Genomic DNA, 55,102 nt, shown 5'->3' with positions numbered 1-55,102 from the left:
TTGTTTTAAATACTTCGTTCCGCCTTCAATGTTTTGGGCTGCATCAAAGGCATTGTTCACGCCAAGTGATTTAGCAGTAGACGGCATAAGCTGCATCAGTCCAAGTGCACCAGCATGGCTGACAGCATTCGTGCGATAACCGGATTCTTGCTTGATCACTGCGTGGATCAGCTTTTCTGGAACTCCGTGCTTTTGAGCCATTTGTGAGACGATCTGATTAATCTCTTTTGATGAAGAGCCTGAAACAGCTTTTTGAAGCGGCGGTGTGTAGCTGTTATTTAAGACGTTTCCAATACCATTTGCGGTATTCAATTGGCTGTCATTTGCATAAAGAGACTGAGATTGAAGCTGTTCACTGCCTGCTATCGCAGATAAATATGGGTTCATTCGTGCATATTGCGTGTTCGGAGACGTTGATGGGTCCGATCCCATGAAAGCAGAAATGGAAAGCGGGAGACGAGATAATTCTGATCCGCCTAAAAAATCTTGCAACAGCGACTGGAATGAAGTCTCAGCGCTTGATTCTTGTCCAGCTGTGAGTTGTGTTTGTCCATTATCAGATTGTAACGTTTTGAGTGCTTGAAGCTGCATAAAGGATTGAAGTTGATTGACGTTCATCATGTTCCTCCTTCAAGGAATTCATCTATTCTTTTGTTTTCATTTTTTCTTCATAAAAGCGTACGACTTTGTTTTTCGTGTGTCTTGGTGGGATCTGAAATTGCTGAAGCAATGCTGTAAAAGCGGCTTGTCCAATGTCTAAATCGCTCACTTCAAATTCAAGTTCATAGTCCTCTACTGTTAAATATCGGCTGTGATCCAAAACAATTAAGCCTTCTTTGATCATTTTTTCTGCTCTTGACGTTTCCAGTGAACCAAAATACACGATTTGATCCTTTTGGATGTGAAGGTGTACTAATCTGTCTGCCACTTCACCTTCTGGCAGGTGGAAATGTTCAAGACTTGCGGGAGGATCGATCGTTTGGTGAGTTTCCAAAAGGCCGATCTCATGCGGTTCCTTTAATGTGAGGACCCACTGCCCGCCTTTTTCTCTCATTCGTAATGCAGCGAATTTGGATTTTATATCAAATTGAGGTGTATCAAAATAATAGTTGGTTTGAGTGTGGAAGTCCTCGTCCTTTAATTGAAAATATTCTTTTAGCTGTTCAAATTCTTCTTTCATTAATAATTGTTTTAGTTCTATCTCAATTTCCTGTGCCATTTTGACATCAACCTTTCATTTAGAGGAAATATGATTATTGTACATGAAAAGTTTCATTTTTTCTTATTTATTCCTTAAAAAGAGACGTATATAGATGCTAAATGAGGCAAAATGAACAACGAAATGGAGAAATCAAATTTTCTCAAAAAGTTCGGTTTATCAATATTGAACTTGATATGATAAAATAAAGCTGTACTTTGTTGTAAAGGAGATCATGATGCAAAACAGAATTGAAATCACAGAAGCAACTTTAAAAGAAGACAGGCTGATCTTGACGGTCCAGTCAGATGAGCAAATTCAAAAAGCAAAAGCATCAGGACAAATGCTTGTTGATTCTGATCACTTTGCGTTCGTTTACATACTTGAGACTGAGGAGTCTTTTACGTATCTTATTTTAGGAGAACATACATGGGCTCCATTAAAAGAAGCAATGAATCGTGAAATCCCTGTCTATTTGGCGGCGGAAGAGCAAACGCTAGAACTCATTCAACTTCATCAGGAATTAAATTATTTAATCGACAATATTAAAGACAATGCCAATTACGGAGATATGGAAGAGAAAGTGAAGAGCACATTCCTCTGAAATAATTAGGTATTTGGAATTGGGGGAAGTTTCATGGACAAAAAACAATGGGATCAATTCCTCGCACCATATAAGCAAGCAGTCGAAGAATTAAAAGTGAAACTAAAAGGCATTCGAAAACTGTATGAATTTGAGGATGACCATTCACCAGTAGAATTTGTCACTGGCCGAGTGAAACCCGTTGCCAGCATATTGGAAAAGGCAAAGCGTAAAAACATCCCGATGCATGAGATTGAAACGATGCAGGATATTGCAGGGCTTCGCATTATGTGCCAATTTGTAGAAGATATACAAGTCGTCAAGAAAATGCTCCAGTCACGAAAAGATTTCGTGGTTGTAGATAAACGCGACTATATTGCAGAACATAAAGAAAGCGGATACCGCTCGTACCACCTTGTTGTGTTATATCCGCTGCAAACGATCAATGGAGAGAAGCAGCTCCTCGTCGAAATCCAAATCCGTACATTAGCCATGAACTTTTGGGCGACCATCGAGCATTCTCTGAATTATAAATATAGCGGGAATATCCCGGAGAAGGTCAAGCAGCGCCTTCAAAGAGCTTCTGAGGCAGCATCTCTTCTTGATGATGAGATGTCTGAAATCAGAGGGGAAATTCAAGAAGCGCAAGTGGCATTTTCCCGGAAAAAGAAAAACGATAGCTGAGCCTAAGCTTGATCAAATATGATGCTGCTTTCTCGTCGCAGCAAGGTGGAAAAGGAGAAGAATTCATGAAATTTGCAGTTTCTTCGAAAGGGAATTCTGTATCTGACACACTTAAAAATAAAATACAGACCTACTTATTGGATTTTGGAATGGAATTAAATGAAGAGGAACCCGATCTCGTCATTACAGTTGGCGGAGACGGAACCCTTTTATACGCTTTTCACCGGTATAGTAACCGTCTAAACGAAACCGCTTTTGTCGGCGTACATACAGGCCATCTTGGTTTTTATGCGGACTGGGTCCCGAGTGAAATTGAAAAGCTTGTGTTAGCCATTGCCAAAACGCCTTATCATATTGTGGAATATCCGATTCTTGAAGTCATCGTCAGGTACAACGATGGCGGCCGGGAAGAAAAATATTTAGCAATGAATGAATGTACAATTAAAAGTATGGAAGGTACACTTGTGGCAGATGTTGAGATTAGGGGTCAGCTTTTTGAAACATTCAGAGGAGATGGTCTTTGTTTGTCTACACCATCTGGTAGTACAGCCTATAATAAGGCACTTGGCGGGGCTATTATTCACCCATCCATTAGGGCGATCCAGCTGGCAGAAATGGCTTCAATCAACAACAGAGTGTTTAGAACGGTCGGTTCGCCGCTCATTTTGCCGGACCACCATACGTGTGTGATCAAACCGATTAATGACGTGGATTTTCAGGTGACGATAGATCATTTGTCGCTGCTGCATAAAGATGTGAAATCCATTCAATGCCGAGTGGCAGACGAGAATGTCCGGTTTGCCCGATTTAGACCATTTCCGTTTTGGAAAAGGGTGCAAGATTCCTTTATCGGCAAAGGAGAATAAGAAAGAGGTTGTTCTCGCTGGAATACTTTAAGATAAACAAAACCATATCAGCCAAAGAAGAAGGCAGGCTGCTGAAGGAATACTTAATCGATCTTGGCATTTCAAAACGAATGCTGACAGATATTAAATTTGACGGCGGTGACCTTCTGATTAATGGAGAGCATGTGACCGTGAGATATGAGCTGCGCGAGGGAGACAGGCTCACCATTTTATTTCCCGAGGAAAAAGTGAGTGAAGGGCTAAAACCTGCGGCCATTCCGCTTGATATTTTATTTGAGGACGAGCACGTGCTTGTGCTGAATAAAAAGCCATATATCCCATCGATTCCTTCTCGAGAGCACCCTGAGCATAGTATTGCAAATGGGTTGCTTCACCATTATGCTAAGCAGTCCGTTCGACTGACTGTCCACTTGGTGAACCGTCTTGATCGTGATACTTCTGGTGTCATGTTAGTCGCTAAACATCGCTTTGCACACAGCCTTTTATCAAAGGCGCAGAAAAAAGGGGAAGTCAAGCGAACGTATAGAGCCATGACACATGGCATGATCACGCAAAAGGAAGGAACAATTAGAGCAAAAATTGCTCGAAAAGGGGACAGCATTATTGAACGAATGGTGGATGAATCTGGTCAGGAAGCCGTAACACATTATACGGTGCTGGCGGTACATACTCATTTAGATATGTCTGATGTGTCCCTCACCCTTGAAACGGGAAGAACACATCAAATTCGTGTTCACATGCAATTCCTTGGTCATCCGCTTGTTGGAGATACGCTATATGGTGGAACAAGCGAGAGAATAGGCAGGCAGGCACTTCATAGTGAAACCCTTGTTTTTCCGCATCCGATAACTGGGGAGTCCATGACCTTTTCGGCTCCTTTGCCGGATGATATGACATTATTGCTTCAGTAAACAAGTAAACCCGGTCACCTGTCAAGGTGGACCGGGTTTTTTATTGCGTGAAATGCTGAAATCTTGAATCATCATATGGCATAGATGAAGGAACAGATACTGTCTCAAGCTCTGGATATCTAAGGGCAGAGAGCTTGTGGCCAAAGACGCAGCCTGTATCAATGTTAACCGTTCTACCGATAAATCTTGGTTCTTTTACGGGTGTATGCCCGTACACAATCCATGGTTTTCCGTGATATTCCTTTGCCCAGTCCTTCCTGACAGGTCGACCGTCTGGCCATGTTTCTCCGGTGACTGCTCCAAATAATAGATAAGACCTCATCTGTTTGTTCGGTTTTTTGCCAATATCCTTTTCCTTCATTGCTGCGTGTGCAATGATCAGTTCATTCGGAATCAGTACATCATAAAGCGGTGCCTTTTCAAATAAATGTTTAAATTCACGTGATAAAATGGTTTGTTCATCATGCGGCAGGTTTTTGATTTCGTTCACCGTTGTTTCAATACCGTGCAGTAATTTTACGGGATTTCCTTTCAAATAGCGATACAGCTTAAAACAATGGTTGCCAGGCACATAGCGGATGGCACCCTTAGAATAGGCGTGTATGACAAATTGCATCACGGCAACTGATCGAGGGCCGCGGTCTGTTAAATCACCAACAAGGGCCAGTGTTCTCTTATCAGGGTGGACAGGTAGTCCGTGTTTGAGTTCGTATCCTAGTTTGTGTATGAGGGTAAGCAGCTCTTCGTAGCAGCCGTGGATATCGCCGATGATATCGAATTTCATAAAGGTTCCTCCTGATTTTTTCATCCATTTATCGGATATAAAGAAGTTTGAATTTTAGAAAATATAACGAATGGCTTTCATTTCATTTGGGCAATTGTTAGAATCAATGCTTTAACGTAAAACTTAAAAATTAAACATGAATGTTAGGAGGCTTTAGCCAATGGAGCATACATCTGTTTCATCACTCGTTGTCGTTATTATTGTAGCCTTTTTCACCCCCATTTTATTGCACCGATTTAAGCTGACCATCCCGGTCGTTGTCGCTGAAATCATCATGGGGCTCATCATTGGAAAAAGCGGTCTTCAACTAGTTGTTGAACACGACGCATGGCTAGATACGTTATCCATGCTAGGTTTTATTTTTCTTATGTTTTTAAGTGGACTTGAAATAGATTTTTCTTCTTTTGAATCAAAGAAGAAAGCGCGAGAACTGCCAAATGGTTTAAAAGAACCGAATACATTTAAAACAGCGACCATTATTTTTGTTGGCGTATTTTGTATGTCCTTTATCCTGTCTTATGCGTTTGTTCTTGCAGGGTTTATTCAAAATGCCTTTTTAATGACGCTTATTATTTCCACCATCTCATTGGGTGTGGTAGTTCCTACCTTAAAAGAGGAAAAGTTGATGCAAACGAATATTGGTCAAATCATTTTGCTTGTAGCCGTTATTGCTGATTTGGTGACAATGATTTTACTTGCTGTGTTTTCCTCCATTTATGGCGATGGAACAGGGAACATGTGGTTGCTCTTATTATTATTTGCGGCAGGTATTCTTCTTTATTTATTTGGCCGGGTATTTAAGACAAAGTCCATTTTTCAGTCCATGTCAAAAGGAACGGTGCAAATTGGGACAAGAGCCATCTTTACTCTCATTATAGTCTTAGTTGCCTTATCTGAATCACTCGGTGCTGAAAATATTCTGGGGGCTTTTTTAGCAGGTGTGCTTGTGTCTCTTCTTTCGCCTAATAAAGAACTCGTACAACAGCTGGACTCATTTGGCTATGGATTTTTAATTCCGATCTTTTTTGTGATGGTCGGTGTGGACCTGAATATATGGTCACTCTTTAAAGATCCAACCATCATGATCATGATTCCGCTGCTGTTTATTGCATTATTGCTTAGTAAACTCGTTCCGATTCTTTATTTAAAAAAATGGTATGACATGAAAAAAGTCATCGGTTCGGGTTTTTTATTAACCTCGACGTTATCCCTTGTCATTGCTGCTGCAACGATTGGTGAGCGGCTTGGCGTCATTGATCATAAAATGTCAGGAGCCCTTATTCTAGTCGCTGTGCTCACGAGTATTTTAACGCCTGTTTGGTTTAAGGCGTTATTTAAACAAGAACGTGAAACCAATCATAAAAAGCGTGTGACGTTTATTGGAGCGAATCAGCTGACGTTACCTGTGACGCTTGATTTGCATCAGGATGAATATGACATCCGTATTTTACACGTCTTTCAGGAAAATAAAGAAGCCTTGCTTGCTGACTCCATCTTTGAAGTTGAAGCGATTGAACAATATGACGATGATACGCTAAGGCAGGCTGGCATTGGGCAAGAGGATGTGCTCGTTGTGGCTACAGGCAGTGAAACGAAAAATAAGGAAATTGCTTTATTTGCAAAAGAAGAAGGGTCTAAACAAGTCATTGCAAGTGTTAACAAAGCGGAAGCCGAGCTGACATTAAAGGAAGCAGGGATCGATACCTTTTCTAACTTCTTATCATCTAAAACGGTGCTGAGGGCATTGATTGAAGCACCTGATGCGATTCGCTTGTTAACAAATGAGGATTCTTCTTTGTATCAAATTCAAATGAACAATCATCGGTATCATAATGTCATGCTGAGGGAATTTCCCTTTACCGGCGATTTGGTGTTTGTCCGTATTTTTAGAGGAATTGACAGCTTAGTACCGCACGGGGATACGACGCTTAGAAGCGGTGACCGCGTGCTTGTGTCTGGCTCCCGGGAGTATGTGGCAGGACTTAGAGCCCAATTAGAGTTGCAATGAACCCTTGACCGATGAACAAATCCTGATTAAGATAGAGGTACAACAATATATGTTTGATCCACTAGGGGAGTCCTTTAAAAGGGCTGAGATAAAAGTGTAGACTTTTAGACCCTCATTACCTGAACAGGTTCATACCTGCGTAGGGAAGTGGTGCGGTGTTTGACTATGCTTTTTACAAATTCCAAACCACTTTCCACGCGGAAAGTGGTTTTTTTATATGGAAAAACAGGAGGAGAGGAACATGACATTTTCGAACGAATGTAAAGAAGCAGCAGCTAGATGGTGGAATGGGAGCTTTACACACCCTTTTGTGAAAGGGATTGGTGATGGCACACTTTCACTCGATCGTTTCACTTATTATGTGATGCAGGATTCGTACTATTTAACTCATTTTGCAAAAGTACAATCGTATGGAGCCGCTATTAGTGAGGACTTACATACGACAGGCAGAATGGCATATCATGCGCAGGGTACGTATGAAGCGGAGCTATCACTGCATAGAAAGTTCACAGAACTGCTCCAGATCTCTGATGAAGCGCTGGCAAACTTTAAACCTTCTCCAACTGCGTATGCATATACCTCGCATATGTACCGATCTGTGAAAAGCGGTCGTTTTGAAGAAATTTTAGCCGCATTATTGCCGTGCTACTGGCTTTATTATGAGGTAGGAGAAAAACTGAAACAAACAACACCTGACCATCCGATTTATCAAGAATGGATTTTGACATATGGCGGGGATTGGTTTAAAGAGCTTGTTTTTGAACAGGTGAACCGTTTTGATGAACTTGCAGAAAAAGCGCCAGAACATGTGCGGGCTAATATGAAAGAAAATTTCGTGATTTCGAGCTATTACGAATACCATTTCTGGGAGATGGCGTATGAAAAAGAAATGTGGCAGACAGCATGCTTAGATGGGGTTGGTGCAAATGGAACTCCATGCAGTGACAAATGATACGCTTCCTGTCAGGGAGCTCATCAAGCAAGTAAAAGACATTGCGTCTGAAGTAGACTTTATTCATATTCGTGAACGATCGAAGGCAGCAGGTGAGCTGGTTCACCTCGTGAAACAACTCCTAGCAGAAGGTGTTCCGAAAGAAAAGCTGATTATCAATGACAGAGTTGACGTTGCACTACTGACCAATATTCACCGGGTTCATCTTCCAGGACACAGCTTTTCGCCAAAGGAATTAAGACAAAAATTTCCTCACCTCCATGCGGGGGTATCGGTTCATTCGATAGAAGAAGCCAGAGCAGCAGAGAAGAACGGGGCAGAGTATGTCATGTTTGGACATGTGTATGATACCGCATGCAAACCTGGACTTCAGGCGAGAGGCATAAAGATTGTGGAAGACATGACTTCTGCGCTGTCCATTCCAGTCGTTGTCATTGGTGGAATCACACCAGAACGACTGCCAGAATTGATGCATGTTGATTTAAAGGGAATAGCCGTCATGTCGGGAATTTTTGCTCATCCTCAGCCGCGCAAAATGGCGCAAACATTTTCTAAAAAGCGAAAGGAGAATCCTTATGAACAAGCATTATGATGTGGCAATCATTGGTGGTGGAATCATAGGGATGTCGATCGCTTATCACCTTGCAAAAGTAGGAAAGCAGATTGTCTTATTTGAGGCAAATGAGATCGGGAAGCAAACGACAAGTGCGGCTGCTGGCATGCTGGGTGCACATGCTGAAGGAGAAGGTGATGAGGATATTTTCTTTCAAGTAGGCAGACAAAGTCAGGCTTTATATGAAAAATTAACGGTCGACCTTCAGCATGAATCGGGCATTGATATTCGGACATCAGTGGGCGGAATTATGAAGGTGGCTTTTACAGAACAAGAAAAGCGTGCGCTTTGCCGGATGCAGCATTTGCCCACATTTGAATGGCTTGAAGCAAGCAGCGTAAAAGAACGTTTGCCTCAAATTGCAGATGACATCGTAGGAGCAGGCTTGATAGCAGATGATGTACATGTCGAGCCATATGCGGTATGCAGGGCTTTTTGGCAGGCGGCTGTTCGGCACGGAGCGGATGTGAAGGAGTTTACCCCTGTTATCGATGTGAAGAGGGGAAAAGAAACATTGACAGTCAGTACAGCTAAAGGCATCTTCACATGTGATCATCTGACTGTAGCAAGTGGTGTATGGTCAGGCCGTTTTTTAGAAGAACTGGGTTTATCACATTCTCTCTATCCCGTAAAAGGAGAATGCGTGTCTGTTTGGAATAACGGTCCAGCGCTTGCACACACCATCTATCATGATCATTGTTATATCGTTCAAAGGGATAGCGGTAAGCTAGTGATTGGTGCAACGATGAAGCCGAATGACTGGCAGGCCATTCCGACACTTGGCGGTATTGAAGCAGTTATTCACAAAGCATCTCAGCTCATGCCTTCTATTCGAGAGATGCCGATTGATCAATGCTGGGCAGGTCTTCGGCCAGCGACAAGCGACCGGCACCCCTATATCGGAAAACATCCAGAAGACGAGCGTATTCTTTTTGCAACGGGACATTACCGAAATGGCATTTTACTTGCGCCAATTACGGGGGAAATCATTCGCGGCTTAATAGCGGGCGAGTCTGTTCACAAGGAATGGCTTCATGCGTTTCGTATTGGGCGAAAGGAGGCATTGTTCGTATGAAAATTCAATTGAATGGAAGAATGGTTGATTTCGATAAGGAAAATGGCACGGTTTTTGATCTGCTATCAGCCTATCAACTTGAAAACCGAGTGGTGATCGTTGAAAAGAACCAAGAAATTATAGATAAAGAAGCCTTTCAACAGGTAAAAATTCAACCAAATGACACGATTGAAATCGTTCACTTTGTAGGAGGAGGATGACACCATGCTGCGCATTGGCGGAAAAACATTTACATCAAGACTATTACTAGGGACAGGAAAGTATCCATCATTTGAAGTTCAAAAAGAGGCGGTCAACGTATCAGAAGCTGAAATTTTGACCTTTGCTGTGCGAAGAATGAACATATTTGAACCATCACAGCCCAATTTTTTAGAGCAGCTCGATTTATCAGCCTATACATTGCTGCCAAATACTGCAGGGGCAAGTACAGCGGAAGAAGCGGTGCGGATTGCCCGTTTAGCGAAAGCTTCTGGACTGTGTGACATGATCAAAGTAGAAGTCATTGGCTGCTCAAGGTCTCTTCTGCCAGATCCAGTCGAAACGTTAAAAGCATCTGAAATGCTATTAGAAGAAGGTTTTATCGTGCTGCCATATACGTCAGATGATGTGGTGCTGGCAAGGAAATTAGAAGAACTTGGTGTCCATGCCATTATGCCAGGTGCTTCTCCAATCGGTTCAGGTCAAGGGCTTTTAAACCCTCTGAATCTATCGTTTATTATCGAACAGGCAAAGGTGCCAGTTATTATTGATGCGGGTGTAGGTTCGCCGAAGGATGCTGCTTATGCGATGGAATTGGGCGCTGATGCTGTATTACTGAATACGGCCGTGTCTGGCGCAAAGGACCCTGTGAAAATGGCTAAAGCGATGAAGCTGGCGATTGAATCTGGAAGACTCGGTTTCGAGGCAGGCCGTATTCCACTCAAAAACTATGGAACAGCCAGCAGTCCGCAGGAAGGAATGCCAGCATTTTGAGCACACGTTATTCACGTCAAGAGCTGTTTAGGCCGATTGGAACAGAAGGACAAAAACGGCTACACGCCTCAAAGGCCGTCATTATTGGGGCTGGGGCACTTGGAACAGCGAGTGCTGAAATGCTCGTCCGTGCCGGCGTAGGATCTGTCACCATTTTGGATAGAGATTATATTGAATGGAGCAACCTGCAGCGTCAGCAGCTATACACAGAGCAAGATGTTCTTGATCGGCTGCCAAAGGCTGTGGCTGCTGAGAAAAGACTCAAGCAGGTGAACAGTGACGTTCATGTGAGAGGCATCGTCATTGACGTGACCGCTCAAAATATTGATGAGTACGTCAGCGGGGCATCCATCATCGTGGATGCAGCGGATAATTTTGAGGTGAGAATGATTGCGAACGATGCAGCCGTCAAACATCAAATTCCGTTCCTTTACGGGGCCTGTGTAGCAAGCTATGGTATTCAATTCACAGTGATTCCTGGTGAAACACCATGTTTACATTGCCTGCTTGAGCATTTACCTGCACAAGGCATGACATGTGATACAGCAGGAATTATTAGTCCAGTTGTGCAACAGGTTGCGGCCTATCAAGTGGCGGATGCACTGAAGCTTTTAACAGGACACCACATCACGCCGGTATTAAGATCGTTTGATTTATGGACAAACGAGCGATCTGATATTCGATCCGTTACGTCTTTAAAAAAGAAAAAATGTCCAAGCTGCGGTCTTAAGACATATCCATTTCTCTCATATGATCAAAGAGCAAAAGCAGATGTATTATGTGGACGAAATACTGTACAAATTCGCAGTGCACTAGGGGCACCCCCAGCGCTGCATGAAGTAGCCCGTCAGCTAAAGAAAGCAGGAATGGATGTGCTGGAAAATCCTTATTTGCTTTCGTGTCAGAAGGATGAGTACAAGCTTGTTTTATTCAAAGATGGCAGAGCGCTTGTCCATGGGACAAATGATATTGCGAAAGCGAGAACGATTTATCATCAATGGATTGGCTAATGAGAGGGTGAGATGACATGACGATTAAAAAAGCATTAACCATTGCAGGTACTGATTCTGGCGGTGGAGCAGGTATTCAAGCAGACTTGAAAACCTTTCAGGAGCTTGGTGTGTACGGAATGTCCGCCATTACGGCCATTACAGCGCAAAACACACTTGGCGTTCACGGTATTTATCCTCTGTCTATCGAGGCACTCGAAAGTCAAATTGATGCAGTAGCAGAAGACTTGTTGCCAGATGCCGCTAAAACAGGGATGCTGTGGAGTGCTGAAATGATCAGTGTCGTTGCTGAAAAAACGAAGCAATATGACTTGAAACTAATTGTCGATCCAGTCATGATTGCCAAAGGGGGCGCCTCTTTATTAAATGAAGATGCGGTCTCTGCTATGAAAACACAGTTACTGCCTGTCAGTTATGCAGTCACACCGAATCTCCCTGAGGCAGAAGTGCTGACAGGCATGCGCATTCAGACAAAAGAAGATCGCCATAGAGCAGCAGAACGACTTTATGAGCTTGGCACGTGCTATGTTGTGATCAAAGGAGGTCATAGTCCTTCAGGCGGCCTCATTACAGACCTTTTGTACGATGGAAAAAGCTTTTTTGAACTCAGTAATGAACATATTGATACACCACATACACACGGAACAGGCTGTACATTTGCAGCGGCATTAACGGCAGAAATAGCAAAAGGTCGTTCCATGAAGGAAGCCTTTGAAACGGCAGAAACCTTTGTCCATGAGGCGATCAAATTTCCTCTGAATATTGGCGCTGGGCACGGACCGACTAACCACTTTGCTTATCAGCAAAACAGAGTCAAAGCATAAAAAGAAGACTGTCTTCACTTGTGAGGGCGGTCTTTTTTCTGAAATGAAAACTTTCTTTCAACGGAAATTGTCAATATCTCATGATTTGTGATAAGATTATGATCAGGTACTAATACTATGTCTTGAAAAAATAGGAGGCTTTAATACATATGAACTTTTCTTTAGAAGGCCGTAATATTGTGGTGATGGGTGTTGCCAATAAACGAAGCATCGCTTGGGGAATTGCTCGTTCACTTCACGAAGCAGGAGCTCGTTTGATTTTTACTTATGTTGGAGATCGTCTGGCAGAATCAGTGAAAGAGCTAGCAAGCACGCTAGAGCGTGATGATTCCATTATTCTTCCTTGTGATGTGACAAGTGATGAAGAAATCGAAAAATGTTTTGCAACGATTAAAGAAAAAGTACAAGTCATCCATGGTGTTGCACATGCGATTGCATTTGCGAACAAAGAAGAGCTTGTCGGTGAATATTTGAACACGAACCGTGAAGGTTTCCTTTTAGCGCACAACATTAGTGCCTATTCACTAACAGCTGTAGCAAAAGCAGCACGTCCGCTCATGACAGAAGGCGGAAGCATTGTCACACTTACTTACCTAGGCGGAGAGCGAGTTGTCTCTAACTACAATGTCATGGGTGTAGCAAAAGCAGCCCTTGAAGCAAGTGTGAAATACTTAGCAGCTGATCTTGGAGCGGAAGGCATCCGTGTGAACAGCATTTCTGCTGGACCAATTCGTACGTTATCTGCAAAAGGAATCAGCGGCTTTAATACGATCCTGAAGGATATTGAAGAGCGTGCACCGCTTCGCCGTACAACGACTCCTGAAGAAGTCGGCGATACAGCACTATTCTTATTCAGTGATTTATCCCGCGGCATGACAGGTGAGAATCTTCATGTTGATTCTGGCTTCCATATCATTGCCCGCTAAACGAATAAATGATTTGCAGCATACCAATCACTGGTATGCTGTTTTTTATTTTTCTTCTGATTTGGGGTGTCCTCTCATATATATAAGGAATGAATCATTCGGGAGGGATCAGTATGTCAAATAAAGGTGATGAGAATCAAAAGCCGCTTATGTATATTGTTCAGCCGAGCTATGATGAATCAGCGCCGGCCATGCAAAATATTGTGAGAAAGCGAAAGAAGTCAGAAAAACCTTCAGAAACCAAAAAAAGCGCCAAAGAGGATGCAATCGAAGAGAGCGTGCAAGAACCTGTATCACAGGAAGTAAAGCAGAAAAAAGAAGAGCCGCCTGCGCTACAGCAAGAGCGGGAGATCAATCAAGAAAAAGAGCGTTCACAAAATCGAGAGCCAGTACAAGAACAAGAAAAACAGCCAGAAGGCGTATTTCATGAAACAAAAGAAGAACCAAGAAGAAAACGAGTGAAGAAGCCGTTAAGCCAAATGAATATCGAGGAGAAAGTCGATTTTCTTACAAGTCTGCCGCATAATATGCCGAGAGCGCTTTGCCTCATTGAAGCCGATGGAAAAACATATAGAGGGATCATCATGGAGAGAAAAGACAATATGGTGGTCATCCGCACGGCAGGCGGCGGTAATCCAGTGGAATTAGCGATTGATGATATTTCTTCTATTCATCCACTTGGTTTTTAATGAACATAAAAAAAGTCCCATAACGGGACTTTTTTTGTTAGCAGCTACGGTTGATGAGTCTTGGATTTAAGCACTCGATTGCGCAGAAGCAGTCAAGGTCTACTTCAATGCAATATTTTGATTTTTCTAAACGGAACACATCACATACGGAATCTTTATCTGTAAAATCTAAAATATGACGATCTTTGTCAAATGCAATAAGCAAGCTGAGTGTTGCGCAGTGATCAGAGATGTGTTCGACTCTGAAAAATGCAGTGCTGAAGCAAGGGCCAGCATCTACTTCTCCGACGTTTCCGAATGCGACGAATGGTTTTGATTTTGAGGTAAATAGAACAAATGGGACAGTGTCACCTAATGAATGTGATGGAGAAAGGAGATTGCTGTAACAGCTGGTCGGGCAATCCTCTTCGACGGCATTTTGTAAGTCGTTTATGTTTTCAACAGCCTCTGCTACACAGTTCCATGAATGTTTGCGGCTCATATTCAACCCTCCTATACAAGGAAATTTGTTTGAGTGTTTGAGCACTGTCATCATCATCTATAAGCTTTATTACGTGTCTCGCCGGTTGATGCATCTAATGTCAATCAATGCGGAAGCGGCCGCCTTTTGCTGACTGCTCCGCATGATTGGTTGTCATTCGTGAGGAAGGGGATGCTTTGACTTATGACAAGATAGATGAGCGGGCGATTGGTTTAGCCGTGGTGATGATGCTTTTTATCTTTTGTTGGCATGACTCTGTCGACAAGTTCTGGATTTAAACATTGGATCGCGCAGAAACAGTTCAAATCAACTTCGATACAAAAGTCCGCTTTTTCTAAACCAAAGAAGTCAGGATCGCAAGGGTGACAAACGCTTAGCGTATGTCCGTGTACATCAACAGGTCTTAATACAGATAATGTGGCACAGCAGTCATGCAATTTTTCAACCCGGAAGAAAATGGATTCGAAGCATTGGCAATCGTCAACAAATCCTCCAATGTTTCCGAAAGTAGAGAACAATCCGCCCTTTTTATCAAAAAGTAAAAACGGAATCGTATCTTTTCCAGAAACTGTCGGGCTTAATAAATTACTGTAGCAGCTCGTAGGACATTTATCTTCTACAGCTTCCTGCTCTGCTAAAATCTTATCAACCGCATCGCATACACAGTTTTCATCATGTCGGCCATGGTGTTTTCCGCAGCTCATGGATTTCAGCTCCTTTAACAAGGTATTTGACTTTAGTCCTTAACAACATATGTATGCGCCCTCTAGTTGGTGTGGGTAAATGACTATTTATCTTTGTTGTATTTTTAGAAAAAGGAAAAGCAGAGCTTTTCGCTCTGCTTTTGTACATTAGAGGATACCAATTGCAACGATCGTCGCAACAAGTGTCTGTGTAAGCGTTTGGATGGCAATAGAGATGTCCGCATCGATTGTAGAGACTGTAACGTTTCTAGAATTTTCAATAACAAGTTTCTGGCGATTTGTTTGTTTGTGGCTAGCTGCTTGTAAGAGATCTTGCGTGACGCGGTCAGCTAGGTCACCATCAGCGATTGAGATGTTTGTAATGGTGATGATCGCTGTTTGAACAGCTGCTTGGATAGATGCTGCAACCTGTGCATCTACAGAAGAGACGTTAATGTCACAAGAATCTCTAACGATAATGACTTCCTCAGATGTCTGCTTTGTGACACTCACTTGATCAAAGTCTTGTAAAACATCTTCATCATCATAATAGTGGCCGTCACAAACTGCTTTTCTTTCGTAGTTATGATGGTAATCGCCGTGGTGTGTACAGTTGCGATCTAGAGCGACCCAAGAGTATGGTTTAGAATCCATTTCTTTTCCTCCTTCCGTTTACTTTATTAAATGCTGGAATGATTGGTTTTGTCTCGGGCATTTATCCTAGCAGGCAACCCATTTTTATTTAATCGTTATTTTGCTGCGCTTGACGGCGCTGCTGGATACGATCTCGAAGTGAATTTCGTTTAGGGCGCACTTGTGGTTCAGGCTCGACCTCTTCTGCATGTTTTGCTGCCTCTGCCTGACGCTTTTTCTCCTGCTGCTGCTGTACGAAATCATCTGCTTTCTTTTGTAAATCCTGAACCAGCTTCAAAATCATCCTTCTTTGATCTTCTGAAAGGTTTGCTTTCTGATCATCTGTGACATTATTTTTGTTTAAAATATCACTCACAAGAAGGCTTGTTAATGGATCAACATCAGTGTTGATTTGAAACTCCTTTTTTTCGTTCTCTTCAGCCACGATTATTTCACCTCTTTCATACATGATGTTAGAAAAAGAAAGGGTCAAAGAATGCCGGCTTCAACTAAAAGTACATTCAGTGTTTGAGTGAGAATTTGGACGGAGTTCATAATGGATGCATCAGATAATGTAATCGTGACGTTATAACAATTGATGATTTGAATCACTGTTTTCTTTTGAACTGTCACTTGTTGTGCAGCTAAAAGCTGTTCTGTGATGTCTGCAGCCAATTCATCATCTGGTACAAGAATTTGAATTAAAAGAGTAATGATTGTCGTTACGGTCGCTTGAAGGGAGAGTGCGGCTGTTACATCTGTTTTATGAATCGTGACATTTTCGGAATCCTTGATCTCGATGAAATCATCATAATTGCTGATTAATTCGTTTAACAGTTGTGTGTATAATAAATCAGCACTTTCTTCAATAGACAATACTTTCACTCCTTTCTTATCTATACATTATTTAATGCAGCAGAGGCTCAAGGTGGAATCGGAAAGCATGAAAAAGTACAACCCAATTTTATTTACACCCGATTCATCATGGCGGTCTTTCTTTTTGCATATATAAAGAAAGGACGGAAAAAGAAGAATGAAGGAGGTGGAGGTTCCATGAGCGGCGCTTTGTCATTTGCTATATTTGCCCTCGCATCCTTTAGGCTGACGAGATTGATCGTGTTTGATACGATTACAGCCCCCTTTCGCCGTCTATTTCATGAAGAGCAAGAAGAGGTAAACGAACAAGGTGAAGTCGAGACCTATATCGTCATTAAGGGGAAGGGACTGCGATCTTGGATAGGAGAGCTGTTAAGCTGTTATTGGTGTACGGGTATGTGGTGCACTGCTGCTTTACTTGCGATATACATATTTTTTCCTGTCATCAGCATGTGGCTTAATTTACTATTAGCGATTGCCGCCGCAGCAGGCTTGATTGAAGCAGTCGTGTCAAAGCTTGTGAAATAAACAGGCATTCTGATCAGACACGCTTAAAGAAAATGCATATACTAACATGGAATAGGAAAGGAAGGGTTGCGATGAAACCAACTGAAACACCGTCACATATGCTTCAAGGGTATCCAGCGCAGTCAAATCAACAATCTGTATATACGAAGAAAATCAAGAAGACGGGCTGCGGCTGCGGGAAGAAAAAGAAACCTCAATAGAGAAAAACAAAAGCCGGATTTATCCGGTTTTTTTGTTGCCCTTTTTTTGGGTGATGCATATGTAAGAGAGAAGGGGTGACCAGAATGGATGCATTCGAACAATTAATCGGTTCCTTGTTCACTAAACCCCATGATGGGAAAGAGCAAGCGCACGAAAAAGCTGAAATGGATCTAGCGAACAAAGCGAAGGATCTTGAAGAGCACTTAAAAGCATTTGGCGAGAAAATGGATACTTTTGCGAAAGAAACAGAAGCATTCATGATCCGCCATGGAGAGGCAGATTACGTCTTTAAACAGCAGAAATAAAAATTCCGCACTTTTTTATGTGATCGTCCAAACCATTTCATGTATTTTTCATATTTTGTAAGGGAGAAGAGGAGGTGCTTAAATATGAGTTGTTACGGTTACGGTGGCGGTTATTGCGGAGGTTATGGCGGCGGCTACGGCGGCGGTTATGGTTCAACTTTTGTTCTTGTCGTCGTGCTTTTCATTCTTCTAATCATCGTTGGTGCTTCTTTCTTTAACTAAACAGTAAGAAGGTGAGGGAAGCAATAGGGAAGCCTTTTGCTTTCCTTTCTCTTTGCTAACAAGGCAGCAGGATAGGCACATATCTCGCCTATTTTCATATAGTAAGGTGATTACTCCACAAAGAGGAGGCAAAGGAATGGATAATAAGTTCTTTAAAAGTGTGGAAAATAAAACAGGTGTAAATATGAATGATGTCTTTAAGCTTGCAGGTTCTTTGCAAAACGCGAACTTTAAAGATGAGAATACCGTTCGAGGTGTCATTAAAAAAGTGGCGCAGCTTGCAAACAAACGTGTACCTAAAGAAATGGAAGACAAAATCGTTCAATCGATTACAAGTGGAAAAGAAAAGCTTGATTTTAATACAATCGCTAAAATGATGAACAACAAAAAATAAACAACAGGCTCTCCATTTAAAGGGGGGCCTGTTGTTTTTGTGTGAATAATTCACGATTTTTCTTTAAAAGGGGGTACAAAAAGCGGGAGCGGTGAGCCATTTTTCCTCTTCTATATGATGGAACGGATAGATAAAGGGATTGTTCTGCTCTCGTCATGGCAACATATAATAAGCGCCGCTCCTCTTCAATGGCTTCTTCATCACCGTTTCTCAGCTCATCAAGTGCAAAGTCATGAGGGAGCGCCCCATCAACCACGCTCGTGATGTACACTGTTTGGAATTCTAGTCCCTTCGCACGGTGGATCGTCATGAGCTGAACGCCTGGTTTATCTGATTTTTCCTTTTCAGCAGATTTCATATGTTCGGCATGAGCGAGGAAGGCTTCAATTGTTTCAAAACGTTTCGCCGCTGTTTTCACATCTCGTACATCATCTGTTCCTTTTTCAAGCACATTCGTATCATTCACACGTTTTTTTAAATAATCACCAAGTCCCATCCTTTGTTCAATAAACGCTACAGCTTCAGATGGCTTTAACGATTTTAACGTTCGAAACAGGGGAACGATCGATTGCAGTTTTTTGCGCTGAAACGGCTGAATGTCTGTTAGCTTTCCAAGTGCCTCTACCATAGAACAATCTTCCGTAATGGTCAGCGCCTTCATGGTATTCAGTGTTTGCTGCTTTAAAAAGAAAACGGGCAGCAGCAGTTTCATTGCGGCGACATCATCTGCATCCTGACTGAGCGAAAGAAAAGCGAGCAGAACCCGAACAATTCTTCTGCTATAAAAGGCTTTTACGCCAGCATCGGTTTGATACGGAATCGCCGATTGATGAAGACGTTCATAAATCGCGCGGCCTCCCGTATTCGTTCTAAACAGCACGCAAAAGTCATTCGGTTTCGCACCGTTTTTAATTTTCTCCTGAATATCTGCTACGATCATGGTCGCTTCCTCTTCCTCGTCATATGGATAAAAAAGAGTCGGCGGAATTTTCTCCACGCGAACGGCTTTTAACGTTTTCTCGTAACGATGCTGGTTCTTCTTAATAATGGCGTCTGCACTTGCGACAATCGTATGATGAGAGCGGTAATTTGCATGTAAATGGACGATCTCGGCCGAAGGATAATCCTGTTTGAAGTCAAGAATAAAAGCAGGATTGCTTCCTCTAAATGCATAGATGGCTTGATCATCATCGCCTACACAAAATAGCTGCTCGGATTCTCCAGCTAAAAGCTGGATTAATTGATATTGTACGGGATTAATATCTTGAAATTCATCTACTAAAATATACTTGAATCGTTCTTGATATTGTTTGAGCAATTCAGGCTGCTTAGTCAGCATGTGTAAGCAGGCAATGGCCATGTCATCAAAGTCAAATTGTTGATTTTCACGCTTTTGCTGTTCGTATGACTGATAGATTGTCCACATTTGCTTTTCTTTTTCATCTTTCAGCTCAGGAAGTTCGTCTGGTAAAAAAGCATTTTTCCAATAGCCGATTGATTGCAGCACTTGATCGGTTGGATAGTCTTTTTCATCAAGTCCTTCATGCATGATCGCTTTTCGAATATACTGCTCTTTTTGCCAGTCGAATTTAATCAAATGCTGTCCGTTCCATTTGCCCCGATCATCGTGAAGCAACATTTTATAAAATAGACTGTGGAATGTGCCTGTCACAACTTGGCTCGCCTGTGAAGGATGAAGCTGATACTGCATACGTAGTCTTTCTTTCATTTCACTGCTTGCTTTTGTGGTGAAGGTCACGAGCAGGATATGGTGAGCAGGGATTTGATGGTATGACATCAGATAAGCTGCTCTAGCCGTCAGTACCCTTGTTTTCCCGCTGCCGGCGCCAGCTAGTACAAGCATCGGACCGTCTTTGTGTGTGACTGCTTGAAGCTGCGGTGCGCTAAAGGTGATGTGTGGAAAGAGGTCAATGGTATGCACTTCTTCATTCTTTTCTAAATGAAAGGTTTCGCCAAATTGAATGGACCGTGGTTCCTGCCAGTCATCCGATTCTTCTGTTTGTGAGATGATCTGTTTGCCGGTTGGAAAGCGAAAGCCGCCAAGTTCTTTGTAGGATGCCTCTTCCTCTCGTTCAGCCGGTTTCTTTTCCTCTTGTTGTTCTCTTTTTTCGCAAATCTCTTGCTGAGATATTTGCTTATGGATAAAGGCAGGTTCTTCATGTATATTTAATCTGAAAAAGACGGGTTGTCCGCAATATGGGCAAGATAAATGCCCTTTTTTGCCCTCATCATGGAGGAATTGATAGTGTTCTCTCGAATATGTATGTAATGAGATCGTTCGATCATGTCGTCGTGCGCATTTCAAAGCTAGTCCTCCAATAGTCAATCAATGTTAAAAAGAAACACATCTAATCATATCAAATGAGGCGTGTTTCAAACAGTCATAATTAGGGAATAGTAGAGTAGAAGAGAAGCAAAGGAGGCGTTCTTGATGGGATATATAGCCCCGATTCAGCCGGATCTGTATTTTCAATATATCAATCGTCCTGCTCCTCAGGATAAAGAAGACTATGCGAAAGTGACGAAGGTCACCCGCACCTTTCATGACAAGGTATACAGAGAGCTGGAGAAAAAAGAGGACTTAGTGACAGAAGCGGAAACGAAAGTACAGCAAAAAAAGCGGGAACGCTTTGTACGAGATATGTTTATGGAAGAAGGTAAGGGCGTTCATATCAATACTTACGTCTAAATGACTGCGCTTTCTTCCTGAGCGAACGAGATGGAATCAATAAAAAGCCAGAGCATCCATGATGCCCTGGCTTTTTATTGTCGTTAAACGGATAGTGTTTTTGTCATTTTGACATGTGTAATTCCTGCTTCTTCAAACGGTTCTGAAACGGCTTTGTAGCCTTTCTTTTCGTAAAAAGGAAGAGCTTGGACTTGTGCATGCATGACAGCTTCTTTCGCCCCGTTTGCCATCGCTTCAGACTCAAGTGCTTCTAAAAGCTGGTGGCCAAGACCGAAAGAGCGCGCCTCTTTTAATACACAAATTCGTTCAAGCTTTGCCTTATGACCTTCAATTATGCGCAGTCTAGCAGCAGCTTGTGGTTTGTTGTCATCATTATAAATGATAAAGTGAATGGCTTCGTCCTCAAGTTCATCAATTTCGATCTCTAACGGGACTTCTTGTTCTTTTACGAAAACTTCTTTTCGAACATAATAAGCATCTTCTCGTTGTGTTTGTTCTTTTACGATGACTGTATTCAAATGTCTTTAACCCTCTTCTCCTAAGATAAATGTTTCATAAACGGTCCAAGAACCGTTCTCTAATTGATATAAAAGGTGGAAGCGGTCAACCGTTTCCTCGTGGTCAATTTTTCTCAGCTTCAATGTGCCTAGAACGTCTGAATGCTCATCGTCTGATAACTTTTGAGCCACTGTCACATGCGGGACAAATGCATATTCAGGTGTACCAGCAAGCGGATCAGTGTACAACTTCTCATTGAGAGCCATTAATTCTTCGTTCGGTTCTACTTTCATATAAATCACGTTGTTTACAGGAGCGAATGAACTGAATTTTTTAATACGTAACGTAATAGGAGAAGCATTTTTTGCGTACTCTCGCAAGGTGGAGACGACCTCAGCTGCTTCTAGATCCGTTAATTCAAAAGGTGTTCTTAATGTTAAATGAGGTGGTATGAGTGCATAGTTCGGATCATAACGTTTCCGATAAGAGTTCGCAATGTCTTGCAATTTTTTTGATGGAAATAAAACAACTCCGTATTTCATCATGTTCCCTCCTGATTAAGAAAGTATTTATTATTTTTTATTATAACAAAATTCAGTTGATTAACGAATATGGGAGCATTCTTTTTAACGAAGGTGAAATGAGCGGCTGCCAAAACGTCCATTTATGATCGCCTTCGAATGTCTCAAATAAATAATCCGCACCGGACTTCTCCAAAAGGACCTTTAATTCTTCGTTCGGCTGAATAAAGTCTAGTACTTGCCCATCTGTCGTTTTCACAGCGGTTTCTTCTAACCCGATTTGATGGATAATGGCATAATGAGCAAGGGATGATGACTGTTTGACTGCTTGCAGAACCGACTCATCCACGTAAGGAGACTGCAAAATCAGTCCGCCAAATAACGAAGGATAATCAATGGCTGTCATAAGTGAGATCGTAGCACCTAATGAATCACCAATAAATGTACGACCTGATCCAACTTGATACGTTGGATAGTGTTCATCAATATACGGAACTAGTTCATTTGCCAAAAAGCGTTTATACGCCTCGAACTTTGGTCCGTCTGGATGATACGTATTTCGCCTTTCAGTCACATTTTCATATGGGACACCAATGATAATCGAACGTTCCATTTCTTTGTTTTGCATTAATTCTTCCGCCTGTCTGCCTATTTTACCTAGACGGAAATAATCATGACCATCTTGTGCAATGATGACATGATATGTATAAAGGGGGGAGTAATTGACTGGCAAATAAATCAAAATGGTCATATCTGCCCCAAGTTCTTTTGACTGTAAGGTTTCTTCTTGAATGATGCCTGTTTTCTTCACCATAATCCATTCCTCCAGCTAACCAAATTCATCATAAGTGAAACGTTTCCATTCATTGTAACACGAAAAACAGCGTTGTTCCTATATGCTAACATGCAATCAAATTGGCTGGCATCCAATCTGCTGCAAAATACAGAAAATTTTAATTAATCGTTACATTTCCCCTTGAAAAATGAGGTTTAATGCGTTACAGTATTAAGAATTAGAACAGACAGACAACACATTCTTATCGTGAGAGGTGGAGGGACTGGCCCTTTGAAACCTCAGCAACCGGTATGCATCACTTCATGTGATGTACCAAGGTGCTAAATCCAGCAAGCAGCTTTTTTGCTTGGAAGATAAGAGGAAGCGATTAAACCCCTTCTTCTTATGAAGAAGGGGTTTTTCTGTTTTGAAATTAGATTTTTACTTAGGATGGTGTCAAATGACAGAACATGTGGAAACGAAGTTAGCGCAAATTGGAAACCGCAGCGAAGAGGCGACTGGAACTGTCAGTCCTCCCGTTTATCTTTCAACAGCTTACAGACATAGAGGCATTGGGGAATCAACAGGATTTGATTATATTCGGACGAAAAACCCAACAAGGCAGCTTGTAGAAGATGCGATTGCTTCACTCGAAGAAGGAACGGCCGGTTTTGCCTTCAGTTCGGGAATGGCTGCCATCCAAACGATCATGGCGCTGTTTGAGAGCGGGGATGAACTCATTGTTTCATCAGATTTATATGGCGGTACTTACCGTCTATTTGAAAACGAATGGAAAAAGTACGGACTGCGCTTTGTTTATGATGATTTTTCAGATGAAGACTGTTTACGCTCTAAAATGACGCCAAATACAAAAGCCGTCTTTATTGAAACGCCAACAAATCCACTCATGCAGGAAGCGGATATTCAAAAGGTTGCGAAAATCGCTAAAGAACACGGTGCATTGGTCATTGTGGATAACACCTTTTATACGCCCGTCTTGCAAAAACCGATTACACTCGGAGCGGACATTGTCATTCATAGTGCCACCAAATATTTAGGCGGACATAACGATGTTCTTGCCGGACTTGTCGTCACAAAAGGGGAGCATCTATCTGAAGGCATGTTCCAGCATCAAAACGCCATCGGAGCGGTTTTATCTCCATTTGACTCATGGCTTTTAATGAGAGGAATGAAAACATTGGCGCTGAGAATGCGCCAGCACGAAGCAAATGCGAAAGAATTAGCTGACTTTCTAAATCAGCAGCCGGAAATTCAAGATGTCCTTTACCCAGGAAAGGGAGGCATGCTGTCATTCCGAGTAGCCAAAGAGGACTGGGTCAATCCATTTTTAAAGAAGCTGAAAACGATTTGTTTTGCTGAAAGCCTTGGCGGAGTCGAAAGCTTCATTACGTATCCTGCAACGCAAACGCACATGGATATTCCAGAAGAGATTCGCATCGCAAACGGTGTGTGTAACAAATTGCTCCGTTTCTCAGTCGGGATTGAGCATGTGGAGGACCTAAAAGCAGACCTAAAACAGGCACTATCAAATGTGAAAGAGGAGGTACACACGAAATGACCACACACGATTGGACACTAGAAACACAACTCGTTCATAATGCGTTTAAAACAGACCGTTCAACAGGTGCAGTCAGTGTACCGATTCAACATGCATCGACGTTTCACCAAAGCAGCTTCGATGATTTTGGTCAATATGACTACTCCCGATCAGGCACCCCTACACGTCAGGCATTAGAGGATACCATTGCAGCGCTAGAAGGAGGAACAAGGGGTCTTGCCTTTGCGTCAGGCATGGCAGCCATTTCAACCGCTTTTCTTCTATTATCAAAAGGAGATCACGTTCTTGTTACAAGAGATGTGTACGGCGGGACTTTCCGAATGATCACCCAAGTTCTTTCAAGATTTGGGATTGAGCATACCTTTGTGGACATGACCAATTTGAATGAAGTGAAACAAGGTATTCAATCAAATACAAAAGTCATTTACATGGAAACACCGTCAAATCCTACACTCGGTATTACAGATATTGAAGGTGTCGTACAGATTGCGAAAGAACATGACTGTCTGACTTTCTTAGATAATACGTTTTTAACGCCTGCGCTTCAGCGTCCGCTGGACCTTGGTGTTGACGTTGTTCTGCACAGCGCAACGAAATTTTTAAGCGGCCACAGTGATGTACTGTCAGGCTTAGCCGTGGTGAAAGATGAGAAGCTAGGAGACGAACTTTATTCGCTGCAAAACTCCTTCGGCGCGGTGCTTGGCGTACAGGATTGCTGGCTTGTGCTTAGAGGATTAAAGACCCTTCAAGTCAGATTAGAAAAAGCCAGTCAAACCGCATTAGAACTGGCTACATTCCTAAAAGAACATCCTGCGGTCAAAAAAGTATATTACCCGGGATTAGATGATCACCCAGGGGCAGACATTCAGCGGAAACAGGCGAGCGGTGCAGGTGCTGTTCTTTCATTTGAACTAGAAAACCAAGCGGCTGTCAAAGAATTGGTCGATGGCGTCACATTACCTGTATTCGCTGTCAGCCTTGGCGCCGTCGAATCCATTCTGTCATACCCAGCCAAAATGTCACATGCCGCTATGCCAAAAGAAGAAAGAGAAAAAAGAGGCATCACGGATGGTTTACTTCGATTAAGTGTGGGCGTAGAAAACGGAGAAGACCTCAAAAGGGACTTCAAACAAGCACTAGATCAACTAAAGCCAGCTCTTGTGAACCAATCATAAAAGTCAGTGAAAAGCCGGTGCAGATACCGGCTTTGTGCCTTTTTTGAACAAAACCATTGACGTCTGACGATGATGGTTATATAATAGAGACTGTCAGTAACAGAAAGCCCAGAACTGATACATAACCCGATTCCGTAGCTCAGCTGGGAGAGCGCTACCTTGACAGGGTAGAGGTCGCTGGTTCGAGCCCAGTCGGAATCATCGTTTAAACCCTTGCCTAGCAAGGGTTTTTTGTTTTTTGACAACGAATTTTTGTTCTGTTTCTTTTGGTTGGGGACGAATTGGGGACGAACTTTATCCACCAGATTGGATTTTTAGAATCAAAAAATCCCTTTTCCATACCGATCACACACTATTTTCATTTATAATTCTCTATTTGTCTATACTTTTCATATCGCTGTTGTATAAGCACTTCCGAGGATAATGGTATCAATTTTTTTAGAGATGATTCAATCACAGATTCAATCAATTTTGCCTGTGATTTTATATCATTTTGTGCTCCACCCTTAATTTCAGGAATGATTTCATCAATAATTCCTAAATGCTTTAAATCTTTTGCTGAAATTTTCATGTGTTTAGCAGCTTCTGGAGCATACTTAGCATCCTTCCATAGGATAGAGGCTGCTCCTTCTGGCGAAATGACTGAGTACCATGAATACTCTAACATATGGATATGGTTACCGACACTAATACCAAGAGCTCCACCACTTGATGCCTCTCCAATTACAATACAAACAATTGGCACTTTAAGTGTAGCCATTTCCAATAGATTTCGAGCTATCGCTTCAGAAATTCCACGTTCTTCAGACCCTTTGCCTGGATAGGCGCCAATTGTATCAATAAATGTAATAATAGGGCGATTAAATTTATCAGCTTGTTTCATCAGTCTTAGCGCTTTTCTATAACCTTCTGGATGTGCCATTCCAAAATTTCTTTCTATATTTTCCTTTGTACTTCTCCCTCTTTGATGACCAATAACCGTAACGGGCATCCCTTTAAATTTTGCAATACCACCTATCATTGCTTGATCATCACCATATAATCGATCACCATGAAGTTCGAAAAAGTTTGTAAACAATAAAGGTATATAATCCAATGTCGTGGGCCGGTTACGTAGCCTTGCAATTTGAACTCGTTGAAAAGGTGTAAGATTAGAATAAATTTCATCTTGCATTTTATTTAAACGTTTTTCTAATTCTTGAATTTCTGATGATAAATCTACATTATGTTCTTTCATCATTTTCTTTAATTCATCAAATTTCTCTTTTAGTTCAATAATAGGACGTTCAAAATCCAAACTCATTTTATCCTCCAAAGGGTATGATTTACCTCACTCTAATCAAAAGACTTAGAAATAGAATCAATAAATAATTCAAAACCATCCACAACTATTTTTTGTTCTGATTCTGATAAATTATTGAGGATACGTTGATAAAATGTAAGGGATTGTTCTCTTAAGCGATTAACAGTAATGTGACCTTTTTCTGTGAGGTGCAGAAAAAGTTCTCTTCTGTTTTTTTCATTTACTTCACGATAAACAAGTCCCTTTTTTACTAACTTATCTACCAATCTACTTACAGTTGAAGTCTCTAATCTAAGTTTATTGGATAGTTGCCAAACAGTTAATTTTTCCATCTCTATTTCCTCTAACGCCATCATTTGAGAAGTTGGTAGAGGTTTTTCAAATGGTCCATTGGGCAAATTTTGAGATTCAAAAACCCCAGTTATTATAATCATTTTCTTAATATCTGATCTTAGTTTTAAGGCATCTTCTCTTTTCAAAAAGGTCACCCTCCTAAAATTCATGTATGATACATCAATTGTATTATACATGAATATGTTTTTTTCACAAGTTTAACGTAATCCAATATTAAAATAAGGAAGAGATATTTTTACTTGTTAAAATGGTATAAACCGATTTATTTTATTAATATAAATGAGAAGCAGTTGCCCGAGGTCTTTCAGTATGTAGAGCGGAAACAGTGTTTCGCTTATGCAGAAGCATGCTATATAGTATATGCAGATGAGCATGGGAAACAAGGTCGATTTGAAGAAGCTACGGCTGCTGATCAAAAGGTATTAGAAACACATCTCAAAACGTATAGGCAAAATGAAAACAGACCATGCAGGGTCTGTTTTTTTATGGGGACGGATTGGGTGCGAACCCTTTCAGTTTTCTTCAGGAGTGCACTTTTTTTATTAGAAAGGCTTAGCATAGAATCTTATTAAATCAGTCTTTTTAAGAGAACATCTGGAAGTTTCGGATAAGGTCATTCACCTTGACGGGGAGAGATCGCTGGTTCGAACCCAGTCGGATTCATATGAAAAGATGTTGATACAGAGCCATTCTTGAGATAGTCGAGAGTGGCTTTTGTATTTCTAAAACAAAAAAACATTAGTGAAATGAAAAACCACACTGTATTTTTCAGTGTGGTCAATTTAAGATACGACAGGTGAGCCATTTAACAATACAATAGTTTCATAGTGTGATTAAGATCATAAAACCGTATTTTGGTAACCTTATCTCTACTATTGAAGGGCTCATTATCCTGTTTTTCATAGCTACACCTTCGAAGAGTCATCAATCTTTCTTTTTTTGTAGTCTTTTATTAAGCTTGAAACAGTTAAACCAATTACAACAAAAGCTACTACATAAAATAAAATGTTTGTTACAGGTGTATCAATTTTTCCTAAAATCAATACAATAGCGATAATAGCGGCGGGTAAAGTAATTAACAAACTTTTTGATGCCTTATTTTCCTGTGTCACTAATCAAGTACCTCCTTATTGTTTCAGCATTGTGTTTTAGTTCATTTTAAAAAAAGAACAACATGATGGTTCTAGCAACCCACCATGCTACATTTTCACTTCCATTCACTTTAAGAGCGCCTGTATAGTGTTCAAGAGTGATTAGAATGGTTTCGAATTTTGCTTCTGCAGAAGGTGTGAATAAAAAAAGTTCCTGAAACCGTGGATATTATTAAACCTTTTGAAAGTTTTTTTCATAATGAATATGTATGCATATTGGTTCTCCATCTCTAATGAATGTTATCATTTGTAAATAAATGAAGTAATTGGGTTATTTGTTATAGGGGTTGAACGGTCCTTGACAGGGGAGAGGTTGCAGGATCGAGTTTAGCCGGAATCATCATTAAAACCCTTGCTAAGCAAGGGTTTTTTGACAACAGATATTTGTTTTATTTTTTTGAAAAGGGACGAATTGGGGAAGAAGTTACTAACTCAAAACCTTTACGATGCATGTGTCATAAAAATTCTTAATGAATGTTGCTATTTATTTAGCAGAAGTAACATATACGTTCTTACCAGAATTTACACCAGTAATTAAAATTATGACTGAAATGAAGATTAGCATGAACAGAGGAACAGTCCAATGATAAGTAATGTCATGTAACCAGCCGAATAAAATAGGTCCTATCGCTGCTAATAGATAGCCTAAAGACTGTGCCATACCAGATAATTCTGCTGCTTCTTGTGTATTTTTTGTGCGTAAACTAAAAAACATCATGGCTAAGCTAAAGGCCATTCCAATGCCAATCCCAATCATTATCATCCACAGAGGTATAAGGAATGACACGCCATATAAAATGCCCATTAAGCCAACAACAAGCAAGAGAAATGAAATCCATACTAATATCTGTTGTTTGCTAAAACGTCCAGCTAAAATAGGTACAATAAATGTAGCAGGAAGCATTGAAAGTTGCATCAATGATAGCATCCATCCACCTTCATTAGCATTTAGCCCTTTAGTTTCAAGAATTTCAGGAATCCATGATATGACTGTGAAAAATACAAAGGACTGAGACCCCATAAACAATGTAACATTCCACGCTAGCTTAGAACGCCAAAGGCTGATAGGTCTTTTCTTATTCTCTTTTCGAAAAAAATCCAAAGATTCTTGGTTGTTCCTTAGTTTTGGTACCCAAAATATCATGGTAAGAAGAGTTAAGATTCCCCAGCAACCCAGAGAACCTGACCATCCGAAACCTAATGATGAAGAAATGGGGGCGCTAATCCCTGAACCAATAGCGCCAAATAAATTCATAGAAACAGCATATAGGCCTGTCATCAAACCTAATTTGTTTGCAAAATGATGTTTAATGAAGCTAGGTAATAAAACATTACAAATCGCAATTGAAGAACCGATTATGACGGTTCCTAAAAATAACGTGTCCACTCTACCAAAAGAACGTATTCCAATTCCAACTAATAATAATGCTATCGACATAAACAGTGTTAATTCCATACTCAAACGGCGAGTGATCTTGGGGGCAAAAGGAGAAAACAATGCGAATGTGAATAAAATGGCTGTAGGAATTGTACCAGCTAATGTGTTAGAGATACCAAGATGATCACGAATGGAAGACAATACTGGACCGACTGATGTAATTGGGGCCCTAAGATTTGCTGCAATTAGAATAACACCAACAACAGTTAATATCTTTTTATTTGTCTGCATACTCGATCTTTTCTTTTGCTCCGTTTGTGGAATACTCATGGCAGCTATAGACCCCTCCAAATCTTTTATAACGAATTGGGGCAAGCTGGATGAAACGATTCGAACCTGCTTGCAATGAATTAATAATTATCGAATGGGAGAACGACACCTACCTACCTTTATGCCTAAAGCATTGTAATGGTTTTTAATATTGACAATCGCATGTCCACGTGTCACCTCATCGATTAGTTGATTTATTTTTTGAAGATTCACAGGCTTATTTGCAACTAAGTCACTAAAAAATGTTTGAATCTCTTTTGGATAAACATTTCCTACCATACTAGAAAGCCCGTTACATCCGTTTAATATTTTTTCAGTGAGGTTTACGTCCCCTCCAGCGAACATGATAAAGTCATCTGGTAAAGTTGTATTTTTCAGGCGTCTAACATCACTCTCTTCTTTCATCCCAACCAAATGAGAGTGTTTTTGATTCATAAGAGTGTGAAATGAGTCAGCACTTAATTCAAACCCCGTGCGCAAAGGATTATTATAAAGAACAACATGTTTTGTGGTTTGCTCTAACAATTCATTCATGTAAGACATCGCTTGTTCCTGAGTTGGTAGGATATAAGGAGGAAATTGAATGAGAATCGAGTCGAAAACTGAATCCTCAAGATGTTCAATCAATTTTATTGCATTTTTTGTCGTTGTAGCTGATACACCAAACATTAGTTCAACATGTTTAAAGTCCTGCTGATTAAAAAAATCAATAATTTGTATCCTTTCTTCAATACTCATTGAATTTTGTTCACCTGTAGTTGCAGATACGAGTAGTGAATCAATACCATTTTCAGCTAAATACTCAACGATTGGTTTAAATCCATCCAAGTACAGACTTTCATCTTCATGAAAGGGGGTTGGAATCGCGACATTTAAATTCTTCACTTGTTTTAACCTCCTACATTAAAATTTTTATACTTTCTAAAAAATGTTACTTGTTCTCGTTATATCGACTGACCTCCTTTACATGGTTTGAAGAAATTATTTGTGCATGTAAGTCTAGCCTTCATGTAATAGTCTAAGACACTTATTTTTATAGAACAATTCAATTATTTATATAATAACTATAGTTTGTACCTATGGTTTTATTTGTATAATAATGTATATTAGATGTTAATATTTAAAAATCATAAAGTTTGTACTTGTGAAAATTTCTATTTAGGAGTCGGAAGAATGGAATTAAAGCAATTAGAGTATTTTTATACAATGTGTCAAGAACTGCATTTTACAAAAGCTGCTGAAAAGGTTGGAATATCTCAACCATCTTTAAGCCAGCAAATCAAACTTTTAGAACATGAAATTGGAACACCTTTGTTTGATCGTATTGGTAAGAAAACGACTCTTACTGAATCAGGAAAACTCCTATTAAAATATACTCGCAATATTTTTCACGAAATTGAACAAGCAAAAATATCGATCAATGAATTGAATGGGCTTCAAAGAGGATCAATCTCAATTGGGACATTACTAACAGTCGAGAACTATCTTATTCCACCGGCATTATCTAAATTTCATCAGCAATATCCAGCTGTTAAAATTTCTGTACTAGGTCTCCGTACTGGGGATATTCAAAAACACTTAATAGAAAATAGAGTGGACTTAGGGATTGTGTTTTTACCAATGAAAGGGGATGAATTTGAAACAATCTCTTTATACACGGAAGATATGGCTTTTGCAGTACCTGTTAAACACCCCCTGGCACAAAGTGAAAAGTTGGGGTTAGAAGTATTAGAAGAAACTGCTTCAATTTTGTTTCCTGAGCAATTTTACATCAGACAGTTTATCAACAAAAGTTGTAAAGATATTGGCTTTCTACCCAATCCTATTTTTGAAGTAACAACTATGCAGTCATTAATTAATATGGTGGTAGATGGCATAGGGATAACGGTCTTACCGACTCCTTATCTTGAATACTTAAACGAACCTCAATTAAAGATTATTCCTATAAAGAACGCTAATTTGATTAGAAGTGTAGGAATCGTTTATAGGAAGGATAAACATCTAGGAGCAGCCATTCACATTTTCATTGATATATTAAAAGAGATTGCTTTTGATTTGAACTATGTTTATGAGTCGAGAAAGAAGTAATCGTTTTTAAGGGAATTTCAAGAGATTGTTGAAATTCTAGAAATCACAGAGCAAGGGTAAACTGATTACGTTCAAGCAAATACATTTTTGATAAAATATTTAGAGGGGGGAAAGATATGAAGTCATTTTTACTAATTGGACAATCAAATATGGCGGGGCGAGGCTTCAAGCATGAAGTGCCACCAATTTATAATGAAAGAATCATGATGTTGCGAAATGGTAGACTTTGAATAAACAGAAACATGATATATCTTGTGAAAGGATGATTGTGGTGGTAAAAACAGATAAAGCTTCCTCCTGAATACATGAAATAACATTCAGGAGGAGATAAAAAATGTTTGAACAAATAGATGAAAATTATCCGAGAAAAGAGCACTTTCATCATTATATGACGGTAACCCGATGCACATATAGTCTGGTGATCGATCTAGACATCACAAAATTGTATGCAATATTAAAAGAAAAAAGGCTAAAAGTATATCCTGTGCAAATTTATTTGTTAGCAAGAGCTGTGCAAAAAATACCGGAATTTCGGATGGATCAAGTGAACGATGCACTTGGTTACTGGGAGATTCTCCATCCTAGTTATACGATTTTAAATAAAGAAACAAAGACGTTTTCAAGTATTTGGACGCCTTATGACGAAAACTTTGCTCGGTTTTATAAAAGCTGTGTAGCGGACATGGACACTTATAGCAAAAGCAGCAGCCTATTTCCGAAACCTCATATGCCAGAAAACATGTTCAATATTTCAAGTCTGCCGTGGATTGATTTTACTTCTTTTAACCTTAATGTATCTACAGATATAACTTATTTACTACCAATATTTACGTTAGGTCAATTTAAGATGAAAGAAGAAAAAATCATCTTGCCAGTCGCGATTCAAGTCCATCATGCTGTTTGTGATGGCTATCATGTCGGTCAATATGTTGAATATATGAGGTGGCTTATTGAACATTGTGAAGAGTGGTTAAATGATTCAATGCAAATTACCTGAAGACAAAAGGTGTTCTCATGGAAATCTAGAAGATGAAGGCAGACTGAAATGAGTCTGCCTTTTTGTTTTGTGATGAGAATGAAAATGTTCCAAAGGTTTACTAAGGCTATATTTGTTCTTTTTGCGGTTTCTTTTCGGTGCTTTGTAAATTCTTGTATGTGATAATAAATGTCATATAAGGGAGTTCAGTGGAAGGGGGATAAGGGATGGAGAAAGTTCTTTCTTCACATGTAGGTGTGAAAATCAATGAATGGTATAAAATGATTCGGCAATTCAGTGTACCTGATGCAGAGATTTTGAAAGCTGAGGTCGAACGAGAAATTGAACGAATGGAAGAGGATCAAGATCTGCTCATTTATTATCAATTGATGTGTTTTCGCCATCAGCTTATGCTCGATTATATTAAACCTTCAGAAAAACGATCGCCTTCTGTTTCTGAATTGGTTGATAAAATTGAGAATTCTAATCATCAACTTTCGGGTATGTTGCAATATTACAATGCTTTTTTTAGAGGAATGTATGAATTTAGTAAGAAAGAATATGTACAGGCTATTCAATATTACAAGATCGCTGAAAGGCAGCTTGCACTGGTTGTCGATGATATTGAGCAAGCGGAGTTTCACTTCAAGGTGGCTGAAGCCTACTATATTATGAAACAAACTCATGTGTCTATGCATCACATCATAAAGGCGCTAGATATTTATAAAGAACATGAGCAGTATAAAGTTCGCCAAATTCAAAGTCTAATTGTCATTGCAGGAAATTATGATGATTTCATGAGATATGAAAAGTCGTTGCAACATTTAAAGACTGCTTATTCAATTGCTGTGGGCGCAAACGATCAACGTTTAGTAGCAAAAACATTATTAAATATTGGTAATACATATGATAGGCAATCAAAGTATACAGAGGCAATAAAGCATTATAAAGAAGTGTTAGATGTTATTTCTTCGGAAAAAAGTGACATAAAGCCAATTACTTTATTTAGTTTGTGTTGGTCGTTGTACAAGTCTAATCAAACTGATGAAGCGGATCTGCTCGTTGAAGATGGACTTATATATTCCTTAAAGGTAAATGATTCGCTAAGTGTCTTGTTATTTAAAGCATTAAAAGCTATTTATATGGATACTAATGAACAAGCTTTGAAAGAAGTGTTTGATATTTTTGAAGAAAAGAAACTACATGTCTATGTGGAAGCATTTGCTCAAAGTGTCGGATTATTTTATGAAAAAAAAGGGGACTTTGAAAAAGCTGCCGAATATTACAGAAAGGCTCTTAAGGCTCAAAATGATATTCAAAAAGGAGAGTGTCTATATGATTATTAAAAGGGTGCTATTCATAGTAAGCATTGTATTATTGAGTGTATCAACTGTAGAAACGATGAAGATCATTGAAACAAAGTCGATTCGAAATACAACAATGGAAGAACAACAAAAAACTGATCGAAACACGACTTTGATTGACCGAAATGCAACATCTGAAAATGTATAGATAAAAACAGACCTTAAGGGGGTCTGTTTTTATATACAACTAAACTTCTCCATTTTTTTGCAGAAATCCCTTTTAAATCAGAAAAACCTGTTAAAAAATTTTAATATATCAGTTTATAACAGTGTTAAGTATAAATGCAGTTCATTTAATTTTTTTCCAACATGAAAAAGTTCGCTTTTCCATTTAAATTATTCAAAATAAATTGCAATCGGTGTAACTAATAAATCACCTGATTTAATAATATTAAAGCTTCCTAAAACGATATCCAGCATAAAATTAGGAACTTCATGCAATTGATCTGGGGAGATTGTTTCTAAACCAGTTCCATCATAAACTTCATCTTTTTTTCTTATAATTCTAGCTAAGAATTTTATATTTTTACCATTATTTCCTCTAAAGGATAAAGATTCAGGAGACTCACGAAGATATTCTTTTTTTACAAGTCCTATATTTGTTTCTGATTTTATTATTGAATGACCGCCTAAAATTTTGGAAGAATATGAACTGAGAATATCTAGGGTACTATATAAATTTAATATAGGACTTAGTTCTTTTCTTTTTTCGACCATGTTTTTCGCTTCCTTTATCAAAGTTGGATCTTGTTTTGTACCTTTCGCTTTTTTTATAATATTTTCTGCTTCTTCAACATTTTTTATTGATTGATCATCTTCATATAACATAAAAGTTTCTAATGCATCTGGATTTAATGCGTTACTTAACAACTCAAAATCAAAAAATGTAAAAGGGCCCTCACCGAAATAGAGATCACCTTCATGTAGTTCATCTTGATTACTCATTAATAAATTTCCAGATTTTAATTTTTCCAATAGTAATACAAGAGAATAATCATGAAAGGATTTATTGAGAATGTCTTTATGTCCTTCTAATAAAGTTTCAGAATCTAATGACATTGCATCAGATTTCCCTCCAATATTACCTGAGAGACCAATATTTACACCAGGAAGCCATCCAGAACCTCCACTAGCATTAAATGCTAACGTCGCACTTTTCCCAGATGAATCTCTTGTTCCAGATGAGAGAGATTTTTGAGTGTCATCATGTTGAGCATAATCAGTGATTATTCCTTGATCAATTTGGGCTAGAATTGAGTTTACTAGTTCTGTATCTAAATATACTATTTCCTTCATTAGGATCCCCCCTTGTTTACATGAGGATAATTATACCATATGTGATTAAGAGAAATTTAAGGAATAATTGGTTTGATGAAATTAACATAAAAATACAGATGATATACCAACGTTCTTTTGAATAGAGAAATCCTAACTTCGATTGTGTGAGATCTCTTTTATATTAGTACTTATTAAATATAAAAGAGGGATTTTTGGCAGGTACAGAATACATATCGCAAGCTACTTAGCAGGGTATAATTTAGATTAAGTAATTAGGGAGATTTTGAAACTTTTTATAAAGTTATTGCGTATTAACTCATAACCTATTCTGATTGAGTAGGCATAATTGAATATTGAAATAGTGTTTCTTGTAGTTGATCTAATAAAATTGCGTGATGTTATTTAAATAGGAGGAAATTTATGGCTAGATCTGCATTACATCCTAAAACAAATGAAAAAATATCGATTGAAGATTGGGAGTTATATTATAAAGAGATAAAACCAAGATGCATGATTTGTGGTAATGATCTTTACATTAGATCAGGTAATACACCCAGTTCAGCTAAACATTTTATTCATTTTCCTCATTCTAATTGTCCATCTATTCCGAATAATAGAGAAAGATATAACAAACTCAAGCCTATCGAAAAAGATTATAAAAATGCCAAGTCAGTAAAAAAGCAATTTTTGAGTAACATGTGGACAGTATATGAAAAATGCAGGAGTTTGCTGGATGGAGAGCTTAAACTAAAAGATTTTAAAGATATGGTTTCTAGAGCTACTGAGAAAAATATTTGGCTCTATAAAAGTTTGACATTAGATTATTTACCTTATGTTCTATTAGTCAATTATGGTGTTTTCCAAAAAGGAAGAAAACGTAACAAAGTTTATCTTGTTTTGGATTCTCAACTATCAAACTATGAAGATCTTTGGATTGAGTCCAAAATAAAGCAAAAAATATGGAAGGTATACCCAGATGAATTTCTAATTGAAGAGTTTGACATTGATTTCAATTTCACAACTTCTTCTTTGTCACCTGATTATTTTCTTTTTTATGTCACAGGTTTACAAGGGGAAAATGAAGGTGATTTTTTAAAATGGTAAACAAAGAATGTGGCACTTCAATATGCATTAAGTTGTTCAATCTAATTCACAGCTGGTGTATGTGAAATGATTTTTTTTCATCAGGTCAATCGTTGCTAAAGGACCCATCCCGTCCATAATACCAATCGTTATAGACATAGATATCACCACATTTCATTTTTTTCTATTATAAAAAAGAAAGCATGGTGATCGTTATAGAAAAGTTCTATTTGTATATATAAGTTTGATCAAAAGCGCCTTTGTTTGTCTTGAGGTATTAAGTTACAATCTATCCAAAATCCATTAGAATAAAAGAAAATGGATAAAGGAGCAACCATATGAATTTCAATTTAAATGAAGCTTTGGATATGTTGAGTCGAACTCCTCGTACATTAGAAAGTCTTTTGTCAGGTTTATCGAAGGATTGGCTCCACAGTCGTGAAGGGGAGGGAACGTGGAATCCCGTTGAAGTCATTGAACATTTGATTGAAGCAGAGAAATTCAACTGGATTCCCCGATTAAATGTCATTCTTGCTGATGGAGAGAATACCCCATTTCCTGCATTTGACCGCTACGCCCATTTGAATCAAACTGAAAGACAGATAGAACAAGCACTAGCGGAGTTTCATCATGTGCGGATGGAGAATGTGGCATACATTCAGCGTATGACACATTCAAGTCTTGACCTAGAAAAAAGGGGCGTCCATCCAGAATTCGGCATCGTGCAAGTGAGCGAATTACTTTCTGCGTGGGTTGTCCATGATTTCACCCATATCTCCCAAATTGTTCGGATCATGGCGGAACGATATCGAACCGATGTAGGACCGTGGAGCGCTTATTTAGGGATTTTAAATAGGAAATAAATGTTTAATGACGCTTCGCGGCCCACTCAGATTGAAGAATGGCATATTGATACTCATCGACCCAATGTCCTTTTGACATATAATTTTGCAGCAAATGTCCTTCGCGTCTCATGTCTAAACGTTCCAGCACTCGAATAGATTTTTCGTTGCGTACATCTGTAAAGGCAATGATTTTATGCTTGTTCAGTGTAGTGAAAATATATTCGATCATTGAATTCAAGGCTTCGTGAATATAGCCCTTTCCTTGAAATTCAGGCGCTAGTGTAAATCCTATTTCAACGATTCTAGGCTCGCTGCCGAGTGTATGAATGGCGCAATCTCCTATCAGCTGATTGGATTCAGATAAAGCAATCGCGTATTGAAACCACGTCCCTGGTTGATTAGGTTGTTGCGTCATTTGGTGTTGAACAAATGATTCAGCGTCTTCGTGCGTGTAGTTTCCCCAGGATTGAAATGTGGCAATAGAGGGATTTGATCGGTATTGATAAAATGCTTCAATATCCTGCTGATCAAACTGACGAATCACGACCCGGTTTGTTCTTGTAAATATGCTGTTTGCATTCTTCATGTGTTACCCTCACTTTTTAGTTTGTTCTTGATTTGAAAAAGTCTATTAGCCATTCAGATAGCTGTTTTTGCGCTTTGGTCACAAATCGATCGGCATAATACGTTAATTCAAGATGCCGAACAGGAGCAGGGGCAGAAATAGGAATAGAGACAATATTAGGCCATGCTGAATGTTGCTTTAACAGCCCTCTTGGCTGGATGGTGGCGCCGATCCCGGCTTCAACCAGCTGCAATAATGAAGTGGCAGACCCAACATCCATGACCGTGTCCAATTCAAAACCGTGTTCTTTACATACGTCATCGACCAAATCTCTTCCTAGATAGCCTTTTGGATACATGACCAGTGCATGCTTTGTCAGCTCTTTTAGCGTCACTTCACGCCTTTTTGCCAGTTCACTGTCTGAATGAACAAACAATTCGTAGGGCTCATCGCCAAGTGGTATTTGAATCAGTCGTTTATCCGCAGGCCCGCGCAGCCCAATTCCGATATCGACTTTATGTGAGAGCACCTCGTCACGAACAAAGATGGTCGAAAAAGCCTTTAGGTTGATCTCTGGATACAGCGTTTTAAATTCTACAAAAAGCGGAACAAGCTGAAAGTCAAGATCAGAGGGAAGGACGGCAAGCCGAACGGTACCCCGCTGTTCAGATAACAGTTCTTTCATGGCATTTTTTGCATCTCGTTCAGCCTGAAGCATTTTCATGCCATATTGATAAAGAAGCGTACCAGCTTCAGTTGCAACTACTTTTTTACCGATTCGGTCAAAAAGCGGCATCCCAACTTCAGCTTCAAGCAGTTGAATCTGTTGGCTTAATGTAGGCTGTGATATACCTAGCTGCTCTGCAGCCTTTGTGAAATGCAAATGATCGAATACAGCCATAAAATAGGTAATGTGACGAGTATCCATATGCCATCCTTTCATTAATGATAGTATTTTCCTATCATCATAATACGAATTATTGTATTGATCAATGAATGAAGCGGATTTATACTCATAGTAACCTCAACAAGATGAGAGAGGAAGAAGAGTATTGATAAAAAAATTATTTTATTTAGCTGCTTTATTTTTAGCTGCCTTAAACTTGCGCCCAATCATTACATCCGTAGCTTCTATGATGAGCATGATTCAATCAGACCTTGGCGTTAGTGCACTCACGGCAAGTCTTTTAACCACTTTGCCGGTCTTGTGCATGGGAGTGTTTGCCCCTGTAGCAACGAAACTAAGCCGCCGGTTTGGATTAGAGAGAACTCTTTTTTTCTCGATTTTTCTTATCACAATTGCGACTGGACTGCGTGGTACAAGTCAAACGGTTACCATCCTTCTTACGACTGCTTTTGCAGGAGGAGTTGGAATAAGTTTTGCCGGACCATTGTTGTCTAGTTTTATTAAAAAGTATTTCCCGAAAAGTCCTGGGATTGTCAGTGTGTACTCTATATCGATGACAGTTGGAGCTGCACTTGCTTCGGGCTTGACCATTCCGATTTACCTTCGCAGTGAGCATAACCTTCCACTTGCGTTATCCTGCTGGGCGGTTTTAGGCGTTATTGCACTGATTTTGTGGCTCGGTCTAGCTCGTCAAAACCAACAAGCGGATCATGCAGATGTGCCGCTGAGATTACCGCTGCGAAACAAAAAAGCCATTCAATTCACCTTGTTCTTTGGCTTTATGTCTAGCATGTTCTATTCGTTAACAGCGTGGATTTCACCCATTGCGCTTGATTTTGGGAATAGTCCGCAGTATGCCGCCATGCTACTTACGATATTTACACTCATTCAGATTCCGGTGGCATTACTCGTTCCAAACATCGTCAATCGTCTAGGAAAGCCGAAATTATTTCTGATCTTATGCAGTTTGTCAGAGCTGATTGGCCTCATATTCCTTCTACTGCCAATGCCGATCCTGCCAGCTGTTATTTTTCTAGGGATTGGAGCAGGTGGATTATTTCCTTTGGCGCTTATGCTGCCTATTATTGAAACGCGTACACCAGAAGAAGCCGGTACATGGTCCGCGATGTCACAGATGGGCGGGTACATCATGGGAGGATTTGGTCCATTTTTAATCGGTTTGATTTTCGATATCAGCGGACATTTTCAAGCTGCTATTGTCGCAATGCTCGCCATCGTGATGCTGATGATTGGCGTTCAGTTATCGATGAAATTAGGAAAAAAACGTGAAGAGGTATCCAATTAAAGATCAATATACCGCTGCTTTTATATCATGACTCAATTGAAATCGCCATAGCCTATTCCTAAGTAGGCTATGGCGATTATTTTGCTCAATCTTTAAAAGATGCACCTGAATGAATTATCGTGAAAGGTATTTTTCAACTTTACGAGTGGCCATTTCTGCAGCTTCCATGATCATTTCACCTAATGTTGGGTGAGGATGAATCGTCATGGCTAAATCTTCTACTGTAGCACCAATTTCAATAGAGAGAGAAAGTTCTGATATAAGAGTAGATGCCTCTGCACCTACGATTTGTGCTCCTAAAATAAGGCCAGATTCAGCATGGGCCACAATCTTCACAAATCCTTCTGGTTCTTTTAATGCCAGTGCTCGACCATTAATAGAGAACATTGTTTTTCCAATAACAGTCGGAATGGATCTTTGTTTGCAATCCGTTTCGCTGAGTCCAACACTCGTCAATTCTGGGCTAGAAAACACAACAAGTGGGATCGCTTTATAATCGATCATCGAAGGTTTCCCGGCGATTGCCTCTGCTGCCACCTTCGCTTCATAGGAAGCTTTATGAGCCAGAGCAGGACCCTCGGTGATATCACCAATTGCATAAATGTGCGGAATGGAAGTTCTGCATTGTTCATCAATTTTAACTAGTCCGTTAGGGGTAATGGACAAACCGATAGAATGGAGACCTAATGTTCCATCTGTATTCGGTTTTCTTCCGACAGTAATCAGTGCATAATCTGCTTTCAACGTGTAACTTTCTTTCTGTTTCTCATAATGAAGATCAATTCCGCTCATACGCTGCTCGGCACCTATGACGTTTGCTCCTGTAATCACGGTGATGTCATCTTCTTTCAATTGTCGAACAACAGGAGAGACAAGTTCACTTTCAAAGCCAGGCAATACTTGATTGCCGCCTTCTAGAATGGTGACTTTTGATCCAAACCTTGCAAACATCTGTCCGAGTTCAACACCAATATATCCACCCCCAACTACGACAAGGCTTTTAGGGATTTCGGGAAGGGATAGTGCTTCAGTGGAAGACAATATACGACCTCCGAAAGGGAGTGATTTAATTTCAATTGGACGAGAGCCGGTTGCTAATATAAGGTGTTTGAAGTTGATTCGTTTTTCACCTTTTTCGGCATGTTGAATCACCGCTGTATGCTGATCGAACAAGCTTGCCTCGCCTTCCAAAATAGTAACTCCCGCTGACTTTAACAAAAATTGGACGCCTCCAGCTTGTTTTTCCACAACCGCTTTTTTGAACGCTTGAGCTTCATTGAAAGAACCGCCTTCTTGAAAACCACCCCATTGTGTGCGGAGTTTGAACCGCTCTGCTTCTGCTATTAGCGCTTTAGAAGGGATACAGCCTACATGGGTGCATACGCCACCTAACTGATCACGTTCTACAATCGCAGTCTTCATGCCGAGATGAGCTGAACGTAACGCCGCCACGTAGCCTCCCGGACCTGATCCAATCACTAATGTATCTACTGTTTCTAAATGAATCATTTCTTGCACCTCCAATTTCAAAATATGATGATCATAATATATTATAGTCATCATATTTTGGTGAAGTCAATCCCATTTGAGTGAGGAAAGATGGATTTCAGTCAATTGACACATGATAATATGATGAATATAATATTTTAATAAATACACTTAGATGAGTTAAAAGGAAGGAGGAGAAAAGAGGATGCCTTATCCGAAAGGTCATAAGTCAAAAGTGAGAGAGCAGATCATCGCTAGTGCTGCACGAGCATTTCGAACAAATGGCGTCCGTAGTATCAGTTTGCCATACATTATGAAAGGGGCAGGTCTAACTCATGGAGGGTTTTACGCTCACTTTAAGAACAAGGATCAGTTGGTGATAGAGACTTTTCATTTTGCTATTACTGATACGATCAAGCTGCTGCAAAGTGTTGCAGACAAGAAAACAGACCAGCCTCGAATTCAGACGATCATTGACTTTTATTTAAGTTCCGTTCACCGTGATCAGACGGAGATCGGCTGTATATTGCCTGCACTGGCAGGGGAGATTGCTCAATTATCGCAAGAGGTACGGAAAGCTTATACCGATGAATTGAAACGGTTTATGGCGTTTATAGCTGATACGGGAAACATAGATCTCTCTACCAGTTACGCACTAGTAAGCAGCATGATTGGTACAATTGCTCTTGCACGAGCTGTCAATGATTCGCAGTTCAGTGATCAATTGTTAATGGCAGGCAGAACACAGGCAAAACACATTTTAGAAGCGAATTAACATTCAAATGAAAAACAAAGGAGGTGTTGCGATGTTCATTAGAGAAGCAAGCATAGAAGATTATCCACAATTAAGACAAATCTATTTAGAATCCCGACGTCAGAGCTTTCACTGGCTCAATACAGAAGAAATCAAACTGCAAGATTTTGATCAAGATACGCAGGAAGAGCAAATTTTCTTAGCTGAGGAGAGCAATAAAATCCTTGGATTCATCTCATTATATGTACCAGATCGTTTTATTCATCTCTTGTTTGTACATCCAGAAGCTGTTGGTCAAGGGGCTGGCGATCTGTTGCTGAAACATGCGATCAAAGTGCTCGGAACACCAGTCACCCTCAAATGTGTATCCGAAAATCACATAGCTTTGTCTTTTTATCAAAAAAGAGGATGGAAGGCTGTTGTAGAGGAGGGGGAGCCTGGGGCGAAGTACTGGGTGCTTGCTTATGAATAAGGATAAAATTGTAAAATAATCTAATGTGACTCACACGTTAGGTATTGGTGATCCTGCTTAAAAAAAAGCCTCCATAATAGAGGCTTTTTAATTTACTTTCTAACCGTTATATAAAGAGCGCCTAATAGAGCGCCATTTGATTTATACATCCATACTTCTACTTGGTTACTACCTGAATCTTTTAACCCTTTAATATCTCTACCGGATACAGAGACATACTGTGATCCTTTCACAACAACAGCATATGAGGCAATGTCATCAATAGGATAACTAGATCCTACGTTAATTGTGATATTTCTTGCATTTGTTTTAATTGGAGCATCCGCGGATAAAGATTTTAGCGTAATAGGCATAGATGAAAGATGATTAGTTTGAACGGATTCTTGAGCAGAAGCAACCCCTCCAATAGTAAAAGTCAATGCAGAAACAGCAATAAGAGAATACATAGATTTCTTCATTTTCATTCTAAAGCACTCCTTTTAAATTAGTTTACAAGTCATTAATTCGATATTAAATCGAGATATTCCTGTTAAAAAGTGTTAATTAATTGTGAACATTTTCCTTTCGGGATGAATTGAAATTTTCTGTGAAGAAAACGACTTAATATCTATCTATTAAAAATTTAAAACATTATTTTTTAGTAAGAATATTGCTCATTACTCGTATTGCTAAAGCTCCTTCTCGATTTGAATATCTACCTATTTTAAGAAATTTCCTCAGAGAATTGTGAAGAGGAAAAGTCTAATCTTTTCCCATGGATGATATTGAAAAAAATCTAGCCATTTCCTAATTCTATCTTCATTCATTCGCCGCTTAAAAGATCATTTACAACTAAAGAAGTGACACGGCATTGACCGTTTGCGGGACTCTATTTTGAACTAGATTGTGAAAGCCAAGCTTTATCAAGAGCATCATAATTATTTCAGTTTTGTAAGGTCCTATCATTAATGTCATTTCAGTGTGAATGTAAGTATTCAAGTCTATATAGGCTTTTTCAAGAATTAACAGGTCTTGGTTCTTATTGAATGTTTTTTGTATAAATGAATAAAGATAGACTATATGTTAAAACGAACACAAATTACAGAAGAAACTTATGTTAAAAGGAGGAACGATTATGAAAAAACTTTGCCGGGAAGTCTGGATCGAAGTTAATCTTGATGCGATTAAAAGAAATATCGAAGCCATTCAAGCGCATATTCCAAAGAAGAGTAAGATCATGGCTGTCGTGAAGGCGAATGCTTATGGACACGGTTCAGTGGAGGTAGCGCGGCAGGCACTAGAAAGCGGTGCGACGGAGCTCGCAGTTGCTAGCTTAGAGGAAGGCATTGTGCTGCGAAGAGCAAAAATTGAAGCGCCGATTTTGGTTCTTGGATTTACACCGCTCGACTGTGTGAAAAGGGCCGCAGCCTGGAGAATCGACCTCTCCGGCCTTCGAGAAGACTGGATTGCTCAAGCAAACGAGATCTTAGCGAAAGAAGAAAGCAAGCGACGGCTTGGGATTCATGTCAATGTTGACACGGGGATGGGGCGATTAGGTGTACGGACAAAGGAAGAGCTGTTAGCGGTGGTGAAGGCGCTTGAAAAGAGTGAAAACCTGAGGTGGGATGGAATATTTACGCATTTCTCCACTGCGGATGAGCCTGACCCTGATTTCACGTTGCTGCAGCACAGCATCTTCATTGATTTTCTTCGGTTTTTGAAAGAAGAAGGGATCAAACTGCCGACCGTACATATGAACAATACAGCTGCTTCGATTGCGTTTCCTGAATTTAGTGCCGATATGATCCGGCTTGGTATCGGACTTTATGGATTGTATCCCTCGCAATACATTGAAAGCTTAGACGCTGTTCAGCTAGAGCCCGCTCTCAGTTTAAAAGCAAGAATTGCGTTCGTGAAGAAAATGGTGACAAAGCCAAGAACCGTCAGCTATGGGGCAACCTATGTGGCAAAGCCTGACGAAGTCATTGCAACCATACCGATTGGTTATGCAGATGGGTACTCACGTGCTTTATCCAATCGAGGGTTTATGCTTTTCCGCGGAGAAAGAATGCCGATTGCTGGCCGAGTCACAATGGATATGACGATGATCAGCTTAGGAGAGATGAAAGCAAAGCAAGGCGAGGAAGTCGTCATTTATGGCCGTCAAAAGGGCGGAGAAATTTCTGTTGATGAAATTGCTGAAATGCTCAATACGATTAACTATGAAGTCATTGCAACATTAAGCCGCCGTGTTCCAAGGTTTTATCGTCGAGGCGGGAAGATTATTAAAATATCGACGCCGGTGATGTATGTGTGAAAGTAAGGACAGCATGAAATTGCAAAAATCCCCTTTATATGGCAAGGGGGCTTTTGAGTTTCATGTCTTATTTCGGCTTAAGCTCGATACTCTTTATCTAAAATAAGAATTGGTTTAATCGTAGATCCATTTTTAGAATCTTCAAAGGCTTGTTCAATCTCTTCTAATTCGTAGAATTTTGCTAGTTTCTCAACTGGGAATTGTCCATTTTTAAAGAACTTGACTAGTTTAGGAATGAATAGTTGAGGAACGGCATCTCCTTCTATCACACCTTTTAACGTGAGCGCATTGAGCATGAGATCATTTGTCACATTAAACGTTAAATCGCGCTTTCCTACTGCTACTGTTGCACAAGTTCCTTTGACACGCAGGCAGTGAAGAGCAGCTAACGTGACTTCTGGTACTCCAGTTGTTTCAAATGAGTAATGTGCTCCTTTTCCTTCTGTGATTTCCTTAACTTTTTCAGCTGGATTCTCATGTTTACTGTTGATGACATGTGTTGCACCTAATTCTTTTGCTAATTCAAGGCGGCTATCATGGATATCAACGGCAATAATCGGATCACAGCCTGCAATTTTTGCTGCCATTAACCCACTTAAACCAACAGCACCTGTACCGAACACAACAAAACTTGTACCTGGAGCTGGAGCAAGTGAATTTAAGACAGTACCGCTCCCAGTCATTAAGCCGCAACCGAATGGTCCTAAATAACGTAAATCAGTTTCTTTGTCTACTTTCACCACATTTTTCTCATCAACCGTTGCATATGTACCAAATGACGATTGACCAAAAAATTGTGATACATCTTGATGATCATGTGTATGGATAGGCGTTTCATTATGTTTATTACGACCAGAAAAATTCAGTGGAATCATGTTTTCACATCCACCAGCGTTCCCGTCAAGACAATTATGGCAATGACCGCAATAAGCGAAACCTAGTACAACGTGGTCTCCTTCTTGAACGGTTGTGACATTAGAACCTGCTTTCACGACAATGCCAGAGCCTTCATGTCCTAATAAAGCAGGACGTGGAACAGGGAGCGTGCCATCTAATACAGTGGCATCCGTATGACAAACGCCAGATGCAACGATTTTGACAAGCACTTCATCTGCTTTTGGATCATCTAGTAATAGTGTTTGTTTCTCGAAATCTTTTTCATTTGTTGTGACCATCGCTTGAATTTCCATATCATGTGCCCTCACTTTTTGTATAGTATGATATTCTGAAGAAAGGTTAGATCAAATGTCACAAAAAATTCATTTCTTTATGACTAAGTTGATTGTAGGACGAAAGATTTTCCGTTTCAATCAGCAAAAAATCTTTTTTGTATAGGTTTTCAACACAAATGAATTTATGTATCTCTAATCAACATTTTTTAAAAAGTGTCTAAAGGAGGGGCCCCATGATCAAAAAAGAGGATCGCCGTGTTGAGCGAACAAAAGAAACACTTCGTCAAACATTCAAAATACTAGTAAAAGAAAAAGGATATTCGCACGTAAAAGTGAAGGATATTGTGGAAAAGGCAAACTATAATCGGACCACGTTTTATGTGCATTATGAAAGTAAAGATGAATTAGCAGCAGATGTTATTCACCGGGAAATGGTCAATTTCGAATATGAATTTTGTAAGCCGACTCGTGAAAATCCACTGTTGGATTTAACTCGCATGAAACCAGAGGGCACCGATGTATTTCAATATATCGTTGAAAATCGCGACTATTATGATTTATTAGTGATGGAAGACCGAATTCCCCACATACAAGAACAATTGCTTAAAAAAATACAATATATTTTCCAAAATAGAATGTCGTTTGTGAGTGATCAGTATGCAGAAATCAACGACAGTTATTTTGTCCAGTATCGTTCATACGGCATCTTTGGTTTTATCATTGAATGGATCAGAAATGACTACAATGCATCTCCCTCAGAAATGGCACGACGTATTATCAATTTATTATATATTCAATCCTCACTCATGATTCAGTTGAAAAATGAAGAAGCGATTATGAAAAGGTAATGTCATATAAAAGTGATATATGTAGAAAGATATTAATAGAAATAAGAGCGTCCTAAATTTATGACAGGCACAACGGTAAAAATTAAATTTTATTACAAATATGTCGATAAAAGGAGGGAAATTTAAGAGATGGAGGAAAGAAACGATGAAAAAAGGATTATTTTTAGTGCTTTTGACCATTTTTATGATGGTCACAATTCATCCGTTAAAAGCTCATGCAGCTGAGACAAATGGTTGGACGAAGCGAGCGGACTTACCGGAAGAGCGTATTAATGCTGGTGTAGGAGTAGTAGATGGAAAGATTTATTTATTTGGTGGAGCAAGTGAAAAAAACAAGTTAAATAATCAAACATTTATGTATGACCCTAAGAAAGATGTGTGGGAAGAAAAAACGAGCATGCCGAGAAATAGAACAGGCGGTACATATGCTACAGTAGGTAAGAAAATATATCTAATAGGTGGAATAAACGAAGAGACAAAAACAGCTTATAACACAATTGATATATATGATACAGAACTTGATCAGTGGGCTGAAGAGCCAATTCAAATTCCAAGAGAGCCTGTATTTCCATCTTATAGCAAGGGAACTTTGTACGCAGTTGCAGTAAAAGAGAATATATATATTGTATCTTCAAAAAACGCTTATAAGAATAATGTCTATCAATACAATACATCCACGGGTGAATGGACGAGTTTGAATTCATCTAGTTTACCACCTAGAAATGGAAGAGCCATTTCAGCAATTGACGGAAAAATATATGTTGCAGGTGGCGAAAATTCGATCGGTCATAGTAGAGAAAAGAATTTGTTTCAATATGATATTGCAACAGATACTTGGAAGAGGCTAATCGATGCTCAATTGACATCTTATACATATGAACCCTCCTATGAAACTTACAACGGTAAGTTCTTTATTATTGGTGGGCAATTATATGGTGATAATTCGAAAAATATGGTAAACAAAGTTCAGATTTTCAATCCACAGGATGGTCAATTTAAAAATTCAGCATATGAATTGCCAGAAGGAAGAGTATCAGCTGTTGCAGCAATTGTTGATGATCAATTATATGTCATTGGCGGACGTGACTACTCTTATAGTATGAGAAATCTTTCTGTAAAAAGTGATTACAGATCAGTGATTTCTATTTCATTAAAAGACTTACAAGTGACTGAGGATGAAACAAAGCCGGATGATGGGATAGCAGAAGACCCAAAGGATCAAGATGGGACAAAGCCTGGTGATGGAACAACAGAAGAACCGAAAGATCAGGACGGAACAAAGCCAGGTGATGATACAACAGAAGACCCAAAGGATCAGGACGGAACAAAGCCAGGTGATGGGTCAACGGAAGAACCGAAAGATCAGGACGGAACAAAACCTGGTGACGGCACAACAGAAGAACCGAAAGATCAAGATGGAACAAAACCCGGAGAAGAAACTGCGAAAGGTATACTTTCCATTACCATGATCAATGGGTTACAAAAGGATTATCTGCTCTCAATGAAAGAAATTAACGATTTTCTTAACTGGTATAAAGAAAGAAGCTTTGGAATCGGAATGAACTTTTATGAGATCAATGATGAACATAATAAAGGACCTTTCACAAGTAAGAAAGATTATGTGGTGTACCAAAATATATTAATGTTTGATATCAAACAATATTAATAAAATGAAAGCTGCTGATAATAGATTAGCAGCTTTTTATTTTACATTATTGTTAAAATTAGGATGAACATCATAAAAAAACAAGATATTTTTTTAAAAATCTGCTAAACATCCTATAACTACGTCCGATAATAGAATTGTCAGGGTTGATAAGCCCTAGAATAAAGGACTTTTTTCAGACAAGGACGTCTGTCAGGTCCCACATACATGGAGGTAATAGGAAATGAGAATTAACCACAATATCGCAGCACTTAACACATTAAACCGTTTGTCTGCAAACAACGGTGCGAGCCAAAAGAACATGGAGAAACTTTCTTCTGGTCTTAAAATCAACCGTGCAGGAGATGACGCAGCAGGTCTTGCAATCTCTGAAAAAATGCGTGGACAAATCCGCGGATTAGAAATGGCTTCTAAAAACGCACAGGACGGTATTTCTCTTATCCAAACAGCTGAAGGTGCATTGACTGAAACTCACTCAATCCTTCAACGTGTTCGTGAACTAGTGGTTCAAGCTGGAAACACCGGTACACAGCAAGATGAAGACTTAACTGCAATTAAAGATGAAATGGATGCTTTAATTCAAGAGATTGATGGTATTTCTGATCGTACAGAGTTCAATGGTAAAAAACTTTTGAATGGTGCGTATAAAGCTTCTACTCCACCAGTAGCAGCTGATCCATCTTTAGTTTTCCAAATTGGCGCTAACGGAACACAACAAATCAAAGTTAATATCCAGGATATGGGTGCAGACGCATTAGGCGTTGATAATGGTACTGGTGGCATCACTGCAAACCAATCCATTAAAGATTTAGATGTAACAGCTTTTGCAACTAATGCAGCAGATGCAGCAGATGTTGGTTTTGATACTCAACTTAAGATTGTTGATTCAGCTATCAACCAAGTATCTTCTCAACGTGCTAAACTTGGTGCAGTCCAAAACCGTCTAGAGCACACAATCAACAACCTTGGTGCTTCTGGTGAAAACTTAACAGCTGCTGAGTCTCGTATCCGTGACGTTGATATGGCGAAAGAAATGAGTGAGTTCACTAAGAACAACATTCTTTCTCAAGCGTCTCAAGCAATGCTTGCACAAGCGAACCAACAGCCACAAAACGTACTTCAATTACTACGTTAATGAAAGGCCCCTTGATGGGGCTTTTTTTAATGCCGTTTTTTCTTCGTTTTTTCTCCTTAATTATGATTCTTAAATCCCTCTGATAAATCATGAAAAATGACCTTTAAATTTGGCATACTCTAGCGAAACAATCATAATGAATAAGACTTTTTCCTTATTTATTCCTTTTTTGTTAAACATATTCCATTAAAGTTCGATAAATGGATTGTAAGGCTTACAAAAAAATTCTAATTTAGAACTTTTGGACATGGATGTCTAATTGGTTCAAACACATGGAGGTCATTTAATATGAGAATTAACCACAATATCGCAGCACTTAACACACTGAACCGTTTGTCTGCAAATAATGGAGCAGGGCAAAAGAACATGGAGAAGCTTTCTTCTGGTCTTCGTATCAACCGTGCAGGAGATGACGCAGCAGGTCTTGCGATTTCTGAAAAAATGCGTGGACAAATCCGGGGGTTAGAAATGGCGTCTAAAAACGCACAAGATGGTATTTCTCTTATTCAAACAGCTGAAGGTGCATTAACTGAAACTCATGCGATTCTTCAACGTATGCGTGAATTGACAGTTCAAGCGGGTAACGTAGGTACACAGCAGACTGAGGATTTAACGGCGATTCAAGATGAGATTAAAGCACTTGTTGAAGAGATTGATGGTATCTCAAGCCGCACAGCATTTAACGGAAAGAACCTTTTAAATGGAGATGTTACAGACGGATTCCAATTCCAAATTGGTGCGAACAAGGAACAACATATTATTGTTGAAATTGGTAAAATGGATGCAGAAACATTAACAGTTAAAGATATTGATGTAAGTGTTGATGGCTTCAATTTTGATACTGAAATTGAAAAAATCGATGCGGCAATCGGAGCTGTATCTAAACAACGTTCATCACTTGGTGCAGTCCAAAACCGTCTAGAGCACACAATCAACAACCTTAGCGCTTCTGCTGAAAACTTAACAGCTGCTGAGTCTCGTATTCGTGACGTTGATATGGCGAAAGAAATGAGTGAGTTCACAAAGAACAACATTCTTTCTCAAGCTTCTCAAGCAATGCTTGCACAAGCGAACCAACAGCCACAAAACGTACTTCAATTATTACGTTAATTAAAAGCCCCCGTTGAGGGGCTTTTTTTATGTTAGTTTGATTTTAGCAATTGATGTAATTGAAAATCTGGAACAGCTTCATAGAAGAAAGCTCGATTTAATTCATCATTTTTTTGATCCCACCTATGCCACCAGTGGCCGACCTCACCAGTGGAGTCAGCTTGAATCATGTCTTGCAGCTGCTCTAGGTTGATGATTTTTCTCGGTTCTATTAAGAATGAATGCATACGATGATACGCCTCAAGGCATTTAGGTTGTTTTGTTTGAACGGCATATTGTACATAATAATTGAAAAATTCTTGTACAAATGTCAGATGGGAAATGGGGGTTCCTTTTAATTCGACGCCTTCCCAAGCCATATCCGCAATTGCACAAAGCCACCAGCCAAGCTCATTGGCGTGCTGCATTTGTTGTAAGGTATGCCGTTCAAAAGAAATAAGCCCATCTTCTTGTGCTTGTTTGAGCATACGCTCAAGTGTTTGTGCCTCAAGAGCTGCCTTTGTCATTCCCTGACCATGTATTGGATCTAATGTGCATAAGGCATCTCCCATGACCAATAAGCCGCTTGGCCAATCTTCCATTTGTTCATAGTGGTTTCTGACACAAGCCGGAACTCTAAATCCTTTTGGTTTCGTATAGGGAATTAAATGAGTGATGGCTTCTGCTATCGAGGGATTGGTCAGCCTAGCGGTCTCTACATCAAACTGATCAGCGTCCGTTGTTGGATAATGAGAGCCGCCAGCTGCTGAGAGAAGAACCGCTGCTAAATCATGATCTACTCGTTCAAACAGTCCTGTTGGAATTTTTTTATTTGGCTGTCCAACGATGACCATTGGTTCTAGGTTCGGTGCCTCAGATGGTATTTGGTAGTATCTCGTGCTATAGCCAAGAGACACGATTAGCTCATCTGTCTGAGGCAAGGTTCGTCCTGCGCTTTTCAGCCATTTTGGCAATTTAGACATTCTTCCAGACGTATCAATGACTATGTCCGCACTCATTTTGTTGATGATTCCAGGCTTTATCCTCCGATCTTTGACCTGTAATCCACTCACTTTAGTCGTTTCTTCTTCAAAAAGAAGAGCGATCGCTTCATGTTTTTCTAAAAATTGAACACGATCCTCACGTAACATTCTTTGCATCAGCACCCACTCTAGCATGGCACGTCGTGTGACAGCTGTTTCTTCAGTATCGGTGAGTACTAACTCGCCATCTTTTGTCATAAATCGAGATGTCTGATGCCATGTGTTGTACCCGCCCAATTCTAGTAATTCTTTTGTATAACCAGGAAATAGACGTTCCACTATTTGTTTGCCTAGTGGCAGCATTCTATGTGGATGAAAGGCTTGAGGCGTGCCAAGACGATTTTCAGGAGCGTCGGGCAATTCGTCCTTTTCAATAATCAATACTTCAAGGTAAAAACTTGATAAAACCTTTGCAGCGAGCATTCCAGTTATTCCGCCTCCGATGACGATCGCCCGCTCATACTTCATGGGTTGTGTCACAACATGCGCCTCCAGTGAATATATAAAATGGTTACATGACCATTTCATCATATGTTGATTTTTTAAGTATAGCAAATTCTCGTTTTTTTGAATATAGAAAGGAATTGTCATACTTTTTACTCGTAAATATGAAAAAAATTCAATCATGATAATTATTTTTAAAAAATAATGATCAAATTTAAGAGGAATGACCGATAAATACATTAAGGGGGTAGAGAGAATGGATATACTACAGAGTATTGTAACAGCAGCACCTTATATGATGAAGATTTTAAAAGATGAAGTGACGATGGGGGTCATTGATCGAGAAAAATTCTTGCTGTATTTGCCATCAAAAGATGTGGATTTTCAAATACGGACAGGAGATCCCATTAAACCAGATGATCAGAATATGAAAAATGCGCTTAGAGGCGAAACATCAAGTACATTTGTACCTGAATCGGTGTATGGGACGCCTTTAAATGCAATGGGATTGCCGATTTTCGATGAAAATCAACAAGTCATTGGTGCAATCGCTTTAGGTTTTCCACTTAAAAATCAAATAGAACTTGAGGCGTATATGGAGTCATTGAACGACATCATTCAAAGTATTCAAGAAAAAGTACATGTGGTGGCGGCTCATTCAGAAGAGCTCTCTGCGACAAGTGAGGAAATGACATTCCAAACACAGCAAACACTTGAAAGTTCGAAAAAAACTTCAGATATTACAAAAATGATCAAAGGTATCTCTAAACAAACGAGTTTGCTAGGATTGAATGCTTCAATTGAAGCAGCCAGGGCAGGGAAAGAGGGGGCGGGTTTTAGTGTGGTAGCGAGCGAGGTTCAAAAACTCTCAAGCGAAACCTCACGTGCAACAGAAAACATAGAAAGCTCATTGCAAGGGATTTCCTCTAATATACATACGTTACTTGAGAGTATGGGCCATATGAAAGGGTCATCTTCAGAACAGGCTTTATTAGTGACGGAGTTTAGTGAAATTGTAGACAGGTTGACGACGGTTAGCAAAGAAATGAAAGAATTTATGCAAAAGGTGATGTCAACGTAAAAAACGAATCCAAAAAGGGTTCGTTTTTTTGCTGGCTCGTTATTTTCTATTTTTCTGATCAAAGCGATAATCGTATGTTTCACCTTTGACCACATTTAAAAACTCATGTCCAATTTGAACGAGCTGTGCATTTTCCCATTTGATCAGAGGATCTTTATCAGGGTACTTCCAGTAGATTGTTTTTTTGTGGTGGGTGAGTTTGTTTTCAATTTCTGCTCTGACCGCATTCTCTTTTAGCTTTCCTCCGCTATGTCGATATGTGTTAATGGTATAGGTTCCATCAGGTGATGATATCGAGCGAATGAATGTGCCGTGAGACACGCCTTGAAGAGAGAAGCATTTCCAGTAAATAATTCCGGCGAAGCTAAGACATAAGATGGTAAGGATGATGGTGGTTTTCTTTTTAAACATGAATTCCTCCAGGTGTAGATCGCAATATTCTAATATATGAGAGAGATGACAAAAAGATTCATATAGTCCAAAAGTTCTATTCATTTCAATTATCGGTCATTTTTTCTCAACATTCAACAGTTAGCCCGTAAAGATAAGGAAAATTTAAGGATGCATTCAGATCACACTGGTTATTCGAAAACACTTTACAAAAGAATTTGCGATCAGTAGACTTATGCTCATATAGAGAAATGGGGCAGATGGAATGAATCAAATCATAGATACGTATCAAAATTATGAAGAGCTTTCCGCTCATGAAAGAAAAGGGATCGACTATCAGATTCTTCATCAGCGGAAAGGGGATCAGCTTCTCGTCCTGTCACCTCATGCGGGAGGAATTGAATCTGGCGTGAGCGAGCTGGTCCATGAAGTAGCAACCGATTATTCTATGTATTTATTCGAGGGCCTTAAAGTGAAAGGCAATCATGTTCTTCATATTACGAGCACACGTTTTGATGAGCCGATTTGTCTTTCTCAAGTGCATACACATCATTATACGTTTGCACTCCACGGCTATGGAGAAACAGACGCCCTACAAACTTTAGTTGGCGGTACCGACA

General features: G+C 39.7%; 63 protein-coding genes, 1 tRNA gene, 3 pseudogenes and 2 riboswitches (2 of these 69 only partly in view). Of the genes and pseudogenes, 40 read left to right on the top strand and 27 right to left on the bottom strand.

Annotated elements, in window-relative coordinates; all coding sequences use genetic code 11:
• Both EBQ12_RS03555 and EBQ12_RS03550 read right to left on the bottom strand, forming a co-directional pair.
• On the bottom strand, positions 1–618 hold the 5' portion of the coding sequence (locus tag EBQ12_RS03555) for a lytic transglycosylase domain-containing protein (protein WP_008348461.1). It extends 147 nt beyond the left edge of the window; the window shows 618 of its 765 coding nt (coding positions 1–618); the start codon lies at positions 616–618; the stop codon falls past the left edge of the window.
• A gap of 25 nt (positions 619–643) precedes the next feature.
• Positions 644–1,219 (bottom strand): CYTH domain-containing protein, encoded by a 576-nt coding sequence (locus tag EBQ12_RS03550; protein WP_007498999.1) that lies wholly within the window; start codon positions 1,217–1,219, stop codon positions 644–646.
• A gap of 217 nt (positions 1,220–1,436) precedes the next feature.
• Between EBQ12_RS03550 and EBQ12_RS03545 the strand changes: the two genes are divergently transcribed.
• The 4 genes from EBQ12_RS03545 to EBQ12_RS03530 all read left to right on the top strand — a co-directional run bounded on the left by EBQ12_RS03545 (position 1,437) and on the right by EBQ12_RS03530 (position 4,242).
• On the top strand, positions 1,437–1,802 hold the full coding sequence (locus EBQ12_RS03545) for a UPF0738 family protein (RefSeq protein ID WP_008348459.1): 366 nt from the start codon (positions 1,437–1,439) through the stop codon (positions 1,800–1,802).
• 33 nt (positions 1,803–1,835) lie between these two features.
• Positions 1,836–2,465, top strand: a complete 630-nt coding sequence (gene yjbM, locus EBQ12_RS03540; RefSeq protein ID WP_008348457.1) for a GTP diphosphokinase — start codon at positions 1,836–1,838, stop codon at positions 2,463–2,465.
• Positions 2,466–2,530: 65 nt separating this feature from the next.
• The gene (locus tag EBQ12_RS03535; RefSeq protein ID WP_008355343.1) at positions 2,531–3,331 is read left to right on the top strand and encodes an NAD kinase; all 801 of its coding nucleotides are present in this window, start codon (positions 2,531–2,533) and stop codon (positions 3,329–3,331) included.
• Positions 3,332–3,348: 17 nt separating this feature from the next.
• A complete protein-coding gene (locus tag EBQ12_RS03530; RefSeq protein WP_074042167.1) occupies positions 3,349–4,242 on the top strand; it encodes an RluA family pseudouridine synthase in 894 nt (297 codons plus the stop codon).
• Positions 4,243–4,282: 40 nt separating this feature from the next.
• On the opposite strand, the gene prpE is transcribed toward EBQ12_RS03530, so the two are convergent.
• Positions 4,283–5,026, bottom strand: coding sequence for a bis(5'-nucleosyl)-tetraphosphatase PrpE (gene prpE / locus EBQ12_RS03525; RefSeq protein WP_017359667.1), 744 nt, complete (start codon positions 5,024–5,026; stop codon positions 4,283–4,285).
• Positions 5,027–5,186: 160 nt separating this feature from the next.
• Here prpE and EBQ12_RS03520 point away from each other — a divergent pair, with 160 nt between their 5' ends.
• From EBQ12_RS03520 to EBQ12_RS03475, 10 genes are all read left to right on the top strand, one after another.
• Entirely contained in the window at positions 5,187–7,034 is a 1,848-nt protein-coding gene (locus EBQ12_RS03520) for a monovalent cation:proton antiporter family protein (RefSeq protein WP_046527497.1), read from the top strand.
• A gap of 53 nt (positions 7,035–7,087) precedes the next feature.
• Positions 7,088–7,197, top strand: a riboswitch (TPP riboswitch).
• A 78-nt stretch (positions 7,198–7,275) separates the two neighbouring features.
• The gene (tenA, locus tag EBQ12_RS03515; protein ID WP_017367022.1) at positions 7,276–7,986 is read left to right on the top strand and encodes a thiaminase II; all 711 of its coding nucleotides are present in this window, start codon (positions 7,276–7,278) and stop codon (positions 7,984–7,986) included.
• The gene (gene tenI / locus EBQ12_RS03510; protein WP_125589045.1) at positions 7,961–8,578 is read left to right on the top strand and encodes a thiazole tautomerase TenI; all 618 of its coding nucleotides are present in this window, start codon (positions 7,961–7,963) and stop codon (positions 8,576–8,578) included. The genes tenA and tenI overlap by 26 nt, the downstream gene beginning before the upstream one ends.
• Positions 8,562–9,674 (top strand): glycine oxidase ThiO, encoded by a 1,113-nt coding sequence (gene thiO / locus EBQ12_RS03505; protein ID WP_125589043.1) that lies wholly within the window; start codon positions 8,562–8,564, stop codon positions 9,672–9,674. The genes tenI and thiO overlap by 17 nt, the downstream gene beginning before the upstream one ends.
• Complete coding sequence (thiS, locus tag EBQ12_RS03500) at positions 9,671–9,874, top strand: sulfur carrier protein ThiS (RefSeq protein ID WP_024720130.1); 204 nt, start codon at positions 9,671–9,673, stop codon at positions 9,872–9,874. Before thiO ends, thiS begins: the two co-directional genes overlap by 4 nt.
• A gap of 4 nt (positions 9,875–9,878) precedes the next feature.
• Positions 9,879–10,646 carry a thiazole synthase gene (locus EBQ12_RS03495; protein WP_007498979.1) on the top strand — a complete coding sequence of 256 codons (768 nt, stop codon included), beginning with the start codon at positions 9,879–9,881 and terminating at the stop codon, positions 10,644–10,646.
• A complete protein-coding gene (locus tag EBQ12_RS03490; RefSeq protein WP_125589041.1) occupies positions 10,643–11,656 on the top strand; it encodes a thiazole biosynthesis adenylyltransferase ThiF in 1,014 nt (337 codons plus the stop codon). Before EBQ12_RS03495 ends, EBQ12_RS03490 begins: the two co-directional genes overlap by 4 nt.
• A gap of 17 nt (positions 11,657–11,673) precedes the next feature.
• Complete coding sequence (thiD, locus tag EBQ12_RS03485; RefSeq protein ID WP_025207163.1) at positions 11,674–12,480, top strand: bifunctional hydroxymethylpyrimidine kinase/phosphomethylpyrimidine kinase; 807 nt, start codon at positions 11,674–11,676, stop codon at positions 12,478–12,480.
• A 149-nt stretch (positions 12,481–12,629) separates the two neighbouring features.
• A complete protein-coding gene (gene fabI / locus EBQ12_RS03480; RefSeq protein WP_003211867.1) occupies positions 12,630–13,406 on the top strand; it encodes an enoyl-ACP reductase FabI in 777 nt (258 codons plus the stop codon).
• A 113-nt stretch (positions 13,407–13,519) separates the two neighbouring features.
• A complete protein-coding gene (locus EBQ12_RS03475; RefSeq protein WP_108611372.1) occupies positions 13,520–14,095 on the top strand; it encodes a CotO family spore coat protein in 576 nt (191 codons plus the stop codon).
• Positions 14,096–14,132: 37 nt separating this feature from the next.
• On the opposite strand, the gene EBQ12_RS03470 is transcribed toward EBQ12_RS03475, so the two are convergent.
• The 5 genes from EBQ12_RS03470 to EBQ12_RS03450 all read right to left on the bottom strand — a co-directional run bounded on the left by EBQ12_RS03470 (position 14,133) and on the right by EBQ12_RS03450 (position 16,768).
• A complete protein-coding gene (locus EBQ12_RS03470; RefSeq protein WP_008348434.1) occupies positions 14,133–14,576 on the bottom strand; it encodes a CotY/CotZ family spore coat protein in 444 nt (147 codons plus the stop codon).
• A 212-nt stretch (positions 14,577–14,788) separates the two neighbouring features.
• Positions 14,789–15,280, bottom strand: coding sequence for a CotY/CotZ family spore coat protein (locus EBQ12_RS03465; protein ID WP_008348432.1), 492 nt, complete (start codon positions 15,278–15,280; stop codon positions 14,789–14,791).
• A 147-nt stretch (positions 15,281–15,427) separates the two neighbouring features.
• On the bottom strand, positions 15,428–15,913 hold the full coding sequence (locus tag EBQ12_RS03460) for a spore coat protein (protein ID WP_008348431.1): 486 nt from the start codon (positions 15,911–15,913) through the stop codon (positions 15,428–15,430).
• Between the two features lie 88 nt (positions 15,914–16,001).
• Entirely contained in the window at positions 16,002–16,337 is a 336-nt protein-coding gene (locus EBQ12_RS03455) for a hypothetical protein (RefSeq protein ID WP_008355377.1), read from the bottom strand.
• Positions 16,338–16,381: 44 nt separating this feature from the next.
• Positions 16,382–16,768 (bottom strand): spore coat protein, encoded by a 387-nt coding sequence (locus EBQ12_RS03450; protein ID WP_007498962.1) that lies wholly within the window; start codon positions 16,766–16,768, stop codon positions 16,382–16,384.
• A 177-nt stretch (positions 16,769–16,945) separates the two neighbouring features.
• On the opposite strand from EBQ12_RS03450, the gene EBQ12_RS03445 reads away from it, so the two are divergent.
• The 5 genes from EBQ12_RS03445 (at position 16,946) to spoVIF (ending at position 18,418) form a co-directional block, all read left to right on the top strand.
• Positions 16,946–17,296 carry a DUF1360 domain-containing protein gene (locus EBQ12_RS03445; protein WP_019743061.1) on the top strand — a complete coding sequence of 117 codons (351 nt, stop codon included), beginning with the start codon at positions 16,946–16,948 and terminating at the stop codon, positions 17,294–17,296.
• 71 nt (positions 17,297–17,367) lie between these two features.
• The gene (locus tag EBQ12_RS19610; protein ID WP_008348422.1) at positions 17,368–17,496 is read left to right on the top strand and encodes a hypothetical protein; all 129 of its coding nucleotides are present in this window, start codon (positions 17,368–17,370) and stop codon (positions 17,494–17,496) included.
• 84 nt (positions 17,497–17,580) lie between these two features.
• The gene (locus EBQ12_RS03440; RefSeq protein ID WP_008348420.1) at positions 17,581–17,802 is read left to right on the top strand and encodes a hypothetical protein; all 222 of its coding nucleotides are present in this window, start codon (positions 17,581–17,583) and stop codon (positions 17,800–17,802) included.
• Positions 17,803–17,886: 84 nt separating this feature from the next.
• Positions 17,887–18,024: a YjcZ family sporulation protein gene (locus tag EBQ12_RS03435; protein ID WP_008348419.1), complete on the top strand. Its 138-nt coding sequence runs from the start codon at positions 17,887–17,889 to the stop codon at positions 18,022–18,024.
• Positions 18,025–18,160: 136 nt separating this feature from the next.
• Positions 18,161–18,418 carry a sporulation-specific transcription regulator SpoVIF gene (spoVIF, locus tag EBQ12_RS03430; protein ID WP_008348417.1) on the top strand — a complete coding sequence of 86 codons (258 nt, stop codon included), beginning with the start codon at positions 18,161–18,163 and terminating at the stop codon, positions 18,416–18,418.
• A gap of 16 nt (positions 18,419–18,434) precedes the next feature.
• On the opposite strand, the gene EBQ12_RS03425 is transcribed toward spoVIF, so the two are convergent.
• Complete coding sequence (locus tag EBQ12_RS03425) at positions 18,435–20,744, bottom strand: ATP-dependent helicase (protein ID WP_125589039.1); 2,310 nt, start codon at positions 20,742–20,744, stop codon at positions 18,435–18,437.
• Between the two features lie 126 nt (positions 20,745–20,870).
• On the opposite strand from EBQ12_RS03425, the gene EBQ12_RS03420 reads away from it, so the two are divergent.
• Positions 20,871–21,128 (top strand): hypothetical protein, encoded by a 258-nt coding sequence (locus EBQ12_RS03420; protein WP_008348414.1) that lies wholly within the window; start codon positions 20,871–20,873, stop codon positions 21,126–21,128.
• Positions 21,129–21,211: 83 nt separating this feature from the next.
• On the opposite strand, the gene EBQ12_RS03415 is transcribed toward EBQ12_RS03420, so the two are convergent.
• From EBQ12_RS03415 to EBQ12_RS03405, 3 genes are read right to left on the bottom strand one after another with little or no spacing between them, the layout of a single operon-like run.
• A complete protein-coding gene (locus EBQ12_RS03415; RefSeq protein ID WP_125589037.1) occupies positions 21,212–21,646 on the bottom strand; it encodes a GNAT family N-acetyltransferase in 435 nt (144 codons plus the stop codon).
• A gap of 6 nt (positions 21,647–21,652) precedes the next feature.
• Positions 21,653–22,168, bottom strand: coding sequence for a YjcG family protein (locus tag EBQ12_RS03410; RefSeq protein ID WP_017359656.1), 516 nt, complete (start codon positions 22,166–22,168; stop codon positions 21,653–21,655).
• Positions 22,169–22,220: 52 nt separating this feature from the next.
• Entirely contained in the window at positions 22,221–22,961 is a 741-nt protein-coding gene (locus EBQ12_RS03405; RefSeq protein ID WP_019743058.1) for an esterase family protein, read from the bottom strand.
• 220 nt (positions 22,962–23,181) lie between these two features.
• A riboswitch (SAM riboswitch) is annotated at positions 23,182–23,303 on the top strand.
• 79 nt (positions 23,304–23,382) lie between these two features.
• Between EBQ12_RS03405 and EBQ12_RS03400 the strand changes: the two genes are divergently transcribed.
• From EBQ12_RS03400 to EBQ12_RS03390, 3 genes are all read left to right on the top strand, one after another.
• A complete protein-coding gene (locus EBQ12_RS03400; protein WP_125589035.1) occupies positions 23,383–24,501 on the top strand; it encodes a methionine biosynthesis PLP-dependent protein in 1,119 nt (372 codons plus the stop codon).
• On the top strand, positions 24,498–25,676 hold the full coding sequence (gene metC, locus EBQ12_RS03395) for a cystathionine beta-lyase (protein WP_125589033.1): 1,179 nt from the start codon (positions 24,498–24,500) through the stop codon (positions 25,674–25,676). The genes EBQ12_RS03400 and metC overlap by 4 nt, the downstream gene beginning before the upstream one ends.
• 128 nt (positions 25,677–25,804) lie before the next feature.
• Positions 25,805–25,877, top strand: a tRNA-Val gene (locus tag EBQ12_RS03390).
• A 157-nt stretch (positions 25,878–26,034) separates the two neighbouring features.
• On the opposite strand, the gene EBQ12_RS03385 is transcribed toward EBQ12_RS03390, so the two are convergent.
• The 5 genes from EBQ12_RS03385 to EBQ12_RS03360 all read right to left on the bottom strand — a co-directional run bounded on the left by EBQ12_RS03385 (position 26,035) and on the right by EBQ12_RS03360 (position 31,077).
• Complete coding sequence (locus EBQ12_RS03385; RefSeq protein WP_125589031.1) at positions 26,035–26,979, bottom strand: acetyl-CoA carboxylase carboxyltransferase subunit alpha; 945 nt, start codon at positions 26,977–26,979, stop codon at positions 26,035–26,037.
• A gap of 32 nt (positions 26,980–27,011) precedes the next feature.
• The gene (locus tag EBQ12_RS03380) at positions 27,012–27,458 is read right to left on the bottom strand and encodes a MarR family winged helix-turn-helix transcriptional regulator (RefSeq protein ID WP_008348375.1); all 447 of its coding nucleotides are present in this window, start codon (positions 27,456–27,458) and stop codon (positions 27,012–27,014) included.
• A gap of 780 nt (positions 27,459–28,238) precedes the next feature.
• A complete protein-coding gene (locus EBQ12_RS03370) occupies positions 28,239–28,445 on the bottom strand; it encodes a hypothetical protein (RefSeq protein WP_017359639.1) in 207 nt (68 codons plus the stop codon).
• A gap of 523 nt (positions 28,446–28,968) precedes the next feature.
• Positions 28,969–30,192, bottom strand: a complete 1,224-nt coding sequence (locus EBQ12_RS03365; protein ID WP_125589029.1) for a CynX/NimT family MFS transporter — start codon at positions 30,190–30,192, stop codon at positions 28,969–28,971.
• A gap of 87 nt (positions 30,193–30,279) precedes the next feature.
• On the bottom strand, positions 30,280–31,077 hold the full coding sequence (locus EBQ12_RS03360) for a dihydrodipicolinate synthase family protein (RefSeq protein WP_017359637.1): 798 nt from the start codon (positions 31,075–31,077) through the stop codon (positions 30,280–30,282).
• A 288-nt stretch (positions 31,078–31,365) separates the two neighbouring features.
• Here EBQ12_RS03360 and EBQ12_RS03355 point away from each other — a divergent pair, with 288 nt between their 5' ends.
• The 5 genes and pseudogenes from EBQ12_RS03355 (at position 31,366) to EBQ12_RS03335 (ending at position 34,768) form a co-directional block, all read left to right on the top strand.
• On the top strand, positions 31,366–32,280 hold the full coding sequence (locus EBQ12_RS03355; protein ID WP_057079671.1) for a LysR family transcriptional regulator: 915 nt from the start codon (positions 31,366–31,368) through the stop codon (positions 32,278–32,280).
• Between the two features lie 116 nt (positions 32,281–32,396).
• A pseudogene (locus EBQ12_RS19485) lies at positions 32,397–32,504 on the top strand (sialate O-acetylesterase); the annotation flags it as partial.
• Between the two features lie 110 nt (positions 32,505–32,614).
• Complete coding sequence (gene catA, locus EBQ12_RS03345) at positions 32,615–33,277, top strand: type A chloramphenicol O-acetyltransferase (RefSeq protein WP_125589027.1); 663 nt, start codon at positions 32,615–32,617, stop codon at positions 33,275–33,277.
• A gap of 206 nt (positions 33,278–33,483) precedes the next feature.
• Positions 33,484–34,602 carry a Rap family tetratricopeptide repeat protein gene (locus EBQ12_RS03340; protein WP_113747584.1) on the top strand — a complete coding sequence of 373 codons (1,119 nt, stop codon included), beginning with the start codon at positions 33,484–33,486 and terminating at the stop codon, positions 34,600–34,602.
• A complete protein-coding gene (locus EBQ12_RS03335) occupies positions 34,592–34,768 on the top strand; it encodes a hypothetical protein (RefSeq protein ID WP_046527481.1) in 177 nt (58 codons plus the stop codon). Before EBQ12_RS03340 ends, EBQ12_RS03335 begins: the two co-directional genes overlap by 11 nt.
• A gap of 188 nt (positions 34,769–34,956) precedes the next feature.
• Here EBQ12_RS03335 and EBQ12_RS03330 read toward each other — a convergent pair whose 3' ends face one another.
• Positions 34,957–35,916 carry a DUF6414 family protein gene (locus EBQ12_RS03330; RefSeq protein WP_048003230.1) on the bottom strand — a complete coding sequence of 320 codons (960 nt, stop codon included), beginning with the start codon at positions 35,914–35,916 and terminating at the stop codon, positions 34,957–34,959.
• A gap of 402 nt (positions 35,917–36,318) precedes the next feature.
• Between EBQ12_RS03330 and EBQ12_RS03325 the strand changes: the two genes are divergently transcribed.
• Positions 36,319–37,002, top strand: a complete 684-nt coding sequence (locus EBQ12_RS03325) for a hypothetical protein (protein WP_125589025.1) — start codon at positions 36,319–36,321, stop codon at positions 37,000–37,002.
• Positions 37,003–37,049: 47 nt separating this feature from the next.
• On the opposite strand, the pseudogene EBQ12_RS19675 reads toward EBQ12_RS03325, so the two are convergent.
• Positions 37,050–37,140: pseudogene (locus EBQ12_RS19675) on the bottom strand (cysteate racemase); the annotation flags it as partial.
• Between the two features lie 179 nt (positions 37,141–37,319).
• Here EBQ12_RS19675 and EBQ12_RS03315 point away from each other — a divergent pair.
• Entirely contained in the window at positions 37,320–37,844 is a 525-nt protein-coding gene (locus EBQ12_RS03315; protein WP_125589023.1) for a DinB family protein, read from the top strand.
• A gap of 4 nt (positions 37,845–37,848) precedes the next feature.
• Here EBQ12_RS03315 and EBQ12_RS03310 read toward each other — a convergent pair whose 3' ends face one another.
• Together EBQ12_RS03310 and EBQ12_RS03305 are read right to left on the bottom strand one after the other, a co-directional pair.
• Positions 37,849–38,412: a GNAT family N-acetyltransferase gene (locus EBQ12_RS03310; RefSeq protein ID WP_125589021.1), complete on the bottom strand. Its 564-nt coding sequence runs from the start codon at positions 38,410–38,412 to the stop codon at positions 37,849–37,851.
• Between the two features lie 16 nt (positions 38,413–38,428).
• Positions 38,429–39,334, bottom strand: a complete 906-nt coding sequence (locus EBQ12_RS03305; RefSeq protein WP_019743043.1) for a LysR family transcriptional regulator — start codon at positions 39,332–39,334, stop codon at positions 38,429–38,431.
• A gap of 112 nt (positions 39,335–39,446) precedes the next feature.
• Between EBQ12_RS03305 and EBQ12_RS03300 the strand changes: the two genes are divergently transcribed.
• Positions 39,447–40,604: an MFS transporter gene (locus EBQ12_RS03300; protein ID WP_125589221.1), complete on the top strand. Its 1,158-nt coding sequence runs from the start codon at positions 39,447–39,449 to the stop codon at positions 40,602–40,604.
• Positions 40,605–40,718: 114 nt separating this feature from the next.
• Here EBQ12_RS03300 and lpdA read toward each other — a convergent pair whose 3' ends face one another.
• Positions 40,719–42,113 (bottom strand): dihydrolipoyl dehydrogenase, encoded by a 1,395-nt coding sequence (gene lpdA, locus EBQ12_RS03295; protein WP_125589019.1) that lies wholly within the window; start codon positions 42,111–42,113, stop codon positions 40,719–40,721.
• Positions 42,114–42,297: 184 nt separating this feature from the next.
• Here lpdA and EBQ12_RS03290 point away from each other — a divergent pair, with 184 nt between their 5' ends.
• Both EBQ12_RS03290 and EBQ12_RS03285 read left to right on the top strand, forming a co-directional pair.
• Positions 42,298–42,867: a TetR/AcrR family transcriptional regulator gene (locus EBQ12_RS03290; protein WP_125589017.1), complete on the top strand. Its 570-nt coding sequence runs from the start codon at positions 42,298–42,300 to the stop codon at positions 42,865–42,867.
• A 31-nt stretch (positions 42,868–42,898) separates the two neighbouring features.
• Entirely contained in the window at positions 42,899–43,318 is a 420-nt protein-coding gene (locus EBQ12_RS03285; RefSeq protein WP_125589015.1) for a GNAT family N-acetyltransferase, read from the top strand.
• A 92-nt stretch (positions 43,319–43,410) separates the two neighbouring features.
• Here the strand turns inward: EBQ12_RS03285 and EBQ12_RS03280 are convergent, their stop codons facing one another.
• A complete protein-coding gene (locus EBQ12_RS03280; RefSeq protein ID WP_008348328.1) occupies positions 43,411–43,782 on the bottom strand; it encodes a BLB8/JUQZ-1 family protein in 372 nt (123 codons plus the stop codon).
• Positions 43,783–44,120: 338 nt separating this feature from the next.
• A pseudogene (locus tag EBQ12_RS19670) lies at positions 44,121–44,180 on the bottom strand (YunG family protein); the annotation flags it as partial.
• A 252-nt stretch (positions 44,181–44,432) separates the two neighbouring features.
• On the opposite strand from EBQ12_RS19670, the gene alr reads away from it, so the two are divergent.
• A complete protein-coding gene (gene alr / locus EBQ12_RS03270; RefSeq protein ID WP_050827179.1) occupies positions 44,433–45,614 on the top strand; it encodes an alanine racemase in 1,182 nt (393 codons plus the stop codon).
• A gap of 77 nt (positions 45,615–45,691) precedes the next feature.
• On the opposite strand, the gene EBQ12_RS03265 is transcribed toward alr, so the two are convergent.
• Positions 45,692–46,804, bottom strand: a complete 1,113-nt coding sequence (locus EBQ12_RS03265) for an NAD(P)-dependent alcohol dehydrogenase (protein WP_007498906.1) — start codon at positions 46,802–46,804, stop codon at positions 45,692–45,694.
• Positions 46,805–47,019: 215 nt separating this feature from the next.
• On the opposite strand from EBQ12_RS03265, the gene EBQ12_RS03260 reads away from it, so the two are divergent.
• The 4 genes from EBQ12_RS03260 (at position 47,020) to hag (EBQ12_RS03245) (ending at position 51,545) form a co-directional block, all read left to right on the top strand.
• A complete protein-coding gene (locus tag EBQ12_RS03260; protein ID WP_024720171.1) occupies positions 47,020–47,634 on the top strand; it encodes a TetR/AcrR family transcriptional regulator in 615 nt (204 codons plus the stop codon).
• Positions 47,635–47,779: 145 nt separating this feature from the next.
• Entirely contained in the window at positions 47,780–49,300 is a 1,521-nt protein-coding gene (locus EBQ12_RS03255) for a Kelch repeat-containing protein (RefSeq protein WP_035701040.1), read from the top strand.
• Positions 49,301–49,523: 223 nt separating this feature from the next.
• A complete protein-coding gene (gene hag / locus EBQ12_RS03250) occupies positions 49,524–50,435 on the top strand; it encodes a flagellin Hag (RefSeq protein ID WP_017359608.1) in 912 nt (303 codons plus the stop codon).
• Between the two features lie 288 nt (positions 50,436–50,723).
• Positions 50,724–51,545 carry a flagellin Hag gene (gene hag / locus EBQ12_RS03245; RefSeq protein ID WP_024719584.1) on the top strand — a complete coding sequence of 274 codons (822 nt, stop codon included), beginning with the start codon at positions 50,724–50,726 and terminating at the stop codon, positions 51,543–51,545.
• 32 nt (positions 51,546–51,577) lie between these two features.
• Here hag (EBQ12_RS03245) and EBQ12_RS03240 read toward each other — a convergent pair whose 3' ends face one another.
• Positions 51,578–53,047: an NAD(P)/FAD-dependent oxidoreductase gene (locus EBQ12_RS03240; RefSeq protein WP_125589013.1), complete on the bottom strand. Its 1,470-nt coding sequence runs from the start codon at positions 53,045–53,047 to the stop codon at positions 51,578–51,580.
• A 220-nt stretch (positions 53,048–53,267) separates the two neighbouring features.
• Between EBQ12_RS03240 and EBQ12_RS03235 the strand changes: the two genes are divergently transcribed.
• Positions 53,268–54,092 (top strand): methyl-accepting chemotaxis protein, encoded by an 825-nt coding sequence (locus tag EBQ12_RS03235; protein WP_019743472.1) that lies wholly within the window; start codon positions 53,268–53,270, stop codon positions 54,090–54,092.
• Between the two features lie 39 nt (positions 54,093–54,131).
• Here the strand turns inward: EBQ12_RS03235 and EBQ12_RS03230 are convergent, their stop codons facing one another.
• Complete coding sequence (locus tag EBQ12_RS03230) at positions 54,132–54,503, bottom strand: DUF5412 domain-containing protein (protein ID WP_057079650.1); 372 nt, start codon at positions 54,501–54,503, stop codon at positions 54,132–54,134.
• Positions 54,504–54,747: 244 nt separating this feature from the next.
• Between EBQ12_RS03230 and EBQ12_RS03225 the strand changes: the two genes are divergently transcribed.
• On the top strand, positions 54,748–55,102 hold the 5' portion of the coding sequence (locus EBQ12_RS03225) for a poly-gamma-glutamate hydrolase family protein (RefSeq protein ID WP_125589011.1). 269 nt of this gene lie beyond the right edge of the window; only the first 355 of its 624 coding nucleotides appear in the window; its start codon is at positions 54,748–54,750; its stop codon lies off the right edge, out of view.

Source organism: Bacillus sp. 2B09 (assembly GCF_003946835.1).
GTDB lineage: Bacteria > Bacillota > Bacilli > Bacillales > Bacillaceae > Bacillus > Bacillus altitudinis.
Note: the sequence above shows the minus strand (reverse complement) of the source record. Positions and strands in the feature narration are given on the sequence as shown.

What these genes read in the sequence shown, in the direction of transcription:
- EBQ12_RS03460 (WP_008348431.1), bottom strand. Translation starts at nt 15,913, where the DNA reads ATGGATTCTAAACCATACTCTTGGGTCGCTCTAGATCGCAACTGTACA.
- EBQ12_RS03325 (WP_125589025.1), top strand. Translation starts at nt 36,319, where the DNA reads ATGGCTAGATCTGCATTACATCCTAAAACAAATGAAAAAATATCGATT.
- EBQ12_RS03280 (WP_008348328.1), bottom strand. Translation starts at nt 43,782, where the DNA reads ATGAAAATGAAGAAATCTATGTATTCTCTTATTGCTGTTTCTGCATTG.
- EBQ12_RS03545 (WP_008348459.1), top strand. Translation starts at nt 1,437, where the DNA reads ATGCAAAACAGAATTGAAATCACAGAAGCAACTTTAAAAGAAGACAGG.
- thiO (WP_125589043.1), top strand. Translation starts at nt 8,562, where the DNA reads ATGAACAAGCATTATGATGTGGCAATCATTGGTGGTGGAATCATAGGG.
- EBQ12_RS03305 (WP_019743043.1), bottom strand. Translation starts at nt 39,334, where the DNA reads ATGAAAGGATGGCATATGGATACTCGTCACATTACCTATTTTATGGCT.
- thiS (WP_024720130.1), top strand. Translation starts at nt 9,671, where the DNA reads ATGAAAATTCAATTGAATGGAAGAATGGTTGATTTCGATAAGGAAAAT.
- EBQ12_RS03520 (WP_046527497.1), top strand. Translation starts at nt 5,187, where the DNA reads ATGGAGCATACATCTGTTTCATCACTCGTTGTCGTTATTATTGTAGCC.
- hag (WP_017359608.1), top strand. Translation starts at nt 49,524, where the DNA reads ATGAGAATTAACCACAATATCGCAGCACTTAACACATTAAACCGTTTG.
- hag (WP_024719584.1), top strand. Translation starts at nt 50,724, where the DNA reads ATGAGAATTAACCACAATATCGCAGCACTTAACACACTGAACCGTTTG.
- EBQ12_RS03385 (WP_125589031.1), bottom strand. Translation starts at nt 26,979, where the DNA reads ATGAGTTTGGATTTTGAACGTCCTATTATTGAACTAAAAGAGAAATTT.
- EBQ12_RS03310 (WP_125589021.1), bottom strand. Translation starts at nt 38,412, where the DNA reads ATGAAGAATGCAAACAGCATATTTACAAGAACAAACCGGGTCGTGATT.
- EBQ12_RS03285 (WP_125589015.1), top strand. Translation starts at nt 42,899, where the DNA reads ATGTTCATTAGAGAAGCAAGCATAGAAGATTATCCACAATTAAGACAA.
- EBQ12_RS03550 (WP_007498999.1), bottom strand. Translation starts at nt 1,219, where the DNA reads ATGGCACAGGAAATTGAGATAGAACTAAAACAATTATTAATGAAAGAA.
- EBQ12_RS03420 (WP_008348414.1), top strand. Translation starts at nt 20,871, where the DNA reads ATGGGATATATAGCCCCGATTCAGCCGGATCTGTATTTTCAATATATC.
- EBQ12_RS03405 (WP_019743058.1), bottom strand. Translation starts at nt 22,961, where the DNA reads ATGGTGAAGAAAACAGGCATCATTCAAGAAGAAACCTTACAGTCAAAA.
- tenI (WP_125589045.1), top strand. Translation starts at nt 7,961, where the DNA reads ATGGAACTCCATGCAGTGACAAATGATACGCTTCCTGTCAGGGAGCTC.
- catA (WP_125589027.1), top strand. Translation starts at nt 32,615, where the DNA reads ATGTTTGAACAAATAGATGAAAATTATCCGAGAAAAGAGCACTTTCAT.
- lpdA (WP_125589019.1), bottom strand. Translation starts at nt 42,113, where the DNA reads ATGATTCATTTAGAAACAGTAGATACATTAGTGATTGGATCAGGTCCG.
- EBQ12_RS03400 (WP_125589035.1), top strand. Translation starts at nt 23,383, where the DNA reads ATGACAGAACATGTGGAAACGAAGTTAGCGCAAATTGGAAACCGCAGC.
- EBQ12_RS03495 (WP_007498979.1), top strand. Translation starts at nt 9,879, where the DNA reads ATGCTGCGCATTGGCGGAAAAACATTTACATCAAGACTATTACTAGGG.
- EBQ12_RS03255 (WP_035701040.1), top strand. Translation starts at nt 47,780, where the DNA reads ATGAAAAAAGGATTATTTTTAGTGCTTTTGACCATTTTTATGATGGTC.
- EBQ12_RS03260 (WP_024720171.1), top strand. Translation starts at nt 47,020, where the DNA reads ATGATCAAAAAAGAGGATCGCCGTGTTGAGCGAACAAAAGAAACACTT.
- EBQ12_RS03230 (WP_057079650.1), bottom strand. Translation starts at nt 54,503, where the DNA reads ATGTTTAAAAAGAAAACCACCATCATCCTTACCATCTTATGTCTTAGC.
- EBQ12_RS03435 (WP_008348419.1), top strand. Translation starts at nt 17,887, where the DNA reads ATGAGTTGTTACGGTTACGGTGGCGGTTATTGCGGAGGTTATGGCGGC.
- EBQ12_RS03445 (WP_019743061.1), top strand. Translation starts at nt 16,946, where the DNA reads ATGAGCGGCGCTTTGTCATTTGCTATATTTGCCCTCGCATCCTTTAGG.
- EBQ12_RS03330 (WP_048003230.1), bottom strand. Translation starts at nt 35,916, where the DNA reads ATGAAGGAAATAGTATATTTAGATACAGAACTAGTAAACTCAATTCTA.
- metC (WP_125589033.1), top strand. Translation starts at nt 24,498, where the DNA reads ATGACCACACACGATTGGACACTAGAAACACAACTCGTTCATAATGCG.
- EBQ12_RS03475 (WP_108611372.1), top strand. Translation starts at nt 13,520, where the DNA reads ATGTCAAATAAAGGTGATGAGAATCAAAAGCCGCTTATGTATATTGTT.
- EBQ12_RS03355 (WP_057079671.1), top strand. Translation starts at nt 31,366, where the DNA reads ATGGAATTAAAGCAATTAGAGTATTTTTATACAATGTGTCAAGAACTG.
- spoVIF (WP_008348417.1), top strand. Translation starts at nt 18,161, where the DNA reads ATGGATAATAAGTTCTTTAAAAGTGTGGAAAATAAAACAGGTGTAAAT.
- prpE (WP_017359667.1), bottom strand. Translation starts at nt 5,026, where the DNA reads ATGAAATTCGATATCATCGGCGATATCCACGGCTGCTACGAAGAGCTG.
- EBQ12_RS03335 (WP_046527481.1), top strand. Translation starts at nt 34,592, where the DNA reads ATGATTATTAAAAGGGTGCTATTCATAGTAAGCATTGTATTATTGAGT.
- EBQ12_RS03470 (WP_008348434.1), bottom strand. Translation starts at nt 14,576, where the DNA reads ATGAGCCGCAAACATTCATGGAACTGTGTAGCAGAGGCTGTTGAAAAC.
- EBQ12_RS03340 (WP_113747584.1), top strand. Translation starts at nt 33,484, where the DNA reads ATGGAGAAAGTTCTTTCTTCACATGTAGGTGTGAAAATCAATGAATGG.
- thiD (WP_025207163.1), top strand. Translation starts at nt 11,674, where the DNA reads ATGACGATTAAAAAAGCATTAACCATTGCAGGTACTGATTCTGGCGGT.
- EBQ12_RS03235 (WP_019743472.1), top strand. Translation starts at nt 53,268, where the DNA reads ATGGATATACTACAGAGTATTGTAACAGCAGCACCTTATATGATGAAG.
- tenA (WP_017367022.1), top strand. Translation starts at nt 7,276, where the DNA reads ATGACATTTTCGAACGAATGTAAAGAAGCAGCAGCTAGATGGTGGAAT.
- EBQ12_RS03410 (WP_017359656.1), bottom strand. Translation starts at nt 22,168, where the DNA reads ATGAAATACGGAGTTGTTTTATTTCCATCAAAAAAATTGCAAGACATT.
- alr (WP_050827179.1), top strand. Translation starts at nt 44,433, where the DNA reads ATGAAAAAACTTTGCCGGGAAGTCTGGATCGAAGTTAATCTTGATGCG.
- EBQ12_RS03265 (WP_007498906.1), bottom strand. Translation starts at nt 46,804, where the DNA reads ATGGAAATTCAAGCGATGGTCACAACAAATGAAAAAGATTTCGAGAAA.
- yjbM (WP_008348457.1), top strand. Translation starts at nt 1,836, where the DNA reads ATGGACAAAAAACAATGGGATCAATTCCTCGCACCATATAAGCAAGCA.
- fabI (WP_003211867.1), top strand. Translation starts at nt 12,630, where the DNA reads ATGAACTTTTCTTTAGAAGGCCGTAATATTGTGGTGATGGGTGTTGCC.
- EBQ12_RS03365 (WP_125589029.1), bottom strand. Translation starts at nt 30,192, where the DNA reads ATGAGTATTCCACAAACGGAGCAAAAGAAAAGATCGAGTATGCAGACA.
- EBQ12_RS03315 (WP_125589023.1), top strand. Translation starts at nt 37,320, where the DNA reads ATGAATTTCAATTTAAATGAAGCTTTGGATATGTTGAGTCGAACTCCT.
- EBQ12_RS03290 (WP_125589017.1), top strand. Translation starts at nt 42,298, where the DNA reads ATGCCTTATCCGAAAGGTCATAAGTCAAAAGTGAGAGAGCAGATCATC.
- EBQ12_RS03440 (WP_008348420.1), top strand. Translation starts at nt 17,581, where the DNA reads ATGGATGCATTCGAACAATTAATCGGTTCCTTGTTCACTAAACCCCAT.
- EBQ12_RS03535 (WP_008355343.1), top strand. Translation starts at nt 2,531, where the DNA reads ATGAAATTTGCAGTTTCTTCGAAAGGGAATTCTGTATCTGACACACTT.
- EBQ12_RS19610 (WP_008348422.1), top strand. Translation starts at nt 17,368, where the DNA reads ATGAAACCAACTGAAACACCGTCACATATGCTTCAAGGGTATCCAGCG.
- EBQ12_RS03465 (WP_008348432.1), bottom strand. Translation starts at nt 15,280, where the DNA reads ATGAGCTGCGGAAAACACCATGGCCGACATGATGAAAACTGTGTATGC.